Source organism: Streptomyces sp. NPDC003943 (assembly GCF_053605265.1).
Genome location: NZ_JBSGIW010000004.1, coordinates 111,918 through 153,015, shown reverse-complemented (window position 1 = coordinate 153,015; position 41,098 = coordinate 111,918). Strand labels below are relative to the sequence as shown.

General features: G+C 73.0%; 40 protein-coding genes (1 of these 40 running past the window's edge). 17 read left to right on the top strand and 23 right to left on the bottom strand.

The annotated features are described in order from the left end of the window. The 4 genes from ACWEV0_RS03300 to ACWEV0_RS03285 form a co-directional block, all read right to left on the bottom strand. Positions 1–2,204 (bottom strand): bifunctional serine/threonine-protein kinase/ABC transporter substrate-binding protein (locus ACWEV0_RS03300; RefSeq protein ID WP_453145995.1); only part of this gene is annotated, 2,204 nt, incomplete at its 3' end. Between the two features lie 2 nt (positions 2,205–2,206). Further along, positions 2,207–4,444 carry a bifunctional serine/threonine-protein kinase/ABC transporter substrate-binding protein gene (locus ACWEV0_RS03295; RefSeq protein ID WP_453145993.1) on the bottom strand — a complete coding sequence of 746 codons (2,238 nt, stop codon included), beginning with the start codon at positions 4,442–4,444 and terminating at the stop codon, positions 2,207–2,209. After that, positions 4,441–5,265, bottom strand: coding sequence for a hypothetical protein (locus ACWEV0_RS03290; protein WP_453145991.1), 825 nt, complete (start codon positions 5,263–5,265; stop codon positions 4,441–4,443). Before ACWEV0_RS03290 ends, ACWEV0_RS03295 begins: the two co-directional genes overlap by 4 nt. An 85-nt stretch (positions 5,266–5,350) precedes the next feature. Further along, a complete protein-coding gene (locus tag ACWEV0_RS03285; RefSeq protein ID WP_453145990.1) occupies positions 5,351–5,758 on the bottom strand; it encodes a winged helix-turn-helix transcriptional regulator in 408 nt (135 codons plus the stop codon). 103 nt (positions 5,759–5,861) lie between these two features. Between ACWEV0_RS03285 and ACWEV0_RS03280 the strand changes: the two genes are divergently transcribed. Together ACWEV0_RS03280 and rarD are read left to right on the top strand one after the other, a co-directional pair. Beyond that, positions 5,862–6,728 (top strand): SDR family oxidoreductase, encoded by an 867-nt coding sequence (locus ACWEV0_RS03280; RefSeq protein ID WP_453145988.1) that lies wholly within the window; start codon positions 5,862–5,864, stop codon positions 6,726–6,728. A 189-nt stretch (positions 6,729–6,917) separates the two neighbouring features. Beyond that, on the top strand, positions 6,918–7,862 hold the full coding sequence (gene rarD / locus ACWEV0_RS03275; protein WP_453146016.1) for an EamA family transporter RarD: 945 nt from the start codon (positions 6,918–6,920) through the stop codon (positions 7,860–7,862). Between the two features lie 159 nt (positions 7,863–8,021). Here rarD and ACWEV0_RS03270 read toward each other — a convergent pair whose 3' ends face one another. After that, complete coding sequence (locus ACWEV0_RS03270) at positions 8,022–8,351, bottom strand: DUF6401 family natural product biosynthesis protein (protein WP_453145986.1); 330 nt, start codon at positions 8,349–8,351, stop codon at positions 8,022–8,024. Between the two features lie 95 nt (positions 8,352–8,446). Here ACWEV0_RS03270 and ACWEV0_RS03265 point away from each other — a divergent pair, with 95 nt between their 5' ends. Next, the gene (locus tag ACWEV0_RS03265; RefSeq protein ID WP_453145985.1) at positions 8,447–8,899 is read left to right on the top strand and encodes a VOC family protein; all 453 of its coding nucleotides are present in this window, start codon (positions 8,447–8,449) and stop codon (positions 8,897–8,899) included. A gap of 29 nt (positions 8,900–8,928) precedes the next feature. On the opposite strand, the gene ACWEV0_RS03260 is transcribed toward ACWEV0_RS03265, so the two are convergent. The 5 genes from ACWEV0_RS03260 to ACWEV0_RS03240 form a co-directional block, all read right to left on the bottom strand. Next, the gene (locus ACWEV0_RS03260) at positions 8,929–9,492 is read right to left on the bottom strand and encodes an SMI1/KNR4 family protein (RefSeq protein ID WP_453145983.1); all 564 of its coding nucleotides are present in this window, start codon (positions 9,490–9,492) and stop codon (positions 8,929–8,931) included. Continuing rightward, positions 9,489–10,202, bottom strand: a complete 714-nt coding sequence (locus ACWEV0_RS03255; protein WP_453145981.1) for a DUF6882 domain-containing protein — start codon at positions 10,200–10,202, stop codon at positions 9,489–9,491. Before ACWEV0_RS03255 ends, ACWEV0_RS03260 begins: the two co-directional genes overlap by 4 nt. 9 nt (positions 10,203–10,211) lie before the next feature. Next, positions 10,212–10,727 (bottom strand): DUF1203 domain-containing protein, encoded by a 516-nt coding sequence (locus ACWEV0_RS03250; protein ID WP_453145979.1) that lies wholly within the window; start codon positions 10,725–10,727, stop codon positions 10,212–10,214. A 294-nt stretch (positions 10,728–11,021) separates the two neighbouring features. Next, positions 11,022–11,690, bottom strand: coding sequence for a response regulator (locus ACWEV0_RS03245; RefSeq protein WP_453145977.1), 669 nt, complete (start codon positions 11,688–11,690; stop codon positions 11,022–11,024). Beyond that, a complete protein-coding gene (locus tag ACWEV0_RS03240) occupies positions 11,687–12,799 on the bottom strand; it encodes a sensor histidine kinase (protein WP_453145975.1) in 1,113 nt (370 codons plus the stop codon). Before ACWEV0_RS03240 ends, ACWEV0_RS03245 begins: the two co-directional genes overlap by 4 nt. Before the next feature lie 175 nt (positions 12,800–12,974). On the opposite strand from ACWEV0_RS03240, the gene ACWEV0_RS03235 reads away from it, so the two are divergent. Both ACWEV0_RS03235 and ACWEV0_RS03230 read left to right on the top strand, forming a co-directional pair. Then, positions 12,975–13,286, top strand: coding sequence for a DUF6223 family protein (locus ACWEV0_RS03235; RefSeq protein ID WP_453145974.1), 312 nt, complete (start codon positions 12,975–12,977; stop codon positions 13,284–13,286). Positions 13,287–13,390: 104 nt separating this feature from the next. Next, complete coding sequence (locus tag ACWEV0_RS03230; protein ID WP_453145973.1) at positions 13,391–13,933, top strand: EF-hand domain-containing protein; 543 nt, start codon at positions 13,391–13,393, stop codon at positions 13,931–13,933. Between the two features lie 120 nt (positions 13,934–14,053). On the opposite strand, the gene ACWEV0_RS03225 is transcribed toward ACWEV0_RS03230, so the two are convergent. Beyond that, positions 14,054–15,319: an MFS transporter gene (locus ACWEV0_RS03225; RefSeq protein ID WP_453145971.1), complete on the bottom strand. Its 1,266-nt coding sequence runs from the start codon at positions 15,317–15,319 to the stop codon at positions 14,054–14,056. A gap of 6 nt (positions 15,320–15,325) precedes the next feature. Further along, a complete protein-coding gene (locus ACWEV0_RS03220; RefSeq protein ID WP_453145969.1) occupies positions 15,326–16,441 on the bottom strand; it encodes a MerR family transcriptional regulator in 1,116 nt (371 codons plus the stop codon). A 73-nt stretch (positions 16,442–16,514) separates the two neighbouring features. On the opposite strand from ACWEV0_RS03220, the gene ACWEV0_RS03215 reads away from it, so the two are divergent. Beyond that, a complete protein-coding gene (locus tag ACWEV0_RS03215) occupies positions 16,515–16,781 on the top strand; it encodes an ATP-binding protein (RefSeq protein ID WP_453145967.1) in 267 nt (88 codons plus the stop codon). Positions 16,782–17,059: 278 nt separating this feature from the next. Continuing rightward, positions 17,060–17,896 carry a helix-turn-helix domain-containing protein gene (locus tag ACWEV0_RS03210; protein WP_453145966.1) on the top strand — a complete coding sequence of 279 codons (837 nt, stop codon included), beginning with the start codon at positions 17,060–17,062 and terminating at the stop codon, positions 17,894–17,896. Between the two features lie 64 nt (positions 17,897–17,960). On the opposite strand, the gene ACWEV0_RS03205 is transcribed toward ACWEV0_RS03210, so the two are convergent. Next, complete coding sequence (locus ACWEV0_RS03205) at positions 17,961–20,240, bottom strand: MMPL family transporter (RefSeq protein ID WP_453145964.1); 2,280 nt, start codon at positions 20,238–20,240, stop codon at positions 17,961–17,963. A gap of 175 nt (positions 20,241–20,415) precedes the next feature. On the opposite strand from ACWEV0_RS03205, the gene ACWEV0_RS03200 reads away from it, so the two are divergent. Then, positions 20,416–21,588, top strand: a complete 1,173-nt coding sequence (locus ACWEV0_RS03200) for a histidine kinase (RefSeq protein WP_453145962.1) — start codon at positions 20,416–20,418, stop codon at positions 21,586–21,588. After that, a complete protein-coding gene (locus ACWEV0_RS03195; protein WP_179175081.1) occupies positions 21,563–22,225 on the top strand; it encodes a response regulator in 663 nt (220 codons plus the stop codon). The genes ACWEV0_RS03200 and ACWEV0_RS03195 overlap by 26 nt, the downstream gene beginning before the upstream one ends. A 24-nt stretch (positions 22,226–22,249) precedes the next feature. Here the strand turns inward: ACWEV0_RS03195 and ACWEV0_RS03190 are convergent, their stop codons facing one another. The 3 genes from ACWEV0_RS03190 to ACWEV0_RS03180 all read right to left on the bottom strand — a co-directional run bounded on the left by ACWEV0_RS03190 (position 22,250) and on the right by ACWEV0_RS03180 (position 24,467). Continuing rightward, entirely contained in the window at positions 22,250–22,729 is a 480-nt protein-coding gene (locus tag ACWEV0_RS03190; RefSeq protein ID WP_453145959.1) for an allene oxide cyclase barrel-like domain-containing protein, read from the bottom strand. Positions 22,730–22,989: 260 nt separating this feature from the next. Further along, positions 22,990–23,769 (bottom strand): alpha/beta fold hydrolase, encoded by a 780-nt coding sequence (locus ACWEV0_RS03185; RefSeq protein ID WP_453145957.1) that lies wholly within the window; start codon positions 23,767–23,769, stop codon positions 22,990–22,992. 26 nt (positions 23,770–23,795) lie between these two features. After that, positions 23,796–24,467 carry a DUF4097 family beta strand repeat-containing protein gene (locus tag ACWEV0_RS03180; protein ID WP_453145955.1) on the bottom strand — a complete coding sequence of 224 codons (672 nt, stop codon included), beginning with the start codon at positions 24,465–24,467 and terminating at the stop codon, positions 23,796–23,798. Between the two features lie 260 nt (positions 24,468–24,727). Here ACWEV0_RS03180 and ACWEV0_RS03175 point away from each other — a divergent pair, with 260 nt between their 5' ends. Beyond that, on the top strand, positions 24,728–25,483 hold the full coding sequence (locus tag ACWEV0_RS03175) for a helix-turn-helix domain-containing protein (RefSeq protein ID WP_453145953.1): 756 nt from the start codon (positions 24,728–24,730) through the stop codon (positions 25,481–25,483). Positions 25,484–25,569: 86 nt separating this feature from the next. On the opposite strand, the gene ACWEV0_RS03170 is transcribed toward ACWEV0_RS03175, so the two are convergent. Then, entirely contained in the window at positions 25,570–27,195 is a 1,626-nt protein-coding gene (locus tag ACWEV0_RS03170; RefSeq protein WP_453145952.1) for a hypothetical protein, read from the bottom strand. A gap of 188 nt (positions 27,196–27,383) precedes the next feature. Next, complete coding sequence (locus ACWEV0_RS03165; RefSeq protein ID WP_453145950.1) at positions 27,384–27,740, bottom strand: VOC family protein; 357 nt, start codon at positions 27,738–27,740, stop codon at positions 27,384–27,386. A gap of 143 nt (positions 27,741–27,883) precedes the next feature. Between ACWEV0_RS03165 and ACWEV0_RS03160 the strand changes: the two genes are divergently transcribed. Further along, positions 27,884–28,693, top strand: a complete 810-nt coding sequence (locus tag ACWEV0_RS03160; protein ID WP_453145948.1) for a helix-turn-helix domain-containing protein — start codon at positions 27,884–27,886, stop codon at positions 28,691–28,693. Here ACWEV0_RS03160 and ACWEV0_RS03155 read toward each other — a convergent pair. Further along, positions 28,667–29,923, bottom strand: coding sequence for an MFS transporter (locus ACWEV0_RS03155; protein ID WP_453145947.1), 1,257 nt, complete (start codon positions 29,921–29,923; stop codon positions 28,667–28,669). The two genes, ACWEV0_RS03160 and ACWEV0_RS03155, sit on opposite strands and share 27 nt — an antisense overlap. Before the next feature lie 97 nt (positions 29,924–30,020). Here ACWEV0_RS03155 and ACWEV0_RS03150 point away from each other — a divergent pair, with 97 nt between their 5' ends. Both ACWEV0_RS03150 and ACWEV0_RS03145 read left to right on the top strand, forming a co-directional pair. Continuing rightward, positions 30,021–30,389: an ArsR/SmtB family transcription factor gene (locus ACWEV0_RS03150; RefSeq protein ID WP_453145946.1), complete on the top strand. Its 369-nt coding sequence runs from the start codon at positions 30,021–30,023 to the stop codon at positions 30,387–30,389. 191 nt (positions 30,390–30,580) lie between these two features. Continuing rightward, positions 30,581–31,906 carry a M28 family metallopeptidase gene (locus ACWEV0_RS03145; RefSeq protein WP_453145944.1) on the top strand — a complete coding sequence of 442 codons (1,326 nt, stop codon included), beginning with the start codon at positions 30,581–30,583 and terminating at the stop codon, positions 31,904–31,906. 84 nt (positions 31,907–31,990) lie between these two features. On the opposite strand, the gene ACWEV0_RS03140 is transcribed toward ACWEV0_RS03145, so the two are convergent. Further along, positions 31,991–33,208, bottom strand: coding sequence for a LolA family protein (locus tag ACWEV0_RS03140; RefSeq protein WP_453145943.1), 1,218 nt, complete (start codon positions 33,206–33,208; stop codon positions 31,991–31,993). A gap of 152 nt (positions 33,209–33,360) precedes the next feature. After that, complete coding sequence (locus ACWEV0_RS03135; RefSeq protein WP_453145941.1) at positions 33,361–34,371, bottom strand: polyprenyl synthetase family protein; 1,011 nt, start codon at positions 34,369–34,371, stop codon at positions 33,361–33,363. Positions 34,372–34,526: 155 nt separating this feature from the next. On the opposite strand from ACWEV0_RS03135, the gene ACWEV0_RS03130 reads away from it, so the two are divergent. Continuing rightward, positions 34,527–36,614: a CocE/NonD family hydrolase gene (locus ACWEV0_RS03130; RefSeq protein WP_453145939.1), complete on the top strand. Its 2,088-nt coding sequence runs from the start codon at positions 34,527–34,529 to the stop codon at positions 36,612–36,614. 82 nt (positions 36,615–36,696) lie between these two features. Here the strand turns inward: ACWEV0_RS03130 and ACWEV0_RS03125 are convergent, their stop codons facing one another. Continuing rightward, entirely contained in the window at positions 36,697–37,977 is a 1,281-nt protein-coding gene (locus tag ACWEV0_RS03125) for an LPXTG cell wall anchor domain-containing protein (protein WP_453145937.1), read from the bottom strand. Between the two features lie 337 nt (positions 37,978–38,314). On the opposite strand from ACWEV0_RS03125, the gene fahA reads away from it, so the two are divergent. Continuing rightward, positions 38,315–39,556, top strand: coding sequence for a fumarylacetoacetase (fahA, locus tag ACWEV0_RS03120; protein ID WP_453145935.1), 1,242 nt, complete (start codon positions 38,315–38,317; stop codon positions 39,554–39,556). Here the strand turns inward: fahA and ACWEV0_RS03115 are convergent. Beyond that, positions 39,553–40,050: a hypothetical protein gene (locus tag ACWEV0_RS03115; protein ID WP_453145933.1), complete on the bottom strand. Its 498-nt coding sequence runs from the start codon at positions 40,048–40,050 to the stop codon at positions 39,553–39,555. The genes fahA and ACWEV0_RS03115 overlap by 4 nt on opposite strands. 218 nt (positions 40,051–40,268) lie before the next feature. Here ACWEV0_RS03115 and ACWEV0_RS03110 point away from each other — a divergent pair, with 218 nt between their 5' ends. Together ACWEV0_RS03110 and ACWEV0_RS03105 are read left to right on the top strand one after the other, a co-directional pair. Further along, on the top strand, positions 40,269–40,841 hold the full coding sequence (locus ACWEV0_RS03110) for a hypothetical protein (RefSeq protein WP_453145932.1): 573 nt from the start codon (positions 40,269–40,271) through the stop codon (positions 40,839–40,841). Positions 40,842–40,929: 88 nt separating this feature from the next. Next, positions 40,930–41,098: the 5' portion of a DUF6445 family protein gene (locus ACWEV0_RS03105; protein ID WP_453145930.1), read on the top strand. Its footprint extends 521 nt past the window's final position; only the first 169 of its 690 coding nucleotides appear in the window; its start codon is at positions 40,930–40,932; the stop codon falls past the right edge of the window.

Genomic DNA, 41,098 nt, shown 5'->3' with positions numbered 1-41,098 from the left:
CTCGGGGCGGCGATCGGCCGTCTGGTCCGGGTCGGAGCGTGGCGCGGGCCCGGGTCGGAGGCAGCCATGGACCTCACCTGCCAGAGGGTCAGCCCGTCGAGGGGGGACTTCGAGACGTCGCCCGACATGGCCTCGTAGGACCGTCCCACACCGCGGTACACCCGGTCGTCCCTCATGAACACGGTCGCCATCGCCGCGCCCGGGCGCTCCGGGTTCCTCCGGATGGCGGTGCGCAGCGCCTGCGCCGACCAGAACAGGGCGTCGTACGACTCCACGGCGAACCGGTCGACCGGGTCCGTGGCCGCGAGCCGCCAGCGCTTGCGGTACGCGGCGGCGAACTCCTTCGCGGCCGGGACCGTGTCGGGATCGGTGTAGGCCGTCCCGAAGTACCAGCCCTCGGCGGCCGGGCCCGCCACGGCGAGGAACTCCGGTCCGAGCGCGGGCTCCACGCTTCCGCACGGGCCCCGGTATCCCTGCTGCCGCAGCGCCTTGGCGCACAGGGCGGCCCGGCGCGGCGAGTTCCCCACGTACATCACGCCCGTCGGGGACGTGGCGAGCGCAGCCCGGACCGCCGGGCCGAAGTCCTCGCTGTCCGCCGCGACCTGGTGCCGGGTGACCGTGCCGCCGTAGGGCGGCGACGCCTGCACGCTCTGGGCGGCGAGCCAGCCGTAGTCGCCGCCTGCCCGGTCCTCGACGACCGCGGTGCGCCCCCGGTGGTGCTCGGAGAGGTAGCGGCCGAAGGGCACGATCATCGTCAGGGAATTGGGCCGCGCCTCGAAGTACGTGCGCAGATCCGGCGTCTGGCCCCGGATCGTCGTCTCGGAGGGGACCGCCGCCATCACGCTCAGCACCGGCACCTTCGCGTCGACGAGCGCGTCCACCGTGGCGACGGCCGTGTCGCTGGTCGTCGGGCCGAGCACGGCGACCAGCGCCGGATCCTTGAGCAGCGCGCGGGCCCCGGCGGCGGCCCGCTTCGGGTCCCCGCCGTCGTCCGTCACCTTGAGCGCCAGGTCGAAGGGCCGGTCCGCGCGGGCGTTGAAGGTCTCCGCGGCGAGGCGAAGGCCGCGCTCCTGGGCGCGCCCGTCCGCCTTGCCGGGGCCGCTGAGGTCGGTGAGCACGCCGAGCGTGTACGCCGTTCGCGGCGCGGCCGCGCCTCCGCCGGTGCCGCCGCCCGTCCCGGCCGGGTCGCCGCCGAGCAGCCAGGCGGCGAGGCCACCGGTGCCCGCGGCGGCCCCGGCGGCGCCGAGGACGAGGAAGCGGCGTCGCGAAGTCCCCTGCTGTTCCTCGGGGTTGAGCATGGTCGGGTCGGCGACCGGCAGGTCGAGGACCCGCGACGAGCGCTGGGCGATCAGCGCGGGCAGCCCGGGCGGCAGCCAGTCGCCGGCCGCCGCTCCCGCGTACGGGCCGAGCGCGTCCCGCACCTCGGCGGCGCTCGGCCGGTCGGCGGCGTCCTTGGCGAGGCAGGCGGTGACCAGCGGGAGCAGAGCCTCCGGTACGCCGTCGAGGTCGGGCTCCTCGTGGACGGTGCGGTAGACCACGGCGGCCACCGCACCCGTACCGAAGGGGCGCTGCCCGGTCAGCGCGTACGCGAGGACGCAGCCGAGCGAGAAGACGTCGGCGGCCGGGCCGACCTCGCCGGCGCCCGCGATCCGGGCCTGTTCGGGGGCGAGGAAGCCGGGAGTGCCGATCATCGCGTCGGTGGCGGTGAGCGCGGTGGCGCCGCTGACCCGGGCGATGCCGAAGTCGATGAGCCGGGGCCCGTCGAGGGCGAGCAGGACGTTGCCCGGCTTGACGTCGCGGTGGACGAGCCCGGCCGCGTGCATGCCGTCGAGGGCGGCGGCGAGCCGGGCGCCCAGCGCGCGGACGGTGTCCTCGGGCAGTGCGCCGTGCAGGGCGACGGCCTCGGCGAGCGAGGGCCCGGGCACGTACTCGGTGGCGAGCCACGGCTCCCGGGCCTCCGGGTCGGAGCCGAGGACCCGGACCACCCACCGGCCGGTGATGGTCTCGGCCGTGGTCGCCTCGCGGCGGAAGCGGGCCCGGAAGCCGGGGTCGGCGGCGTGTTCGGCGCGGATCAGCTTGAGCGCGGCAAGCGCGCCGCCGGCGGACCGGGCGAGGTAGACCACGCCCATGCCGCCGGCGCCGAGCCGCCCGAGCAGCCGGTAGCCGGCGATGACCGAGGGGTCGGCCTTCTTGAGCGGCTGCACCGTCAGCTCTTCTTGTTCTGGGGCTGGCCGGGGGCGGCGCCGATGAACTTGTAGGCCCCCTGCTGCACGCCGTAGATGAAGGTGCCGACGCCCTTGAGTTCGCCGTGCTGGTCGAACTGGTAACCGCCCATGGCCCCGGTGTACGTCTGCCTGCGCAGGGCATCCCACAGGCCCTTACGGGTGAGTGGGCCCTTGACTGCGCTCTTGGCGAGCCAGGACGTGACCAGGTTGACCACGTCGAAGGACTCGCCGGTGTAGAAGTCCGGGGTGGTGTTGTACCGCTTGCGGTAGGCGTCGAGGAACTCCTGGGTGAGTTTCCGGTCGGCGGGCTTCTGTTTGGTGTCGGCGGCCCGCTGGACGGGGTCGATGACGGGCGCGCAGACGAACCAGCCCTCGGCGGCGCTCCCGGCCTCCTTCAGGAACTGCGAGCCGAAGACGTGCTGGCCGGTGAACCGGGGCCCGGTGAAGCCGAGTTCGTTCAGGGCGCGGGCCGCGAGCACGGCCGTGGAGCGCACACCACAGTGGACGTACGTGTCGATGCCGGCGTCGATCATCTCGCCGATGATCCGGCGGTAGTCGGTGGCCCGGCCCGGGATCACCCGGTAGTGCGGCTTGAGACCGGCCTGTGTGAAGCCGAAGCGGGCGCCGCTGACGTACTGCCAGCTGTACTGGTCGTCGGTGCGTTCCTGGAGGATTCCGGGGTGGCGGACCTGCGGCAGCAGCGTGGTGGACAGGGCGAGGTAGGCGCCCGCCATGAAGTGGCTCGGGATGGCGCGCAGCACGGTCGCGTTCTGGGGGCCGGTCTCGCCGCGCAGGGTGAAGAGGTTGTACCCCGCCGAGGTGGTGAGGAGCGGCACGTCGGCCTCCTCGAAGGCGGGGAGCGCGGCGATGCCGGTGTCGTCGGAGGTGGGGCCGAGCACGGCGATCACGGAGGGGTCGGAGGTGAGCCGGCGGGCGGCGGCGAAGGCACCGGCGCGGTCCCCGCGGTCGTCGGAGACCTTGAGTTCGAGGGTGAAGGGCTTGCCCTTGTGCACGGCGTTGAAGCGCTCGACGGCGAGCCGGGCGCCGCGTTCCTGGGCCCGGCCGATCTCCTGGGCGGGCCCGGAGAGGTCGGCGAGGACACCGATGGCCCAGGTGTTCCGGGCCTTGGGCGCGGGATGCTTCCCGTCGGTGCCGGCGTCGTCGCTCCGGTTGAGCAGGGCGAAGGCGCCGCCGCCCGCCGCGAGCACCGCCGCACCGGCACCGGCGTACAGCAGGAGCCGGCGCCGGGAGGGGCCGGCCGCGGCGGCCGGGTCCGCCGGGTCCGTGCCGGGCGCGGTCGGGTCGATGTCGGGGAGCGCCAGCATGGCCGCCGAGCGGGTGGCGATCGTGGTGACGACGGGTGCGGGCAGCCAGTCGGCGGGGGCGCCGGGGGTGTCCTCGGTGAGCCGGCCGGCGATCTCCTCGGCGGTGGGGCGGGCGGCCGGTTCCTTCGCGAGGCACTGCCGTACGAGGTCGAGCAGCGGCTCCGGTACGCCGGCGAGGTCGGGCTCGTCGTGCACCGTCCGGTAGAGCAGCGCGTCCAGGGCGCCGGTGCCAAACGGCGGGCGGCCGGTGGCCGCGAAGGCGAGCAGACAGCCGAGGGCGAAGACGTCGGCGGCGGGGCCGATCTCGGCGGCGCGGGCCTCGGCCTGCTCGGGGGCGAGGAACCCGGGGGTGCCGACGACCATGTCGGCCGAGGTGAGCCCGGTCTCGCCGGTCGCGCGGGCGATGCCGAAGTCGATGAGCCGGGGGCCGTCGGCGGCGAGCAGGATGTTGCCGGGCTTCACGTCCCGGTGGACGAGCCCGGCCGCGTGCACGGCGGCGAGCGCCCGGGCGACGGCGCCGCCGAGGATGCGTACGCTCCGCTCGGGCAGCGGCCCGTGCTCGCGGACCGCCTCGCCGAGGGACGGTCCCGGCACGAAGGCGGTGGCCATCCACGGCTCGGGGGCGTCGGGATCGGCGCCGGTCACGGGCACGGCCCAGGGGCTGACGACCCGGCGGGCGGCCTCGACCTCGCGGCGGAAGCGGGCCCGGAAGTCGGCCTGGTCGGCCTGGTCGGCGTGGGTGACCTTGACGGCGGCGAGCGCGCCGGTGTCGGTGCGGCCGAGGTAGACGACGCCCATGCCGCCGGCGCCGAGGCGGCCGAGGAGCCGGTAGCCGGCGATCGTGGAGGGGTCGGACGGCAGGAGCGGCTGGAGCGCGCCGGGGTTCACGGTCACGACTGGGCTCCCATCTGCGCCTTGAGACGCGCCTCCATGGTGACCTGGGCCTGGGTCAGGAGGGTGGTGACGTCCTCGGTGTGGCCGGGGGCGCCCTTGACGTTGGTGGCGAGGGTGACCTGGCCGATGCGGGTCTCGTACCAGCCGTAGGGCTGCGGCCCCTTGAAGGCGTCGTTCAGGTAGGAGCCGCTCTCGACGAGGGAGTCGGCGGCATGGGCGTTGCCGCCCTTGCCGTACGGCAGGCCGAGGGACCCGAGGTTGGTGATGCGTTCGCCCTCGCGCAGCTGCTGGTCGGGGCAGCGCAGCGCCTCCTCCAGGGTCTCGGCCATCTCCCAGTCGGCGTCGGACTCGGTGCGGTGCACGGTGACGGTCGCGGCGACGCGCAGCGGCCCCTTGCCGCCGGCGGCCGGGATCTCGCTGTAGGCGGTGACGCTGGCCAGGACGGAGCCGGGCAGGGGCTCGACCTCCCACTCGCAGCTCGCGTCGAGGACCGGCCAGGAGCCGGGGTCGCTGAGGTACGGGCTGCGCTTGACGTAGTCGGGCCCCCAGGACTCGGGCCCCGCCACGATCGCCAGCGCGAGGCGCCGGGCCTCGGCGGCGTTCTTCGGCACGCGCTTCGGGTCCGGGGTGAAGTCGAGCGCGGTGGGCGTGGCGCTCGGGGCCGGGGCGGCGGTCCCGGTCGCGGTTCCGGTCGCGCCCGGTGTTCCTCGCGAGGGTTTCCCGTCGCCTCCGCCGCCGCCCGACGAGCAGCCCGCCACGAGCAGCGCGCCCGCCGCCACGACGGCACCGGCGCGCAGCACTCTTCCGTACGCGTACACCATGTTTCCCCCACGGTCTCTCGCGCGATCCCCCAGCCGGTGAAGGAGATCGTACGGCCCCGCGGATCAACTGGGCGGCGCTACAACGTCATTGGCGACGCCATTGGGACGTCTCGCGCACCGCGTCGTAACGCACGCGCGCTTCCTCCACCGCGTCGATGCTGCCCGCGGTCCACCGGGCGAGCTCCCAGACCCGGTCGGCGGCCTCCGCTCCGAGGCCGGTGAGGCTGTAGTCGACGCGGGGCGGGATGACGGGCTTGGCGTCGCGGTGGACGAAGCCGTCGCGCTCCAGGGTCTGCAGGGTCTGGGTGAGCATCTTCTCGCTGACGCCGCCGATCGCGCGGCGCAGCTCGCTGAAGCGGTACGAGCGCTCCCGCAGCGCGATCAGGATCAGGACGGCCCAGCGGCTGGTGACGTGCTCCAGGACGCGGCGCTCCGGGCACATGGCGTCGACCACGACCGGCATGATCGGCGGCACCTTGTCACTTACTCCCATACCAGTACCTTACTTCAAAGTGGGTACTTACGAATAGTTAGTGCTCGCCCTACGGTGGAGGGAGACCCGCTCGACCGACCCCTCACACCCCTGGGAGAACCCCATGAGCATCGTCGTCACCGGCGCCACCGGACAGCTCGGCCGCCTCGTCGTCGCCGAGCTGCTGACCCGCGTCCCCGCCGAGTCCGTCGTCGCCGTCGTCCGCGACAAGGCCAAGGCCGCCGACCTGGCCGAGCGCGGGGTCGAGCTGCGCGTCGCCGACTACGACGAGCCCGAGACCCTGGCCGGCGTCTTCGCGGCCGGCGACCGGGTACTGCTGATCTCGGGCCACGAGATCGGGCGGCGGGTGGCTCAGCACACCGCCGTCGTGAGCGCCGCGAAGGCCGCCGGGGTCGCCCAGCTCGCGTACACCGGCATCCTGGGCGGCCCCGGGGCCGGTCTCGTCCTCGCCGAGGAGCACAAGGGCACCGAGCAGGCGATCCTCGACTCCGGCCTGCCGTACACCTTCCTCCGCAACGGCTGGTACACCGAGAACTACACCGCCAACCTCGCACCCGTCCTCGCCCACGGCGCCGTGGTCGCCAACGCCGGCGAGGGCCGGGTCGCCTCCGCCCCGCGCGCCGACTACGCGGCCGCGGCCGCCGCCGTGCTGACCGGCCCGCTCGACGAGCACCTGGGCCGGGCGTACGAGCTGAACGGCGACGTCTCGTGGTCGTTCGCCGAGTACGCGGCCGAGGTCGCCCGGCAGTCCGGCCAGGAGATCACGTACTCGGACGTGCCCGCCGCCGCCCACCTGGAGATCCTCGTCGGCGCCGGGGTGCCGCAGCCCTTCGCCGAGATCCTGGTCGACATCGACGAGGCCGTGGCGCGCGGCGAGCTGGCGGCGCGGGGCGACGACCTGGCGCGGCTGATCGGCCGCCCGACCACCCCGATCGCCGACACGATCAAGGACGCGCTCGCCACCTCGTAGGCCGACCCCTCACCCGCCTCCTTGATCCGTAAGGACCGTATGTCGATACGGACATGACAGGCTGCCCTGCGCGGCGCTACCTTCGACGGGACAGCGCGGCGCAGGGCGGGAGGTCCGGTGGAGACGAAGACCGAGACGAAGAACAGAGAGACACGAGCAGGACTGCTCTACGGGATCGGCGCCTACGGCATGTGGGGACTGGTCCCGCTCTTCTGGCCGCTGGTCAAGCCGGCCGGAGCCGTCGAGATCCTGGCCCACCGGATGGTCTGGTCGCTCGCCGTCGTCGGCCTCGCGCTGCTCGCGCTGCGCCGCTGGGACTGGATACGGGAGCTGGCGCGCAGCCCGCGCAAGCTCGCCCTGATCACCGTGGCCGCGGCCGTGATCAGCGTGAACTGGGGCCTCTACATCTGGGCCGTCAACAACGGCCGGGTCGTCGAGTCGTCCCTCGGCTACTTCATCAACCCGCTCGTCACCATCGCCCTCGGCGTCCTCGTCCTCAAGGAGCGGCTGCGCCCGGCGCAGTGGGTGGCGGTCGGCATCGGCTTCGCGGCGGTGGTCGTGCTGGCCGTCGGCGCCGGCCGGCCGCCGTGGATCTCGCTCACCCTCGCCTTCTCCTTCGCGACGTACGGCCTGGTGAAGAAGCAGGTGAACATCGGCGGCCTGGAATCGCTCGCCGCCGAGACCGCCGTGCAGTTCCTGCCCGCGCTCGGCTATCTGCTGTGGCTCGGCAGCCACGGCGAGATGGCCTTCGGCGCGCACGGCACGGGCCACGCGCTGCTGCTCGCCTCGACCGGTCTGGTGACGGCGATCCCGCTGGTCTGCTTCGGGGCGGCGGCGATCCGCGTGCCGCTGTCGACGCTCGGCCTGCTGCAGTACCTGGCGCCGGTCTTCCAGTTCCTGCTCGGCGTCCTCTACTTCCACGAGGCGATGCCGGCGGAGCGCTGGGCGGGCTTCTCGCTGGTGTGGCTCGCGCTGACGGTGCTCAGCTGGGACGCGCTGCGGACGGCGCGCCGGAGCCGGGCGCAGGTGGAGGTGGCGAAGGCGGAGGCGGCAGCGGTGGTGGTGGCGACGGGATCGGCGGAAGCCCCCGCAGCCGAAGCGGCCGCCACCCCGTCGGCACAGGGCGGCCGCTGACCGCGCGGGGCGGCGACGGCGACGGCGACGGCGGGAAGCGGTCCTGACCGGCCGGCTACGGGCGGGGCGACGACGACGGGGAGCGGTCGGCCCAGCGGGCTACGGCGACGGCTGGGGGTCCGAGTCGGCGACGGCGGCGAGCGGTCCTGACCCCGCAGGCTAGGCCGCCAGCAGGTCGTACTCGCGGATCAGCCAGCACACGGCCGTCAGGCGCAGGGTGGCGAAGTCGTGGCCGACCGGCTCCACCCAGTCGGCCTCGGCCAGCCGGTCCGTGAAGCCGAGCACGTAGTCCGCGAGCTCCTCGCGACGCACGGTGCGGGCCCGCGGCGCGCCCTGCGGGCCGCGCTGGGCGGGTACGAGGGCGTCGCACACGGCCGCCGCGTGCTGGTCGACGGCGGCCACGAGGCCCGGCTCGAAGGCGAACTCCGAGAGCCGGGGCATGTACGTGGCGGCGACGCCGAGCAGCGGGCAGCCGGGCGAATCGTTCATCCCTCCACATTAGGAGCGCATCGCCGCGCCGAGAGCGTGACTTCCGTCGCAGATCACCGGCTCGCCGGGCGGGCAGCCGGTCTATAAAGAGCTGCATGACCGCACTCCACTGGAAGCTCGTCATCGACTCGGCCGACCCGCACGCCCAGGCCGCCTTCTGGGCCGCCGCCCTCGACTACCACCTCGAGGACCACGGCCCCCTCGTCACCCGCCTGCTCGCCGCCGGCGCCGTCCCCGCCGAGGCCACCCTCACCGTCGACGGCCACCCCGCCTGGCGCGACCTCGCCGCGGTCCGCCACCCGGACGACCCCTTCGACCCGGCCACCGACACCGGCCTGGGCCACCGCATCCTCTTCCAGCGCGTCCCGGAGCCGAAGACCGGCAAGAACCGCCTCCACCTCGACCTGCACCCGGCCCCGGGCACCCGGGAGAAGGAGGTCGCCCGTCTGGAGGGCCTGGGCGCGACCGTACTGCGCGAGGTGGCGGAGCCGGGCGGGACCTGGACGGTGATGCGGGACCCGGAGGACAACGAGTTCTGCGTGCACTGACCCTGCTCCCGGGCTCCCGGGCCGCCGCCTCACGCCGCGTCCAGCCACTCCTCGTACCAGGACCGGAAGTCCCCGTGCCGCGGCACGAAGCCGCCCCAGTCCGGGTCGAGGTGCCAGACCTCGCCCGCCCGCGGGCCGTTGAGGACGAGGCGGACGAACATCCCGCAGCCCAGCTCCGCGAGCGTCAGCGTGCCCGGGGTCAGCGACTCGGGCCGGCCCCGCAGACGGCCGGGCAGCGGCTCGGTGAGGGGGAAGGGCGTGGCGAGACGGCCGGGCAGCCGGTCCTCGCGCCACTCGGCGTCGACGGCCCACTCGTCGTCGGCCTCGGCGGCCTCGGCGGCCTCCGGCCGGGGCTCGGCCAGCGGCATCAGTCCGTGCCCGGGTCCCGCCGGGCCGTCGCCGGCCTCGGCGACGAACGAGCGGTAGGCCGGCGGCAGCGCGATGCCGTGCGCGGCCTCGAAGCGGCGGATCGCCGCCTCCGACAGTGGCGGCCGGAGCGCGTACCGGTGCGTGTCCGCGCCGAACCGCGCGCACTCGGGGTCGCGGTCCGCGAGCAGCCGCACCCGCGCCCGCACGTCGCCCCACACCGTCACGGCCGGGCCACGGCCCGCACGCCCGAGATCCGCCCCAGCTCGTCGAACTCGACCTCCGCCGCCGTCCCGTCCGGCAGGTCCGCGACGATCCGGCCGTCCGCCGCCTCCTCCCACGGCGCGCCGTGGTGGTCGAAGTAGCCGGCCACGACCTCGCGCGGCGCGTGGCCGATGAGACCGGCGCCGGTGAGGAGGTGGCGCGGCAGCGTGATCGCGTCCAGGGCGGGGCGCGGGACCTGGGGATCGTCGGGGAGGAAGTAGACCTGGGTGCCGGGGCCGGCGGGAGCGCCGATGTAGCCGGGGGCGTCGGCGACGCCCATGCCGACGAAGGCGAGCATCTCGGCGGCGTGGCGCGGGTCGGCGAAGCCGGACAGGTCGAGCTCCGGCTCGCTGAGCTCGGCGATGCCGTACACCCGCCCGTACCGCGCGATCGCGCTGGTCAGGGCGACCACCTCGGCGCCCTGGAGCCCCGGGTTCGCCCAGCCCCACAGCCACGACCGCGCGTCCATGTCGTACGAGCCGAGCACGGCGACCCGCAGCTCCACCTCGCCCTGCGGCCCGCCCTGCTGGTAGCGGCACGCCTCCAGGTCGGCCGACCACGGCCCGTCGGGCAGGAAGGACGTCAGGGCCTCCAGCTGGGCGGCGCCCCAGGCGGCGTGCCGTTCGGCCTCCAGGAAGAAAGCGTCGCTGAATCGGGTGAACTCGTTCGCCATACGGCGACCCTAGCGCCGCACCTCGAACTGGAAGCAGCCGTATTCCACGGCCCGTACGTGCACGAGCGCGACCGCCGGATCCGCGAACGCCTCCGCAAGCGCCTCGTCGAACGCCTCCGTGGCCGCCTCCGGGATCTCCAGGAGCCGCCCGCCGACGATCCGGCCCTCGGAGTCGTATCGGCGCAGGGTGCGCAGGGCGCCGGGCCGGTCGAAGGGGTACGAGGCGGAGCCCGCCGCCGGGCCGCCGCAGGGCTCCGCGTGGATGAAGACGGGGCCCTGCTCGTCGTACGCACCGGGCTCGGCGCCCGTCTCGCCCGCCCAGCGCCGCAGCGGCGCGTACGAGACGAGCGCGATCCGCTCGCCCGCCGCCACCGGCCGGAGGCAGCAGCGCAGAGGGCTGCCGACGCCGTCGTCCTCGGTGGTGGCGGTGTACGGGACGCAGGGGCGGCCGGCGTCGTCGGTGCGGCGGAGCTCGGTGAGCGTGGCGGACGGGATGGGGAGCGGGGTGTACGTGATGGTGGTCATGGCTCCAGGGTCACGGCGCCGTGGCGCTGCCGCTGGCGGGTTTCGGACGACGCGCTGCCGCGGGCGGAACCCGGTGGCGACGCGCGACCGCCGGCGGAACCCTGTGGCGACGCGCGACCGCCGGCGGAACCCGGTGGCGACGCGCGACCGCCGGCGGAACCCGGTGGCGACGCGCGACCGCGGGCGGAAGCCGGTGGCGACGCGCGACCGCCGGCGGTATCCGGTGGCGACGCACTGGCGCCGACGGAACCCGATGACGACGCACTGACGCCGACGGAATCCGATGGCCCCGCGCTACCTCGCGGCCCCGCCCGCCACCACGAGCCCCGACTCGTAGGCCCGCACGACCAGTTGCGCGCGGTCCCGGACGCCCAGCTTGGCCATGGCACGGTTGACGTGCGTCTTCGCGGTCAGCGGGCTGATCACCATCCGCCCGGCGATCTCGTCGTTCGACAGCCCGCGCGCGACCAGGACCACCGCCTCCCGCTCCCGTCCGGTCAGCTCCTCGAGCCCCTCGCCGGCCTCGCCGGACGGCGGCTGGGTGACGTACCGGTCGATCAGCCGGCGCGTGATCGACGGCGCGAGCAGCGCGTCGCCGCGCGCCGCGACCCGCACCGCGTGCAGGAAGTCCTCGGGCATCACGTCCTTGACCAGGAAGCCCGCGGCGCCGGCCCGCAGGGCGTCGAGAACGTACTCGTCCATGCCGTAGTTCGTCAGGATGACGACGTGGACGGCCGCGAGCGCCGGGTCGGCCGCGATGCGCCGGGTCGCCTCGATGCCGTCGACGAGGGGCATCCGGATGTCGACGAGCGCCACGTCCGGCACGTGCGCCCGCGCCAGCGCCAGCGCCTCCGCGCCGTCCGCCGCCTCCGCGACCACCTCGATGTCGTCCTCCAGGTCGAGGAGCGCGCGGAACCCGCTGCGGATGAGCGGCTGGTCGTCGACGAGCAGGACCCGGATCACGACGTCCGCCCCACGGGCAGTTCGGCCTGGACGGTGAATCCGCCCCCGGCGCGCGGTTCGGCGCTCAGCCGCCCGCCGAGCGCCGTCACGCGCTCGCGCATCCCGAGCAGCCCGAGCCCTGGCGCCACCGCCTTCGCCTTCCCGCCCCTGCCGTCGTCGTCGACCCGTACGGCGACGGCGTCCGCCCGCCAGTCGATCCGTACCGACGCCGTCGTGGCGGCCTCGGCGTGCCGGGCGACGTTCGTCAGCGACTCCTGCACGATCCGGTAGACGGTCCGGTCCACCGCCGTCGGCACGTCCTCGCGCCGCCCGAGAACCGTCAGACTGGCCTCAAGCCCGAACGACCGCGCTTGCTCGACCAGTTCGGGTACGTCGTCGAGGCCGCGCGGCGGTGCGGTGTCGTCGTCCCGGAGCGCTTCCAGGGTGGCCCGCAGCTCGCGGTTCGCCTCCCGCCCGGCCTCCTGGATGGCGAGCAGCGCGGGCGGCACCTCCTCGCCGCGCCGCCGGGCCACGTGCACGGCCACCTCCGCCTGCACCTTGATCACCGAGATCTGGTGGGTGAGCGAGTCGTGCAGCTCCCGTGCGATCCGCAGCCGTTCCTCGTCCGCCCGGCGCCTGGCCGTCTCCTCGCGCGTCCGCTCCGCCTCGTCCGCCCGCCGCTCCGCCTGCCGCAACGCCTCCCCCGCCGCCCCGGCCGCGATCAGCCACGCGATTTCGAGGGCGCCCCGGGCCTGCTTCAGGGCCTCGCCGATGTCGTGCAGCCCGGCGGCGAGAGCGGCGAGCGGGAGTACGGCGAGCATGGCGACGCTCGCGGCGACGGTGAGCGCGCGATGCCCGGCCCGCACGGCCGCGTACACCGCGAACAGGTACGCCACCGCCGGCACGTCGAACCCGGCCGCCTGATAGCCGACCGCACAGGCGCCGGTCACGGCGAGTACGGCGCGGGGCGCGCGTCCGCGTGCGACGAGCGCGAGCCCGCCGGCGGCGAGGAGCCCGTATCCCACGGCGTGCCCGGGCTTCCCGGCCGCGAGCCCGGTGGCCACGAGCGCCGCCGCCACCCCGACGGCGATGACCCGGTCCCCGTACCGCGCCCAGAGCTGTGACCTCATGCGCCGCACCCTAGCCATGCCCACGGGCCCGAGTCCCTACCGCGGTCGCGGTACTTCCGGCCCTCACTACCGCGGCCGCAGCAGGCGGAAGTGTCTGCGCCCGCCGGACGCGGGCGACCGGGCCGGGCGGCCATGCTCGGCGAGCACCCTGTCGTACGAGCATCAGGAGAGCCCCATGTCCGCCATGAACGAACTCGCCGCCTCCGTCTACTCCTTCGGCCCCGGCCGCATCGGCTCCTCGGTCGGCGCACTGCTGGCGCTTGCGGGCGCAGGGCTCGCCTGGCGCGGCCGCCGCCCGGTGCTCGCGACCGCCCTGGGCCTCGTCGGCATCGTCCTCGGCGCCGTCGTCGCCGCCACGGCGAAGGGCGGCGTGGGCACGGGCAACGGCCTGGGCGGCGCGTACGTGGCAATGATCGTCGGCGTCGTCGCGACGGCGCTGGGCGGCCGGGCGCTGAACCGGCGACGCTCGGCCATGGCTCGGAAGTGATCACTGGATCGGGTGGCAGATGCGCCGTTCCGCGTTCTGCCGGAAGGTCTCGTTCCATGCTGAGGGCGCCCGCAGGACGAGATCCCGAAAGGATGCGACGCCCCATGACCACGGACGCCATCACCACCAAGCTCGAGCGCGAGTTCGACAGCAAGGACGCCGACCAGGACGGCTACCTCGACTGGTCGGACTACCAGAAGCTCGTCGACCGCTACATCGAGGCGTACAAGATCGACAAGAGCGACCGCCGGGCCCAGGGGCTCCAGGCCACCTACCAGATGTACTGGCTGGAGCTGCTGCGTCACTCGGGCGCGAACGGCGAACGGCTCACGAAGGAGCAGTTCGTCACGGCCAACCGCCTCGCGGCCGTCGACACCAGCCGCCTCAACGTGGTCGACGGCCTCGGCCACGCGACCTTCGACGTGATCGACGTCGACGGCGACAACGAGATCGGCAAGGACGAGTTCGACCGCCTCGTGAAGGACGTGTGGAAGACCGACGCGCCGGAGGCGATGGAGGCGTTCTTCCAGCTGGACACGGACGGAGACGGGGTGATCTCGCGCCGGGAGTACCTCCGTGCCATCTACGAGTACTACTACTCGCCCGAGCCGGGCGTGCTGGGCGGCCTGCTCATCGGGAACATCTGATCGCGGCCGGATAGCGGCTGGCGGCCACTGGGCCCGGCTTGGGTCTCATGACGCACGGCCCCGGCTTGAGCCGGGCCGTGCGTCATGAGAAGACGGCGCCGGAGCCTGTGCCCTGACGGCTCAGGTCAGCCCACGCATGCGGCGGACCGGGCTCGCCAGGAGGATCGCAGGGAAGACGACCGAGGACAGCGCCAACAGGAGCAGGGCCGTCCGGGCGCCGAAGGCCGAAGCCGCGGTGCCCGCGGTGAGGGCGCCGACCGGAATGGTGCTCCAGGACACGAACCGCGCGGTGGCCGTCACCCGGGACAGCAGCTCCGGCGGGGTCCGGGTCTGCCGGTGGGTGCGGGTGATGACGGCGGTCACGACGACACCGCCGTAGAAACCGGCACTGCCGAGCGCGAAGACCGTCGCCGCCCAGGCGGACCCGGCGCACGCCCCGGCCAGTGGCAGCAGGAGGGCGGAGGCGGAGGCGACGACCGCCGCCCGGCACAGCACCCGCCCGCTGCCGGACCCGGCCACCAGGCGGGGCGTGAGGAAGGCGCCGACGACGCTGCCGAGACCGCCGGCGGCCATCAGGGCGCCGACGGCTGCGGGCGGGGCGTGGAGAGTGCGGACCAGGAAGACCGGGGTGAGGGTCATCAGCCCGCCGTACGGGATGTTCACTGCGGTGGCGGCGGCGACGCACGGCCGGATGACCGGGTGCCGGGCGACGAACTGCCAACCCTCACGGATCTGTTCCCGCACGGAGGCCGCCGGGCCGGGCGGACCTCCGGGCGAAGGGGCGCGGGGAAGGCCGCGCAGGAGAACCGCGGACACGGCGTAGCTGACGGCATCCAGCAGCATCGCCCCGGCCCCGCCGACGAGCTGGACCAGCACCCCGCCGAGCCCCGGCCCGGCCAGCTCGGTCGCGGCGCCGCTCCCGGAGACGAGGCTGTTGCGGTTGGTGAGCTGCTCCTTCGGGACGAGGGAGGGGAGGAAGGTCGAGTTGGCGACGTCGAAGAGGACGTTCGCGAAGCCGACGAGCAGGGCGACGACCACCAGGTGGGCGAGGCCGAGCACCCCGAGGCCCGCCGCGACCGGCACCGAGGCCACGGCGGCGGCCCGGAGCAGGTCGGTCGCGACCTGGACGCCGCGCAGCGGCAGCCGCCTGACCAGCACGCCGGCCGGCAGCCCGAGCAGCAGCCAGGCGACATAGGCGGCGGCCGTGATCAGACCGACCTGGACCGCCGAGGCGTGCAGGGTGACCACCGCGACGAGCGGCAGGGCCACCGACGTCACCTGGTCGCCCAGGCGACTGACCGTGGAGGCGGTCCAGTAACGCCAGAAGACTCCCGCGCCGCGCCGCCCGACCCGTACGGCCCCCGGCGCGTCCGTCGTGTACGCCATCGCGCTTCAGGCCACCAGAAGACGCAGGCCGAGCTCGGCGGCGTCGAGACCGAGGAGGTCGTGGTTGCGTTCGGCCCACCGGCCCGAGGCGAGATCCTCGCGCAGCCCGGCCACCGCACGCCGCTCGGCCTCGGCCCCGACCCGGGCCCAGACCGAACTCCCGCGCCGCACCTGCTCGTCCAGGTATGCCTCGGGCCGGCGCCAGTACGCCTCGAAGAAGCCGTCGGCGCAGTCCCAGGGGATGAGCACGGGCTCCATGCGGGCCCCGATGGCGTCGGCCAGCCGGTCGACCGGGGGCCGCCCGGCGACCAGCCCCGCGACCTCGGGCAGGTAGTCGCGGGACAGCCAGAACCGGTGGCGCCAGCCGATGTCGCTGGCGTCATGCGTGAACACGACCACCCGCCGCGCCACCCGCCGCATCTCGCGCAGCCCGGCGATCGGGTCGTGCCAGTGGTGGACGGTGCTGAAGGCCATCGCGGCGTCGAAGGCCCCGTCCTTGAACGGCAGGCGCTCCGCGTGGGCGGCCACGCACGGCGCGGCGCCCGAGGGGCGCTGGGCCCGCATGACCGCCGAGGGTTCGACGGCGACGACCTCGCGGCCGGGCGGCTCGTAGGAGCCGGTACCGGCCCCGACGTCGAGCACGGTCCGCGCGTCCCCGAGCGCGTCCCAGACCTGGGCGGCGATCCGCGGCTCGGTACGGCGGGTGTGCGGGTAGGAGGACCCGATGGCGTCGTACAACCGGGCCCCGAACGCCCGCAGCTGCTCCTCGGGCGGCGTCCTGACCCCCATGGCCCGCGCCGCCAGCTCCCGGTCGATGGCGGTCACCATGGCGGCGGCGCGGTCGCGCTGTTCGGACAGCAGACCGCGCAGCCGGTGCAGGTGCGCCGTGGCGTCGGTGGCGGGGTCGTCGACGAGGTCGGCGATCTCGCGCAGCCCGAAGCCGAGCCGCCGGTAGGCGAGCACTTCCCGCAGCCGCTCCACGTCCCGGGTCGAGTAGGCCCGGTATCCGGCGGCGGTCCGCGCGGAGGCACGTACGAGGCCGATCTCGTCGTAGTGGTGCAGCGTGCGGACACTCACGTCGGCCAGCTCGGCCACGCGCCCCACGGTCAGATGTTCTTCCACGCCCCCGACGATGCGGCATCACGCCACGTGAGGGTCAAGCGCGTCGCGCCTCGGCTCCTGGGAACTGGTGTACGTGGCGGAGCCGGCGGCCCAGATCGTCGGCGAACTCGCCGCGAACGCCGTGACGCACGGCCATGTCGCGGGCCGGGACTTCCACCTCGCGCTGCTGGTGCAGGAGGGCCTGCTCCGGATCGAGGTCACGGACACGCGGGGTGACCGGCTTCCGCAGCACGGGGGCGGCCGGGGGCTGCTCATCGTCGCGGGGCTCGCGCGGAGTTGGGGCGTGCGGACGGGGCCCGTACCTCGGAAGACGGTGTGGGCGGAGCTGGCCCTGTCATGAGCGGCCGCGTCGCGGACGTCCGCGACGCGGAGGCCCACGACAGAAATGCTTTAAAGCCCCGGGGAACCACCCTTCCAACCCCTCCAGCCTCCCCGAGGCTGTCCGTCAGTACCCGTCACCCGGACGGGTGACTTGGGCCAACTGGGCTGGATTTGGCGCGGGTTGCCTGGCATATGCTCCAGCCAGCAGCACCCCACAACCCCAGACATGCGACGGCCCCCGGCCGGGACTGCAATCCCGATCGAGGGCCTGACCACCGAGGAAGAGGCAACTTCCCGATGGCTTCGACGCAGCCTAGCGCGCCCTCGCGCGCCTCCGGGCTCATTCACGTCAACGTCCGGCACACGACCCGCTACACCGTCGTGGGCAACCACCTCGCCCAGCACCGCGAGCTCTCGCTGCTCGCCAAGGGCCTGGCCGTCTACATCCAGTCGCTGCCCGCCGGGGCCTCGGTCGGCATCAAGGCCATCGCCGCGCTCCACCCGGAGAGCGAGCTGCGGATCGCCGCCGCGATGCGGGAGCTGGAAAAGCACGGCTACCTGAAGCGGACGAGGCAACGCCAGCCCAACGGCACGTTCACGCCGCGCACCATCTCGTACAACCGCCCGGGGGCTGAGCCCGAGCCCGTACCCAGAACGCCGGTACGGAAGGCACCCCCGGCGCCCGTACGGGAAGCCCCGAAGCCGCCGCCACCACCGCCGCCCGCTCCCCTGACCGAACGCGACCGCCCCGCCGCCGCCCTCCTCAGCAACCTCCGCCAGCGCGAGCCCCGCCTCCTCCTCGGCGAGCGCGACATCGAGCGCCTCGCCCCGGCCGTCACCGCCTGGCTCGACCGGGGCGCCCACCCAGACGCCGTGGCCCGCACCCTCACGGCCGGCCTTCCGGACAACCTGGCCCACCCGGCCGGCCTCCTCTCCCACCGCCTCACGGCCCTGCTCCCGCCACCGGTGCTCGCCGCGCCCGTCCTCGCACCTGCCGCCCGCGTGACCCTGACCTCGCCCCGCTCCCGGTTCGAGGAATGCGACGACTGCGGCCGCCCCTTCCGCGGCGCACCACCGTCCGACGGCCTCTGCCGCGACTGCCGCCACCCCGACACCGGAGCCGAGGCCGCCTGAGTGATCCCGCGCTGGAAGAACGACGACGCATCCGGCCGGACGCCAAGGGCGGGCAGGAGTCGGGTCAACGGTCAACCAGCCGCGGACGCGGGGCCTCACCCATGGATTCCGCGTCGGTGTCGTCGGTGTCGTCGGTGCCGACCGGGCCGCGGGGAAGCATCCGGTCCAGCCACTTCGGCAGCCACCAGTTGGTCCGGCCGAGGAGTGTCATGGTCGCGGGTACCAGCACCATGCGGACGACCGTGGCGTCGATGAAGATCGCGGTGGCCAGGCCGAGCCCGAACATCTTGCTGGAGGGGTCCTCGGCGACGGCGAAGGAGAGGAAGACCGCCATCATGATGAGGGCGGCCGAGGTGATGATCCGGGCGGTGCGCGAGACGCCCTCGACTATCGCCGTGCCGGTGTCGCCCGTGCGCAGGTACTCCTCGCGTACGCGGGAGAGGAGGAACACCTCGTAGTCCATCGACAGGCCGAACAGGATGGCGAAGAGGAACATCGGGATGAACGACACGATCGGAACCGTCGCCTCCAGCCCGATGAGTGCGCCTCCCCAGCCCCACTGGAAGACCGCGACCATGACGCCGTAGGCGGCGCCGATGCTCAGCAGATTCAGCAGTACCGCCTTGAGCGGCACGAGTACCGAGCGGAAGACCAGCATCAGCAGCAGGAACGACATCGCCAGCACGGCGGCGACGAACGCCGGCAGACGTTCGCTGGTGCGTCGGCCCACATCCGACAGGCTCGCGGCGGCGCCGCCGACATGTGCCCTGGCCGGGCCGTGCCCGATCGCCGCGGGCAGCACATCGGTGCGCAGCCGGGCGATGGTGTCGGCCGTGGCCTTGTCCTGAGGGCTGGTGGTCGGGAAAACCACGAGGGTCGCGATGCCGGTGGCCCGGTCGATGTGCGTCGGCGCGACGGATGCGATGCCCGGATCCGCCGCGACCGCCCCGACGAGTCGGTCCACCACGCCGGGATCACCGGCGGGGTCCGCGGCGATGACGAGGGGGCCGTTGGTGCCCGGGCCGAACCCCTCGGCGACGAGGTCGTAGGCCCGGCGCTCGGTACGGCTGGGGGGCAGTGAGCCGTCGTCGGGCAGGCCGACGCGCAGGCCGAGCACGGGCAGCGTCGCGGTCAGCAGCAGCCCCGCCGCGCCGACCGCGTACGGCACCGGGTGCCGGCCGACGTGCCCGATCCAGCGGCGCCACCCGGCGGCGTGGCCGGCGCCGGCCGCCGGGTCCCGCCGCCGTGCGAGTCGGCCCGGCGTCCTGGACTGCAGAGCACGGCCGATCCGGCCGGCCCGGGCCAGGCGCGGGCCCGCCGCGCCGAGGAAGGCCGGCAGCAGCGTCACCGACGCGAGCACCATCGTCAGGACGACGATCGAGACGGCGAGCCCGCCCACCGTCATGAACGGCACGTTCGCGACCGCCAGGCCGAGGATCGACACGACGACGGTGACGCCGGCGAAGACCACCGGCCGCCCCGCCGTGGCCACCGCTCGCCCCGCCGCCTCGCGGGGATCGAGCCCGCGCGCGAGGTACTCCCGGTGCCTGGCGAGCACGAACAGCGCGTAGTCGATGCCCACTCCGAGCCCGACCATGCTGCCCAGGACCGGTGCGAAGGTTGGGACGTCCGTCACCCCCGCCAGTACCGTCATCGTGGCGACCCCGACGGTCAGCCCGAAGACCGCCATGCCGATCGGCAGCGCGGCGGCGACGAGCGAACCGAACGCCAGGAACAGGATCGCGGCCGCGGCGAGGAGGCCGATCAGCTCGCTCGCGCCGCCGTCGGGGTCGGAGAAGGCGTAGAAGAGGTTCCCGCCCATCTCGATGCGCAGCGGCAGCTCGGCGCGCAGCCGGTCGCCGAGATCGACGAGGGCGTGGAGGTCTTCGGCCGACAGCCGGCTCTGGTCGGGGTACTGCACCCGGACGACCGCGATCCGCCCGTCGGCCGAAACGAGGCCGCCGCGCACGGCGGTGTCCCCGCCCGCGTCGAGCGCCCCCGCCGGGTCGCTCGTGCCGAGCACGTGCGGCAGCCGCTTCACCTCGGCCCGCAGCCGCGTGAGAGCGGTGCGCGCGCCGTCGTCGTCGAAGAACGTCGCACCGTCGTCGACGGGGGTGACGACCACTTGGGCGGTCATCCCCTCCTGGCCGGTGCCCGCCCGCTCGATCAGTTCGGCGGCCCGTCGGGAGTCCAGTCCCGGAGCGGTCATCGAGTCCGCGGTCCGCCCGCCGAAGGCGACGGCGGCGAGGACGGCGAGCGTGGCGGCGACCAGCCATGCCGCTATCACCCGCCAGGGATGGCGGGCGGCGCTGGCGCCCAGGCGCAACAGGGCTTTCGAGAGCATCGGGTCCTCCAACCACCTCGTCGGCCGTCCTTGTACGGCCGCCGATGCCGAGGCTCGTCGCCACGGCGCTCCGCGGCATCGGCCCGCTGGCCGCAAGTCCGTCGGCCCCGGGGCGGAGTGACGACCCGTCCTTTCGGCCGATGCGCGGCACGCCGCGGTCCCTAGGCTGAGAACCGTGCTCCGAGACGACCTGCGAACCCTGTGGACCGCACCCCGGCCGCCCGACGCGCCCGCCCGGGTGTGGCGGGACTGGGCGCTGCTCGCCGCGTGCCTTGCCGATGTGGCACTGGAGGCCACCCTGCGCGAGGACGTCGTGTGGCGGCCGGTGGCGGTGGTGTTCACCGTATGGCTGTGCCTGCTGCCCCTGTGGCGCCGGACCCGCCCGCTGGCGATGGTGACGCTGGCGTTCGGCTCGGTGGGCCTGCTTGCGGTGGTCTCGCTCGTCGCCGCACCGCGCGAGCCCGTCGGCCTGTACACGGGCGCGGTCGTGCTCGTGCTGGTGTACGCGCTGCCCCGGTGGGGATCGGGACGCGAGATCGTGCTGGGCGGTGCGGTGGTCCTCGCGGTCGGCGCGCTGTGTGTCGTCACGGACGAGACCCCGGTCGTCGAAAGGGTCGTGGGCTTCGTCTTCCTGCTGCTGCCCGGCGTGGTCGGGGCTGCCGTGCGGTTCTGGGTGACCGCTCGCGAGCGGCAGTTGGAGCAGTTGCGCTCCCGCGAGCGCGAGCAGCTCGCCCGGGAACTCCACGACACGGTGGCCCACCACGTGTCGGCCATGGTGATCATCGCCCAGGCGGGCCGGGTGCTCGCGGGCACCGACCCGTCCGCCGCCGTCGAGGCGCTGGAGGAGGTCGAGGAGGAAGGGGCGCGCACGCTGGAGGAAATGCGCGCCATGGTCGCCGCGCTGCGCGACCGCGGGGTCGGCGCCGAGCTGGCGCCGCCTGCCGGAGTCGCGGATCTGGAGCGCCTGGTGCGCACCCCGGGTGGTCGCCTCAGGGTCGACCTGGGGCTCGACGGCGAACTGGACGCGCTGCCCCCGGCCGTGGACGCGGCGGTCTACCGGATCGTGCAGGAGTCGGTGACCAACGCGCTGCGCCATGCGGTCGACGCGACCGAGCTCGTCGTCCGGGTCGCCGCGGAACGGCACACGGTACGGGTGAGCGTGCGCGACAACGGCCGGCGCACCGGCCGGGGTCGCGACGGATACGGACTTACCGGACTGCGCGAGCGCGCGACCCTGCTCGGCGGCACACTACGAGCCGGCCCGGGTACCGACCGGGGCTGGCATGTCGAAGCCGAACTGCCGAGAGCGAGGAGCGAGAGCGGTGTCCATTCGCGTCCTCGTCGCTGACGACCAGACGATCATCCGCACCGGGTTGCGGATCATGCTGAACGCCCAGCCCGGCATCGAGGTGGTCGGCGAGGCCGCCGACGGGCGGGAAGCGGTACGTCTGGCCCGCGAACTACGCCCCGACGTCTGCCTGTTCGACATCCGCATGCCCGTACTCGACGGGCTGGAGGCCACCCGACTGGTCGCCGGCCCGGGCGTCGCCGACCCGCTGGCCGTGGTCGTCATCACCACGTTCGACCTCGACGAGTACGTCTACGGCGCACTGCGTGCCGGCGCCCGCGGATTCCTCCTCAAGGACACGGGACCGGACCTTCTGGCGCAGGCCGTACGGTCGGCGTCCGACGGTGAGGCGCTCATCGCGCCCAGCGTCACCGTCCGGCTGCTCCAGGCGTTCGCGGACCTGCCCGCCGGGCGGCCCGTGGCCCAGCCGGTCTCCCCCGTCACCGCCCGCGAGGAGCAGGTGCTCCTCGCCGTCGCTCGCGGGCTGACCAACACCGAGATCGCCGATGCCCTGCACATCAGCCTCAGCACGGTGAAGACGCATCTGGCCAGCCTGATGGCCAAACTCGGCGCCCGCAACCGGGTCGAGATCGCGATGTGGGCCTACGAAACGCGCCGTATCCTCCCCGGAACCTGAGCCGGATGCCGGGCATCGTGACCGTCAGCGCGGGATCTCCGCCCGGGCCCTCTCGCTCGGCGTCCCGATGTCCCAGAAGCGCACCGTGCCCCGCGCGTTGCCGTAGTCGCCCGTGCCGCCGGTGATGGCCATGTCGAGCGGAGCGGTGTCGCCCTTCGTCCAGAGCGACTGCATCGTCAGGGAGCCGCCCTCGACCTCCATCGTGATCACGCACTGCGTCGTGGTCTCCCCGGCGGCGATGGAGATGACCTGACACGAGCCGCCGCCCCGTCCGACGCTGCGGCCGTCCTTCAGGGCCGTGCCGGAGTAGACGTCCATGTCACCCAGGCTCGGCCCCGGCCGACCGAGGTCCAGGGCCTCGTACTGGTCGTTCTGGACGTTGAGTTCGAGGACCTCGACGTGCTCCCTGCGCTGGGTGGGCGTGTCGGCCTCCGCGCTGCCCACTGCGACGAAACCGATCGCGGCGACGGCCAACGACGTGGCGATGAACCTCTTGGCGGCCATGGTGGATCCTCCTCGCTGTGAAACTCCGTGTGCGAACTCCTTCGACGCTATGACCTGAGAGTTGTCCTTTTCCAAGACCAATTCGGCTATCGCGCCATGCCCTTGAGGGCATGTTGTCCGGCGCCAGGAACTCGGCGCGCGGCTCGCGAACGAGATCACGGCCGGCAGCTGACCACAGGGGGGTGGGCGGGCCTCGCCGTCGCGAGCCCGCCCACCCTTCCCGTCCCTGCCCCCCCTCGCCGCCCCCGCTCCCCGCGTCCCTAGAGCGCGGCGACCTCGCGTACCGCCCCCGCGACCGCGCGGTAGTCCTTGCGCAGGATCTTGTCGTGGTTGCTGGCGACCTTCGCGCTGACTCGGATGTTCGCGTTGCGGGCGACCACCGCGTCCAGGCTGGCGCGGATGCGTTCCTGCTCGTCGCCCTTGCTGCCGAGGGACGCTCCCGAGGCGAGCACGTAGCGCGTCGGGACGGTGATGGCGTCGAGGACGGGGGCCAGTTCGCGCTCGCGGGAGATCTTGCCCAGTTCGATGTTGATCTCCGCCATCTGCCGGGCGCCGAGCCGCGGGATCAGGCCCGTCGGGCGCAGCAGCGGCGCGATCCAGCTCACCCGGCGGAAGAGCTTCCGGATCCGCTGCTCCAGGGCGTCGTCCAGCCAGTCGTACGGCTCCGCGCCGTCGACCAGGACCGCGCCGATCGTGCGGTCGGGGTTGCGGCCGGCCCAGTGGGCGCCGACGAAGGCGCCGTACGACCAGCCGACCAGTACCGCCCGCCGCACGCCCCGGGCGGCGAGGACGGCGTCGACGTCGCGGACGGCGGCCTCGAAGGAGTAGTCGGAGGAGAGTCCGGACTTCTTGCCGCGGGCCCGCTCGTCGTAGGTGATGTGCCGGAAGTCCGGGCCGAGTTCGGCGATGAGGTGCTTCCAGTAACCCTGGGTCGCGAACTGGCCGTTGAGGTAGAGGATCGGGGTGCCGGAGCCGCCGGTGTCGGTGACGGCGAGGGCGGTGTCGTCGACGGGCACCATGCCGGACCAGTTCGCGTTCATGTCTTCCCCCTGGATGTCGAGGCGTGTCAGAGGCTGCGGGCGGTGATGTCGCCGCGGGTGGTGGTGGCGCGGATGTCGAGCTCGGTGGTGCCGTCGTTGCGCAGGGCGTTGCTGACGCGGCCGTAGGAGGTGCCGGCGTCGAGCGCGGCCGAGACGCCGGCCGCCGCGCCGACGGTGATGTCGCCGTCGAGGGTGCGGAGCACGAGGGTGCCGCGGCCGGCGGCCTCGGCGACGCGGATGCCGCCCCGGTCGGTGCTGATGGCGCCCGGGCCGGTGAGCCGGCCGACCTCGACGTCGCCGTCGGTCGCGGTGAGGCGGAGGCTCGCGGCCTCGTCGATCTTGATCTGGCGGTACGCGCCCTCGAAGGCAACGTCGCCGAGGCGGCCGACGACACGGAGCTCGGCGGCGGCGGTCCTGCCCTCGACACTGGAGCCGGCGGGGAGCTGGACCGTGACCTCGACGGAGCCGGAGCCGGTGCCGAGGAGCTTGTTGGCGGGCTCCGGAGCCTGGATCCGCAGGACGCCGTCGGTGTAACTGACGGCGGTCTGCTCGGCGGCCTTGACGTCGCGGTTCTTGGCGGCGTTGGCGGGGCGGACGTCGACGGTGGTGTCGGTGCGGTCGGCGGCGATGAACTGGACGCGGCCGGCGGGGATGTCGAGGACGGCGGTGATCGGGGCGGTGGTGTCGAACTTCTGCATCGTTCTCTCCTGCTGCTCGATGTGCGCTGTCGGCGTTTCCGACATCGAAAACGCTACGTTGCTTTCTAGATTCAGGCAACATGCTCGTTGCGCAACTGAGGCATAAACACAGGTCAGATGAGTAAAAGTGTTGCAACTGGCTCGCGCCTAACGCAACGGCGATCACGAAATCCATTGCAATGAAATGATGGTGAACGCTAAGCTGGCGGCACAGCAGGCCACATACGACCCCACGAACGAGCACGAACGAGGAGAACGCGATGCCGGGAGGCAGGCTCACCCAGCAGGAACGTCAGCAGATCGCGCTGGGACTGGCCGACGGCCTCGCCTACGCCGAGATCGCGCGCCGCCTCGAACGCCCCACCTCGACCATCACCCGCGAGGTCATGCGCAACGGCGGCCCCACCGCCTACCGCGCCGACCTGGCCCACCGCGCCACCGAACGCCGCGCCCAGCGCCGTAGCCCCGCCGCCGCCAAGGGCTCGCAGCCGGTGCCCCAGCCGCACGGACGCGACGCCGACGCCGTACGCGAGTACGAGGAGACGCTGGCCACCGTCCTCATGCACTCGGGCCTGCCCAAGATGATGGCCCGCGTGATGGCCTGCCTCTACACCACCGACGCCGGCAGCCTCACCGCCGCCGAACTCGCCCAGCGCCTCCAGGTCAGCCCGGCATCCGTCTCCAAGGCGATCACGTTCCTGACCGGCCTGGAACTCGTCCGCCGCGAGCGCGACGAGCGCCGCCGCGAGCGCTACGTCGTCGACGACGACCTCTGGTACCAGTCGATGCTCCGCAGCGCCCGCGACAACACCCGGTTCAGCCAGACCGCCCGCGAGGGCGTCGCCGTGCTCGGCCCCGGCACCCCGGCCGCCGGCCGCCTCGAAAACGTCGCCCGCTTCCTCGACTTCATCTCGGAGAGCATCCTCCGCGCGGCGGAACAGGCCCGCGAGGTCCTCTACACGAAGGCCGACGCGGAGACCGACGCGAAGACCGACGCGGCGCAGGGCGACTCCTAGGCACGACAGAGGCGGAGGAGCGGTCCGACCGCTCCTCCGCCTGCGACCCCCGAGAACCGTGGCCCTGCCGGCCTGTTCGTAGCGGCCTAGCAGAAGCCGAGGCGTCCCCAGCGCGAGCTCCACTGGGTCTGGCTGTTCTGCCGCTCGTTCACGATGTAGGCACGGTTGCCGACCGGGCAGCCGGTGGCGGGGCTCGGATCGATCGTGACCGCCGAGTAGTCGCCCCAGCGCCCGACCGGGTCGTCATCCGGGTTGTAGAAGGTGCTCGCCGTGGGCCCGAAGGTCGAGCCTCCGGCGAAGTTGGCCGGGTCGGTCGCCAGGCGGCCGCTGCCCTTCACCCTGACCTGGTGCGGTGTGGTGCTCGCGCCGCCGGGGTCGGTGGCCGACCAGGTGACGAAGAACTGCCCGATGGGGTTGTCGGCGGTGCCGTTCACGGCGGAGCCGACGATCGACGGGTTGAAGTCGTGCGAGGTGCCCGTCTCGTAGAAGATTCCGCCGGTGGTCACGGCGCTCGTGGAGGTGTTGATCTGGTACCACGTCGGCGTCGACTGCGTGGAACCGGTGGAGTGGACGTTGAGGAGCTGGTTGCCGATCTGCGTGCTGTTGTTCTGGAAGCGCGCGTCCAGCGCGTCGAGCGTCTGGTCCGTGCCCGGCTGCGCGGCGGGGGCCGGGGCGCTGAACGCGTTCACCGTCACATCGGGCGCGGACACGATGCTCGCGGCGCTGCGGCCGAGGTCGCTGCCCCGGAACAGCTTCAGATGCGTGGCGTCAGCGGGACTCGCCGCCACGAAGAAGGAGTTCGTGTTGTCGTCCTCCACGACCGGAGGCGCCACCGTGCCGGGCGTGCCGAGGCCGAACACCGGAATGCTGAAGCCCAGCCCGTTGTAGAGCTGCGCCTTGCCGATGCCGAACGCGACGGACTCCACATACCCCTCCTCGTCGCTGAAGAGGTTGCCGGTGACGAGGACGGCGTCCTGGTCGAGCCCGAGCTGCGGGTAGTCGAAGAAGCCGCCGAAGCTCGCCACGTTGAGCTTGTAGACGTAGTACGCGCCCTTGGGATCCGACGTCTTCGACACGGCGACGAAGTAGTACTGGGCACCGCTGCCCTCCTGGAAGGCCTCGGCGGTGACGACCCAGCGGTTCCACGTCTTGTCGTAGACGACGCGCGGGTCGAAGATCGTCTGATCGGTGTAGCCGAAGAAACTGGCGAAGGAGGTCTGCTTCTGCAGGCTGCCGGTCGTCTTGGTGTAGACACTGACGCCTTCGCCGTTGGTGACCTCGACGAAGTTGACCTTGCCTACGGCTCCGTGGGTGTCCGGCGGGTAGAGGCCGGTGTTCTGGGTCGCGCCCTCGTAGCTGAACGACTTTCCGGGCGGGGCCAGCAGCGGCGCCTGTCCCTGCCGGTTGCCGATGCCCGGGCGCTTCCGGCCCGGCGCCAGCCGGGCCGCCGCGTCCAGCTCCCGCTGGGTCGCGGTGAGGCGGGGCGGCGGCACTGGTCGCGGGTGCTCGGTCTGCGCCGTGCCGGAAGGAGTGCTCTCCTTGGGCGCGCGTGCGGTCAGCCACGTCTTCACCGGCGCGGCGGCGGTCCCGGCGGCAGCCTCGCCACCGCCTCCCGGCTGCGAACTCGTCGCGGTCTGGGCCATGCCGACGCCCATCGCGAGCGCGGTCACGGCGGCCAGCATGGTGCGGCGAACCCTGCGTGTGGTTGCCAATGTGTTTCCTTCTCTCCCGGGGGCCCGGACGACATGGCCGCGGGTCGCGGCCACGTCGCATCGTGGGGGCGGGAAGAGAGGCAAGGCCGCAGGTCACGGCTGTTTCGCCGCGGTTCATCCATTCGCTGGCCGTCATGTCGCTGCAACGGACGGACGGAAGCGACGACGGACGGGGACGCGGTCGGCCCTCAGGCCGCCATGACGCAGAACAGGTGGCCCTCGGGGTCGGCCAGCACGGTCCAGCCGTCGCCGCCGGGCTGGAAGTCGGGCTTGGTCGCGCCCTCGGCGAGCAGCTCCTTCACCGCGATCTCCCGGTCGGCGACCTTGAAGTCGAGGTGGGCGTGCTTGCCGGCGTCGGGCCAGGCCGGGCCCTGGTAGCCGTCGACCCGCTGGAAGGCGAGCTGGACCGGGCCCTGGCCGATGGAGGCCCAGGACTCGTCGGCCGAGTTGATCTCCCAGCCGGTGACCTTGGCGTAGAACTCGGCGAGCGCCCGGGGGTCGGCACAGTCGATGACGATCGAGCTGAGCTGTGCGTTGACGGCCATGGATGGTTCCCTTCGTGTCTTCACGTGGCCTCCAGGATCCGGCGTGACGGCCGTGAACGTCTTGAAGATCCTTGCGGGTTGTGAGGTTTCCCGGTCGCTCCTTCGTCCCCCGCCTGTCATACCCGGCGCGTAGTGTCCGGAGCATGCTGTCCGCCTCGCCCCTCGCCCGCCGGCCCGAGTTCACCGTGTCCGTGGTGGGGTGCCGGTCCGACCACACCCGGTGGTCGGAGCCGGAGACCCATGACAGCCACCGGCTCGTGCTGGTACGCAGCGGCCGCTTCCGGCGGTGGGCGGACGGCACCGACGCCGATCTCGACCCGACCATGGCCTACCTGGGCGCACCCGGCGAGGAGGAGCGCTTCGCGCATCCGGCCGGCGGCGACGTCTGTACGTCGGTCACCTTCAAGCCCTCCCTCCTCGAACGCACTCCCGCCGCGACCACGGTGTACGTGGACGCCCGCGTCGACCTGGCGCACCGCCGCCTGGTCGCGGCGGCGGGCACCGGTGACGTCGAGTACGCGCTGACGGAGGAGTTGCTGCGCCTGGTCGCGGCGGCGGCGGCGTCCGGCGAACGGGACGGCGCGCGGGGCGTAGGCGTACGGGCGCGGGCGGCGGCCGATCGGGCGCTGGCCGCCGCGGCGCGCGAGGCGATCATCGAGGAGGCTCCGGGCGCCGAGGAACTCGTCGGCCTCGCGAAGCTGTTGAAGGTGTCGCCGTACCGGCTCAGCCGGGTGTTCTCCCGGCAGATGGGCGTCTCGCTGACGCGCTACCGCAACCGCGTCCGCGTCACGCGGGCCATGGACGCGATCGCCGAGGGCGCGCCGAGCCTGGCCGAACTGGCGACCCGGCTCGGCTTCTCCGACCAGGCGCACCTGACCCGTACGGTCCGCGAGCACGTGGGCCACACGCCGACGGCCCTGCGCCGGCTAATGGACCCTGTCGCCGCGAGCTGAAGGCCGCGCGTCCCGGCCCGCGCGCCGCAAGCCCGTACCGGCGCCCGTACCCGTAGCCGCGCCGGTGCCCGCCCCCGTACCCCTGCCCGTCCCGCCGCTCGTCGTCACCGCCACCACCAGCACCGCGAGCAGCATCACCGCCGCCGAGGCCAGCGGGAACCACCGGTCCCCCAGCACGGCGACGGCCGCGCTGCCGGCGCCGCCCGCCGCCGCCACGCCCAGGTAGAGCGCGGTGCTGTTGAGGGCGAGGAGGAGCGGCGCGTTGGGCGGGTCGAGGGCGACCAGGCGGGCGGGGAGGGCGACGGCGAGCGACCAGCCGGCGAGGGGGTTGAGGACGGCGGCGAGGAGGGCGGTCGGCATCGACTGCATCAGCCAGGGCAGGGCCGCCGGCACGACCGCGCTGACCGCGCCGGCCACGAGCAGGACGGCCCGCGGGCCGAAGCGGTCGACGACCCGGCCGCCCAAGGTGCTGCCGAGCACGGACGCGAGGCCGGTGACCAGGAGCAGCAGCGAGAGCCGGCCCTGGTCGCCGCCGGTGGCCGGGGCGGCGGCGACCGTGTAGTAGATGAAGACGATCTGGACGCCGAGGAAGACCAGGAAGGTCGTGCCGGTCGCGGCGAGGACCCTGCGGTCGGCGAGCGGGGCGAACCGGGCCCGCAGCACCGGGGCGGGGGCGGCGGCGGGCAGTTCACGCAGGAACAGCGCGAGTCCGGCGAAGGCCGCCGCGCCGAGCGCGGTCACCAGCCACATGGTCAGCCGCCAGTCCGTGCGCCCGATCCAGGTGCCGAGCGGTACGCCGAGGGCGGTGGCGACGGTCAGGCCGCCCATGACCGTGGCGAGGGCCCGGCCGCGCCGCTCCGGCGGTACGAGGGCGGCGGCCACGGCGTTGGCGGTGGGCGTGTAGAGCGCGGCGCCGGCGGCGGCGAGGACCCGGGTGAGCAGCAGGGTCGGGTAGTCGGGGGCCAGGGCGGTCAGGGCGTTGGCCACGGTGAAGACGGCGAGGGCGGCGAGCAGGACGGCGCGCCGGGGCAGCCGGGCGGTGAGCGTGGCCAGGACGGGCGCGAGGAGCGCGTAGCCCAGGGCGAAGACGGTGATCATCTGCCCGGCGGCCGCGACGGAGACGTCCAGGTCGCGGGAGACGAGGCCGAGGATTCCGGCGATGACCATGCCGTCGGTGCCGACGGCGAAGGTGCCGAGGGCGAGCAGGAGCAGGCGCAGACGGAGCTGCATGAGTGGTGGTCCCCCTCCACTATCGTTTGATGTACGCCAAACAATAGAGACCGTTGGATGATTGTCAAACGATCCGACGGCAGGGGAAGGTGCGGACATGGACGAGGAAACGCAAGGCGGACAGGGCGACCCGCAGGGCGGGGAGTGGCTGCCGCAGCCCGACACGGCCGGGATCGAGCTGGTCAAGGTGCTGCACGCGCTCGGCGATCCGGTACGGCTCCAGCTCTTCGGGATCTACGCGAGCGGCGAGCAGTACAGCTGCGCGCCCGACGCGCTGGGCGTCGGCCACCTGCACAAGTCGACCGTCTCGCACCACCTCCGGATCATGCGCGAGGCCGGCCTCACCTCGACCCGGGTCGTCGGCCGCAACCGCTTCGTACAGCTGCGCCGGACCGATCTCGACGCGCGCTTCCCGGGACTCCTCGACGCGCTGATCGCGGCGCTCCCGGAAGAGTCCGCGAACTGACCGTCCGCTGAGCGAACACGCCTGACCGATTTCCATCTTGACGGAATATCAGACTCCCGCTGAACATTCGTCTCACACAGCTCCACACGCACGGCACCACAACCCGCACAGCTCCAACGCCTCGCGCCACCCACGACGCGAGGCGCTCGTACGTTCCGTCCCATCCCCAGTTCGGAATCCGGAGCCCCCACATGAAACTCTCCGCGAGACTCTCCGCCCTGGCCGGTGTCTCGGCACTCGTCGTCGGCGCCCTCGCCGGCGCCGCACCGGCCACCGCCGTGCCGGCCACCGCGTCCGGCACCGCCGCCGTCACGCCGCCCGACATCTCCGTGGCCAACGTCAAGCAGCACCTGGCCGACCTCCAGACCATCGCCAACAACAACGGCGGCAACCGGGCCCACGGCCGTACCGGCTACAAGGCGTCCGTCGACTTCGTGAAGGCCAAGCTCGACGCGGCCGGATACACCACGACCCTCCAGCAGTTCACGTACAACGGCGCCACCGGCTACAACGTGATCGCCGACTGGCCGGGCGGCGACCCCAACCAGGTCGTCATGTCCGGCTCGCACCTCGACTCGGTGACCGCCGGTCCCGGCATCAACGACAACGGGTCCGGCTCGGCGGCCATCCTGGAGACCGCGCTCGCCGTCTCCCGCGCCCAGCTCCAGCCGACGAAGCACATACGCTTCGCCTGGTGGGGCGCGGAGGAGCTGGGCATGGTCGGCTCCAAGTACTACGTGAACAACCTGCCGTCCACCGAGCGCGCGAAGATCAGCGGCTATCTGAACTTCGACATGATCGGCTCGCCCAACCCGGGCTACTTCGTCTACGACGACGACCCGACCATCGAGCAGACCTTCAAGAACTACTTCACAGGCCTCGGCATCGTCACCGAGCCCGAGACCGAGGGCGACGGCCGCTCCGACCACGCGCCCTTCAAGAACGCGGGCGTCCCGGTCGGCGGACTGTTCTCCGGCGCCGACTACATCAAGACCGCCACCCAGGCGCAGAACTGGGGCGGCACGTCGGGCCAGGCGTTCGACCGCTGCTACCACGCCTCGTGCGACACCTCGGCGAACATCAACGACACCGCCCTGGACCGCAACTCGGACGCCATCGCGTACGCGATCTGGAACCTGGCGGCCGGCACGACGACCCCGCCCACCGGCACGGTCTTCCAGAACACGACCCCGGTCGCCATCCCGGACAACGGCCCGGCCGTGACGTCGTCGGTGACCGTCTCCGGCATCACGGGCAACGCGCCCAGCACCCTCCAGGTCGGCGTGGACATCACCCACACCTGGCGCGGTGACCTGGTCGTCGACCTCATCGGCCCGAGCGGCACGGTCTACAACCTGAAGCCGTACTCGTCCTCCGACTCGGCCGACAACGTCAAGACGACCTACACGGTCAACGCGTCCGCCGAGGTCGCCAACGGCGTCTGGAAGCTGCGCGTCCAGGACAAGGCGACGTACGACACGGGCACGCTCAACAGCTTCAAGCTGACCTTCCCGTAAGGCAGTTCGGGCACAAAAACTCCTGGGTGGGCCGGTGACCACTGCCCCCGACCCACCCAGGCACCAACTGCCCTGCTACTGGGCTCACTTCGCCGAGTCGGCGACCTCCACCAGCTTCTGCGGGGTCACCGCGCCGACGTAGACCTTGCCGTCGTCCGTCATCAGCGCGTTGACGATCTTCGTCTTGAAGACCGTGCCCGAGCCGAACTTGCCGCTCACCTTGTCGCCGAACGAGTCCAGGAAGCCCTGGAACTGCTTCGGCGCGTCCTCGGTCTTCGGCGCCGGGGCGCCGGTGTCCAGCCTGGCCACCGTCGTCCAGCCCTCACCGATGACGTTCAGGCCGCCCTCCTTGCCGGCCTTGCCCGCCTCGCCCAGGCCGCCGTCCTTCAGCAGGTCACCGAGCGGGCCCCCGAAGCCCTCCGGGGCCCCGCCCTCGAAGGGCTTGCCGCCCTTGTCGCCCTTGGCGCCGTCGAAGGCCTTGTCGCCCTCCGTCACCTTCGCGCCCTTCGGCGCCTTGAAGTCGAACGTCGAGGCCGCCGGCTTGCCGAAGTCGACCTTCGTGAAGCCCGCGTCGACGACCGGCTTGCCGCCGCTCACCGAGGCGAGGGTGAACTTCAGCGGGGTGCCGGTGGCCGCGTCGACCGCGATCTTGACCGACTCGACCATCGAGCCCGACTGCTTCGGCTTGATGACGAGCTGGTACGCGTCCCGGCCGGCCACCTTCGCGGTGCCGCCGACGGTGATGGACGTCGTGTCGCCCGCCGCCTTCAGGACCTCGTCCGCGAGGGCCTTCGGGGTGGCCGGCAGCTCGTCGTGCGGAGCCTTCGGAGCCTTCCCGCCCTTGCCGTCCGGGCCGGCGCCCTTCTGGTGCACGACCTCGTTCGACTTGCTGTCGTACGCCCAGACGTCGGCCCCGTTGTGGATCAGGCTGTACTCGTCCGAGCCGTCGAGCACGGTCAGCTTCTGCCGGTCCGGCCCGTCGGCCGCGACCCGCAGCGTGTGCGAGCCCGAGGCCAGCTCGGCCAGCTTCGCCGACGGGTCGGAGGAGCCGGAAGAGGACGGCGAGGCCGACGGCAGCAGGCCCGCGACGGACGGCAGACCGAGGTCCGTGTCGATCTTGAAGGTGCCGGACAGCGTCTGCGTGTCCGACGAGGCGATCTTCTCGATGAGCTGCTGAGCGGTGATCTTCGGCAGGTCCGGGTCCCCGGACGCCGCGAGCGCCGGTACGAGGCCGATGGTCGCCGCGGCCACTCCGGCCACCGCGACCGGGACGACGTAACGGCCGGCCTTCTTCGTTGCCATGATCTGCGCTACCTCCCTGGTCGATGTCTCCATCTCACCAGGACGGCCGTGCGGAATCGTCAGCCCCCGGGATCAACCTCGCGTACCTCTCCGGGATGACCCGCCCCTAGGGTGCGTACCCCGAACGGCTGCCCCCGCGACGACGAGTGGCGCTAGCCCGCGCGGTGCACCACCGCGTCGCACAGCTCCTCAAGGGCCGCCTTCGCGTACCCGTCGGGCAGCGGCGCCAGCATCGCCCGCGCCTCCTCCGCGTAGCGCACGGTCTCCCGGCGGGCCTGCTCCAGGGCCGGGTGGACGCGCAGCCGGCGCAGCGCCTCGGCGTGCCGCTCGTCGTCGCTGAGGTCGCCGTCGACGAGGGCGAGCAGCTCCAGGTCCTCCGGGCGGCCGTGCGCGGCCGCGGCGGCGCGCAGGTAGAGCACCGGCAGGGTGGGGACGCCCTCGCGGAGGTCGGTGCCCGGGGTCTTGCCGGACTCGTGGGAGTCGGAGGCGATGTCGAGGACGTCGTCGGCGAGCTGGAAGGCGACGCCGAGCCGCTCCCCGTACTGGGTGAGGATCTGGACGACGCTCTCGTCGGCGCCGGACATCATCGCGCCGAAGCGGCAGGAGACGGCCACGAGCGAGCCGGTCTTGCCGCCGAGGACGTCGAGGTAGTGGTCGACGGCGTCGCGGCCCTCCTGCGGGCCGGCCGTCTCCAGGATCTGGCCGGTGACGAGCCGCTCGAACGCCTCGGACTGGATGCGCACGGCCTCGGGGCCGAGGTCCGCAAGGGTGTGCGAGGCGCGGGCGAAGAGGAAGTCACCCGTGAGGACGGCCAGCGAGTTGCCCCAGCGGCTGTTCGCGCTGTCCACGCCGCGCCGCACGGCCGCCTCGTCCATGACGTCGTCGTGGTAGAGCGTGGCCAGGTGGGTGAGTTCGACGACCACGGCCGCGGGCACGACGCCCGGCGCGTAAGGGTCGCCGAACTGGGCCGTGAGCATCACGAGCAGCGGCCGGAACCGCTTGCCGCCGGCATGCACGAGGTGCTGCGCGGCCTCGGTGATGAACGGCACGTCACTCTTGGTGGCGTCGAGGAGGCCGGCCTCCACGGCCGCCAACCCCGTCTGGACATCGGCTTCCAGAGCCTGGTCCCGCACGCTGAGACCGAACGGCCCGACGACGGTCACGAGGGGATCTCCTGTCTGCTGAAGCCTGCCATTCACTCACGCCAGCGTATCCGGTCACGTTTCGATCACCATGGGCGCCTTCCCGTCACCCCCGGTATGTTCTTGATCAGACGGTATGACCAGGCGTAGCTCTTTTGTTCCATTGAGGTGACTCGATGACGAAGATCCGTACGAGGATCCGCACCGACTTCCCGTACGAGACCCGCCAGACGGACGTCCTCATCCCCATGCCGGACGGGAAGGAGCTCTACGCCCGGGTCTGGCGGCCGCTCACCGACGAGCCCGTACCGGCCCTGCTCGAGTACCTGCCCTACCGCCTCACCGACGGCACCGCACCCCGCGACCGGCAGCGCCACCCGTGGTACGCGGGTCACGGCTATGCCTCCGTTCGGGTCGACATCCGCGGCCACGGCAACAGCGACGGGCTGCCCGGCGACGCGCACGACACCACCGAACTGGCCGACGGGGTCGCCGTCGTTAACTGGCTCGCCGAGCAGGAGTGGTGCAGCGGCCGGGTCGGGATGATCGGCCTCGGATGGGGCGGCTACGACGCGCTGCGCATCGCGACGCTGGCGCCCGAGGCCCTGAAGGCGGTCGTCACGGTCTGCGCGAGCGACGACCGCTACGACGACGGCCCGCACTACCTGGGCGGCTCCGTCCTCGGCGCGGGCACGAACGGGTGGGCCGGGACCCTGCTCGCCTTCGCCGCCCGGCCGCCCGACCCGCAGTACGTGGGCGAGAAGTGGCGCGAGCAGTGGCTGGAGCGCTTGGAGGCGGTCCGGCCCTTCACGCACACCTGGCTGGCCCACCAGACCCGCGACGACTACTGGCGGCGAGGCAGCGTCCGCGACGGAGCGGGAGGCTCGGGGGCGGGCGACGGGGGCGGGGGCGGCGAGCGCGGGGACGCGGACTACGCGTCGATCCGGGCCGCCGTGCTCGCCGTGGGCGGCTGGCACGACCCGTACCGCGACACCGTGCTCCGACTGGTCGAACACCTCCCCCAGGACCGCGTGCGCGGCATCATCGGGCCCTGGCCGCACCAGTACCCGGACCGCGGGCTGCCGCCCGGCCCGGCGATCGGCTTCCTCCAGGAGACACTGCGCTGGTGGGACCACCACCTCAAGAACATCGACAACGAGGTGATGGCCGAGCCGCTGCTGCGCTCGTGGATCAGCGACTCGCACCCGCCGGCCACGGTGTACGAGGAGCTGCCCGGCCGCTGGGCCGCCGACCCGGCCTGGCCCTCGCCGCACGTCACACCCGTCACGTACGGCCTCCAGGGCTCCCCCGTCCTCGTGGACTCGCCGCCGCAGACCGGCCTGGACGCGGGCCGCTTCGTGCCCCTCGGCAACGACGCCGACCTGCCCCCGGACCAGCGCGCCGAGGACGCCCGCTCGGCCTGCTTCGACTTCCCGGTCCCGGAGTCCGGAGGCCCCGTCGAGATCCTCGGCCGGCCCTCCGTACGGCTCGCGGTGCGCACCGCCGCGCCCACCGGCCAGGTCGTCGCCCGGCTCTGCGACGTCGCCCCGGACGGCTCGTCCACCCTCGTGACGCGCGGGGCGCTCAACCTTTCCGCCCGCTACGGCCGCGACCGGGCGGTGGAGGCGCAGATCGGCGAGTGGGAGACGTACGTCTTCGAGCTGGCGGGCACCGGCCACGCCTTCGCGCCCGGCCACCGGGTCCGGCTCGCGGTCTCCTCCGCGTACTGGCCCTGGATCTGGCCGCAGCCCGACGCGGCCGGCTTCACCCTGGACCCGGCGGGCTCCGCGCTCGCCCTGCCGGTCCGTGCCCCTGCCGTCCCCACCGCCGACGCCGTCGAGTTCGAGGAACCGGAACAGTCCCAGCCGCTCGGCTCCGGCTCCTCCGGCACCCTGGAGGAACCGCGCCCCCAGCGCCTGATCGTGCGTGACGTCGCCCGGGGCGAATGGCGCCTGGAGGTCGACCCGCGGTACGGGGACGGCGGCGGCACCCTGGTCCACCCGGACGGTCTGGAGTACGGCGAGGAGGCCCTGGAGACGTACACGATCGACGAGTCGGGCCCGCTGTCCGCCCGTGCCCGCTCGGACTGGTCGATCCGGCTGCACCGGCCCGAACTCGCCTGGGACGTGCGGATCGAGACGCACTCGGAGATCGCGTGCGACGCGGACGCGTTCGTCACGTCGGACGAGGTGATCTGCAAGGAGGGCGAGGAGATCGTCTTCCACCGGACATGGGAGAAACGCATTCCGCGGACGGCGGGCTGAATTCCCGTCAAACTGCCGGCCGCCGAAGAGGAAAGGGCCCGCATTCCGTCACGGAATGCGGGCCCTTTATCGCGCTGCGCTATCAGGCGTCGGCGCCGGCCTTACGGCGACGCACGACGACCATCGCACCCGCGCCGAGCACCACGGCCGCGCCGCCCGCGAGGCCGATCGGCAGGGTGGACGAACCGGCACCGGTCTTGGCGAGCGTGCCGCCGGTGGTGCCGGAGGTGCCGTTCGTCACCGGGGTGTTGGACGAGCCACCCTGCTGGGAGGTGTTGCCGTTGCCGCCGGTGGAGCCGTTGCCCTTGCCGTCACCCTTGCCGGTGCCGGTGCCGGGCTTGTGCGGCTTGACGACGGTGAAGTCGACGTAGTTGGGCTCCTTGGCCGTGCCGCAGGAGTCGCCGTTGACGCGCAGGCCCATGGCGACGACCGCGCCGTCACCGGCCGGGGTCTTGGCGTCGAGAGCGACCTTCAGCTTGAAGTCGAAGGACTTGTGGGCGGCCAGCGGGGCGCCGCTGGAGAAGCCGTCCAGCTCGTCCACCTCCTGCCACTTCGGGCTGGTGCCGGAGGACCACGTGAGGGTGATGTGCGGGTCCTTGCCGTCCAGGTCGTCCAGGTCGTCGCTCATCCGGAAGGCCGCGGCGAAACCGCCGACCTCGTCGAAGGCCTTGTCGCCCTTGTTGGTCACCCGGAAGGTGAAGACGCCGTTGGAGCCGGCGGTGATCTTCTTCGGGCCGGTGAGGGTGGTGACGAGGTTCTTGTCGTCCGGGCAGTCGTCCGGCAGGTTCTCCTCGGCCTCGTCGAGCGCCTTCTGAGCCTCGTCGAGGGCCTTCTTCGCGGCGTCCTTGGCCTTGGTGGCGTCGTTCAGCGTGCGGAAGGCGGCGACCGAGGTGTTGACGGCCGCGTCGTACTTCGTCTTCGCGTCGGCCGCGGCGGTGGCCTTGGCGTCGGCGTCGGTCTTGGCGGCGTCGGCGGCGGCCTGGGCGTCGGCGACGTCCTTGGCCGCCTTGTCCTTCTGCTCCTGCGTCGCGTCGGCGGGCAGGTCGGCCTGGGCCTTCTGGGCGTCGGCGAGCTTCTGGTCGGCGGCGGTCTTCGCGGCGGCAGCGGCGTCGGCCGCCGTCTTCGCGGCGTCGGAGGCGGCCTTCGCGGCGTCCTGGGCCTTGGTGGCGTCCTCGACGCCCTTCTGGGCCTTGTTGTAGTCGGCGACGGCCTTGTCGTAGGCGGCCTGGGCCGCGGCGAGCGCGATCTCCAGGTCCTTGATGGACTTCCCGGCCTGCTGCTCCGCGCCGGCAGCCGGCTTGGTGTCGGCGAACGCGGGCGCGGCGGAAAGGAACACGACCGGGGTGGTCACAGCCGCGGCCACGGCGGTCGCGACAATACGGCGGATCTTCAAGGTGGACCTTTTCTGGTCGGACGAAGATGAAAAACAGACACAGTTGTGGGGCTCGCGCCTGCGGAAACCCACACGCGGCGCGAGATACCAGGCGATCGTATGACCGGAATAAGGAGCCGGAATAGCGCTATTGACATCTCCGTGATGTACATGAGTCGACACGACGACTTCATCGGCGTCACAAAGCCCGCGAATTCGGACAGTTGCCCACGGAGGCCGCACTTTCTGTGTGACACATGTCATCCGCGCCTCGGCCGCCGCCCCGTAACGTGTCCCCACACACACCGTGAAAGCGAGGCAAGCACCGATGCCCGAGCAGAGCCCGCAGAGCCCGCTCGACCTTGCCGAGGGCGACCCCTTCGGCCCGCACAACCTTCCGTACGGCGTCTTCTCCACTGCCGACGAGCCCGACCGGCGGAGGCTCGGCGTCCGGATCGGCGGGCACGTGCTCGACGCCGGGGCCGCGGCGCACGCCCTCGGATCTCCGTACGCGACGCTGCTCGCGCAGCCCAGCCTCAACCCGCTGCTCGCGGCCGGCCGCACCGCCTGGCGCGACGTCCGGCGCGCGCTCACCGGCTGGCTGACCGTGCCCGCGCACCGGCCGGTCGTGGAGCCGCTGCTCCACCCGCTGGACGCGGTCACGCTCCACCTGCCGTACGAGGTCGCCGACTACGTCGACTTCTACGCGAGCGAGCACCACGCCACCAACGTCGGCAAGATCTTCCGCCCCGACGGCGACGCGCTCACCCCCAACTGGAAGCACCTGCCGATCGGCTACCACGGCCGCGCCGGCACGGTCGTGGTCTCCGGCACCGACGTCGTGCGCCCGGCCGGCCAGCGCAAGACCCCGGCGGACCCGGCGCCGGTCTTCGGGCCGTCGATCAAGCTGGACATCGAGGCCGAGGTCGGCTTCCTCGTCGGCACCCCGTCCGAACTGGGCCGCCCGGTCGCCCTCGGCGACTTCCGCGAGCACGTCTTCGGTCTGACGCTGCTCAACGACTGGTCGGCGCGGGACATCCAGGCGTGGGAGTACGTGCCGCTCGGCCCGTTCCTCGGCAAGTCGTTCCAGACCTCCGTCTCCGCCTGGGTCACCCCGCTGGAGGCCCTGGACGCGGCCCGGATCGCCCCGCCCGCGCGCGACTTCGACCTCCTGCCGTACCTGGACGACTCAGCGGAGGAGGAGCCCGGCGGCTTCGACCTGCGGATCACCGTCACCATCAACGGCGAGGTGGTGGCCGAGCCGCCGTTCTCCACCATGTACTGGACGGGCGCCCAGCAGCTCGCCCACATGACCGTGAACGGCGCCTCCCTGCGCACCGGTGACCTCTACGGCTCCGGCACGGTCTCCGGCCCCGAGGCCGCGCAGCGCGGCTCGCTCCTCGAACTCACCTGGAACGGCCGCGACCCGATCGAGCTCGCCACCGGCAAGCGCACGTTCCTCGAGGACGGCGACGAGGTCACCCTGACCGCCTGGGCCCCGGGCCCGGACGGCACCCGCGTCGCCCTGGGCGAGGTCACGGGCCGCATCGCCCCGAACCCGGCCGCCTAGCCGGTCCGGGCCACCAGGTCCGCCACGTCCGCCATGTGTGCCTCACCCGTGAGGCACACATGGCACAGGCAGTGATCCGGGTGCGGGCTGCGCGGCGCGACCTCGGCCCGGTACCGGCGCGCATACCGCTCCAACGTCTCGGCGACCTCGCCCGCCGCCTCGGCCGTGTCGAGCTGCTGGTGGTACGTCGCGGCCAGCCGCCCCAGAACGCGCGGGCTGTGCACCTGCTTGGCCCGGAAGTTGTAGAGATGGCGCGTCGCCACGTTGACGGCGATCCACCGGCTGGTGTGCCGCTCGCGCCCGAGCACCGTGAGCCGGTCCCCGCCGGGCCCCCAGTAGACCCGCAGGACGTACACCTTCGCCCCGCCCCTGAACGCCTTCGTGCCGTTGCGCAGCTCCTGGCCGCCCTGCCCACACCGCCGCCAGCCCACCACGTTCGCGGTCACCAGCCAGACCGGCTCGGCCTCGGCCCCGGCCTCGGATTCGGTCATCATCGGCACCCCCTTCGATCGCGCGCGCCAGCGTAGAACGGCGGTGTGCGACGGGCGACGGGTTATACGGCCCCGAGCCCCCAATGGGTCACCCCGCGTGCGCCACCCCCCGCCCCCGGGTGACGCTGCTACCGACGGCGGGAGGGGAAGAGCGCCCGCCTCTGTCCGGCGCCGCGCGGAGACGCGCACGGGCGCGCACTCCCTTCCGAGGAGCACCCCACATGTCCGCAATACCCCGCCCGTTCACGGCCGCGCTCGCCCTGGCCGCCGCCGGCACGCTGGCCCTCGGGGCCGCCCCCGCCGCCGTCGCCGCGAAGCCGCCGCCCGCGAAGGGTGCCGGGCACCAGCACTCCGGCCACGGCAACGGCGATCTGAAGAAGGCGCGCGAAGCCACCGAGAAGTACCGGTCCGAGCAGGCGGCCATCGACGCCGGCTACCTCCGCACCGACGTCTGCGTCGAGGACGACAGCCCGGAGAAGCTCGGCGGCATGGGCTACCACTACGTGAACCCCGCCTACGTCGGCTCGCTCGACCCGACGAAGCCCGCTGTGGTGATCTACGCCCCGGACCACGGGACCGGCAAGCGCGAACTGGTCGCGCTCGAGTACATCGTGCCCAACACCGGTCAGCCCAGGCCGAAACTCTTCGGACACGACTTCGACGGCCCCGCCGTCACCCCGGGCGTCGGCGACGCCTACACGCTGCACGCCTGGCTGTTCAAGAGGAACCCGAAGGGCGTCTTCACCCCCTACAACCCGCGGGTCCACTGCACCTGCCCGGACGACAAGCCGTAGCGCATCGCCGGTTCCATCGCCATCTCTTGCCGGAGACTTGGCCTGGGCTTTGGCACCCGCTCCCGGATGCGCAACTACCGTTCCGGCCATGTCCCTACGCCCCCCACGGCCCCCGCAGTCCCCCGCGCTGCCCGTCCTCCCGTACCGCAAGCCCACCAAGGGCCGCGACTACTGGGTCATCGACAACGTCCTGCCCAACATCGACGAGGTGCGGGCCCGGTGTCTCGCGAAGGAGGACTGGGTCCAGGGCGCCCCGG

What these genes read in the sequence shown, in the direction of transcription:
- ACWEV0_RS03290 (WP_453145991.1), bottom strand. Translation starts at nt 5,265, where the DNA reads ATGGTGTACGCGTACGGAAGAGTGCTGCGCGCCGGTGCCGTCGTGGCG.
- ACWEV0_RS03285 (WP_453145990.1), bottom strand. Translation starts at nt 5,758, where the DNA reads ATGGGAGTAAGTGACAAGGTGCCGCCGATCATGCCGGTCGTGGTCGAC.
- ACWEV0_RS03280 (WP_453145988.1), top strand. Translation starts at nt 5,862, where the DNA reads ATGAGCATCGTCGTCACCGGCGCCACCGGACAGCTCGGCCGCCTCGTC.
- rarD (WP_453146016.1), top strand. Translation starts at nt 6,918, where the DNA reads ATGTGGGGACTGGTCCCGCTCTTCTGGCCGCTGGTCAAGCCGGCCGGA.
- ACWEV0_RS03270 (WP_453145986.1), bottom strand. Translation starts at nt 8,351, where the DNA reads ATGAACGATTCGCCCGGCTGCCCGCTGCTCGGCGTCGCCGCCACGTAC.
- ACWEV0_RS03265 (WP_453145985.1), top strand. Translation starts at nt 8,447, where the DNA reads ATGACCGCACTCCACTGGAAGCTCGTCATCGACTCGGCCGACCCGCAC.
- ACWEV0_RS03255 (WP_453145981.1), bottom strand. Translation starts at nt 10,202, where the DNA reads ATGGCGAACGAGTTCACCCGATTCAGCGACGCTTTCTTCCTGGAGGCC.
- ACWEV0_RS03250 (WP_453145979.1), bottom strand. Translation starts at nt 10,727, where the DNA reads ATGACCACCATCACGTACACCCCGCTCCCCATCCCGTCCGCCACGCTC.
- ACWEV0_RS03240 (WP_453145975.1), bottom strand. Translation starts at nt 12,799, where the DNA reads ATGAGGTCACAGCTCTGGGCGCGGTACGGGGACCGGGTCATCGCCGTC.
- ACWEV0_RS03235 (WP_453145974.1), top strand. Translation starts at nt 12,975, where the DNA reads ATGTCCGCCATGAACGAACTCGCCGCCTCCGTCTACTCCTTCGGCCCC.
- ACWEV0_RS03230 (WP_453145973.1), top strand. Translation starts at nt 13,391, where the DNA reads ATGACCACGGACGCCATCACCACCAAGCTCGAGCGCGAGTTCGACAGC.
- ACWEV0_RS03225 (WP_453145971.1), bottom strand. Translation starts at nt 15,319, where the DNA reads ATGGCGTACACGACGGACGCGCCGGGGGCCGTACGGGTCGGGCGGCGC.
- ACWEV0_RS03210 (WP_453145966.1), top strand. Translation starts at nt 17,060, where the DNA reads ATGGCTTCGACGCAGCCTAGCGCGCCCTCGCGCGCCTCCGGGCTCATT.
- ACWEV0_RS03205 (WP_453145964.1), bottom strand. Translation starts at nt 20,240, where the DNA reads ATGCTCTCGAAAGCCCTGTTGCGCCTGGGCGCCAGCGCCGCCCGCCAT.
- ACWEV0_RS03190 (WP_453145959.1), bottom strand. Translation starts at nt 22,729, where the DNA reads ATGGCCGCCAAGAGGTTCATCGCCACGTCGTTGGCCGTCGCCGCGATC.
- ACWEV0_RS03185 (WP_453145957.1), bottom strand. Translation starts at nt 23,769, where the DNA reads ATGAACGCGAACTGGTCCGGCATGGTGCCCGTCGACGACACCGCCCTC.
- ACWEV0_RS03180 (WP_453145955.1), bottom strand. Translation starts at nt 24,467, where the DNA reads ATGCAGAAGTTCGACACCACCGCCCCGATCACCGCCGTCCTCGACATC.
- ACWEV0_RS03175 (WP_453145953.1), top strand. Translation starts at nt 24,728, where the DNA reads ATGCCGGGAGGCAGGCTCACCCAGCAGGAACGTCAGCAGATCGCGCTG.
- ACWEV0_RS03165 (WP_453145950.1), bottom strand. Translation starts at nt 27,740, where the DNA reads ATGGCCGTCAACGCACAGCTCAGCTCGATCGTCATCGACTGTGCCGAC.
- ACWEV0_RS03160 (WP_453145948.1), top strand. Translation starts at nt 27,884, where the DNA reads ATGCTGTCCGCCTCGCCCCTCGCCCGCCGGCCCGAGTTCACCGTGTCC.
- ACWEV0_RS03155 (WP_453145947.1), bottom strand. Translation starts at nt 29,923, where the DNA reads ATGCAGCTCCGTCTGCGCCTGCTCCTGCTCGCCCTCGGCACCTTCGCC.
- ACWEV0_RS03150 (WP_453145946.1), top strand. Translation starts at nt 30,021, where the DNA reads ATGGACGAGGAAACGCAAGGCGGACAGGGCGACCCGCAGGGCGGGGAG.
- ACWEV0_RS03145 (WP_453145944.1), top strand. Translation starts at nt 30,581, where the DNA reads ATGAAACTCTCCGCGAGACTCTCCGCCCTGGCCGGTGTCTCGGCACTC.
- ACWEV0_RS03140 (WP_453145943.1), bottom strand. Translation starts at nt 33,208, where the DNA reads ATGGCAACGAAGAAGGCCGGCCGTTACGTCGTCCCGGTCGCGGTGGCC.
- ACWEV0_RS03130 (WP_453145939.1), top strand. Translation starts at nt 34,527, where the DNA reads ATGACGAAGATCCGTACGAGGATCCGCACCGACTTCCCGTACGAGACC.
- fahA (WP_453145935.1), top strand. Translation starts at nt 38,315, where the DNA reads ATGCCCGAGCAGAGCCCGCAGAGCCCGCTCGACCTTGCCGAGGGCGAC.
- ACWEV0_RS03115 (WP_453145933.1), bottom strand. Translation starts at nt 40,050, where the DNA reads ATGATGACCGAATCCGAGGCCGGGGCCGAGGCCGAGCCGGTCTGGCTG.
- ACWEV0_RS03110 (WP_453145932.1), top strand. Translation starts at nt 40,269, where the DNA reads ATGTCCGCAATACCCCGCCCGTTCACGGCCGCGCTCGCCCTGGCCGCC.